The sequence below is a fragment of the Comamonas sp. 4034 genome (genome assembly GCF_050434545.1).
GTDB classification, from domain to species: Bacteria; Pseudomonadota; Gammaproteobacteria; order Burkholderiales; family Burkholderiaceae_C; genus Comamonas; species Comamonas odontotermitis.
The window spans coordinates 168,401-226,071 of record NZ_JBNDIT010000004.1; the positions used below are offsets into that span (position 1 = coordinate 168,401).

A 57,671-nucleotide genomic window follows, 5' to 3' on the forward strand; every position below is an offset into this window, starting at 1 on the left:
CGGCCGCAGCTTTGTGGGCATCCATGCCCGGGCGTACCTGCACGGCGCTGGTTAATCACCCACAGAATTCAAGAACACCATGTCCAAACGCGATTATTACGAAGTCCTCGGCGTCACCAAGACCTCCACGGAAGTCGAGATCAAAACGGCCTACCGCAAGCTGGCCATGAAGTACCACCCCGACCGCAACCAGGGCGAAAAGGCCAAGGAAGCGGAAGAAAAGTTCAAGGAGTGCAAAGAAGCCTACGAAATGCTCTCCGACAGCCAAAAGCGTGCCGCCTACGACCAGTACGGCCACGCTGGCGTGGACCCCAGCATGCGTGGCGGCATGGGCGGTGAAGGCTTTGGTGGCTTTGCCGAAGCGTTTGGCGACATCTTTGGCGACATGTTCGGCAGCGGCGGCGGCCGGCGCGGCGGTGGCCCGCAGGTCTATCGCGGCAACGACCTGTCGTATGCGATGGACATCACGCTGGAAGAAGCGGCCAACGGCAAGAACGCGCAGATCAAGATTCCTTCGTGGGACGAGTGCGACACCTGCCACGGCAGCGGCGCCAAGCCCGGCACCCAGGTCAAGACCTGCTCCACCTGCCATGGCAGCGGCACGGTGCAGATGCGCCAGGGCTTCTTTGCCGTACAGCAGGCCTGCCCGCACTGCCGGGGCACCGGCAAGGTTATCCCCGAGCCTTGCGTCGCCTGCCATGGCCAAGGCCGCATCAAGTCGCAAAAGACGCTGGAAGTGAACATCCCAGCCGGTATCGACGACGGCATGCGCATCCGCTCCGCTGGCAACGGCGAGCCCGGCCAGAATGGTGGCCCGCCCGGCGATCTGTACATCGAGATCCGCGTGCGCAAGCATGAAGTGTTCGAGCGCGATGGCGACGATCTGCACTGCGAGGTACCGGTCAGCATGGTCACCGCCGCGCTGGGCGGAGAGATCGAAGTGCCCACCCTGGGCGGCAAGGCGGCCATCGACATTCCCGAAGGCACGCAGACCGGCAAGCAGTTCCGCCTGCGCGGCAAGGGCATCAAGGGCGTGCGCGCCAGCTACCCGGGCGACCTGTACGTGCACATCGTGGTCGAAACCCCCGTCAAGCTGACCGAACACCAGCGCAAGCTGCTCAAGGAGCTGGACGAGTCGCTGAAAAAAGGCGGAGCCAAACACACGCCCAATAACCAGTCGTGGGCTGATCGCCTGAAGAATCTGTTCACCTGATTGCCATGGGCCTGCCTGTGTGGCAAGCCACTATGAAATCCATAGCTGCCAGCGCTTACTCGTAAAGCGCTGGCAGCTATTTTTACTTCAACCCATCAAGTGATTGGGCTTCCGAATGCGTGCAACCCCGGCGGCGGCGCAGGGCCAAAGCACCGAGGCCTGCCGCCATCAGGCCGAGCATGGCAACCGCCAGCGGCTGCAACCCCGGCACCTGCTCCACAGGACGGGCAGTCACCGTCTGCACAAAGGCACTGCTTTGTGTGGCTGGGTAGTTCGCATCACCGCTGTAGCTCGCCACGATCTGATGATCGCCAACCAAGATCAATTGCTTCGTGGTGACGGTCGCCACGCCTGCATTCAGCGTGGCAGAGCCCAGCACGGTCGTGCCATCGGTGATTTGGACCGTACCTGATGGAATCGCCGCGGCCTTGGTCAGCAAGGCGGCATTCTTGGTCGCATCGAAAGCCACTGTTACGGTGAACGTCACACTCTGCCCCGGCAGCGAAGGATTCGGGCTGGAGCCGATATCCACGCCCGAGCCGCCCTGCGCGACGACAATGGTCTGCGTCACACCCGTCGCATCCAGATAATTGGCATCGCCCTTCTGGCTGGCCGTGATGGTGCAAGCACCCACCGCATCAAAGCTGATGGTGTTGCCGGTCCGGCTGCATGCGCCGCTGACAGCCAGGGCGAGCGGCTCGGTCGACGGACCTGCCACAGTCACCACCTCATACGTGCCGCCGACACGCGGATTGGCAGGCGGCACAGAGCTGAAGGAAATCGTCTGCAGCCCCTTGCCGATCACAACATCCTGTACCACCTGCGCTGCGGCCAGATAGTTCGCATCCCCCGCCTGGTTGGCCTGCACCGTACAGGTGCCTGCCGAGAGCATGCTGATGAGAGAACCGTTGGTGCCGCCAGCCGAACACACGCTGGAACTACCTGGCGCCACGCCAAAAATGACCGGCGCACTCGATCCCCCGCCGCTGGCAGATACCGTGAACGACCCGCCCTGACTGAAGACGGGGCTTGCAGGTGAAGCCGCCATATTGGTGATCGTCTGGCTGGCCTGGAGCACGTTCAGCGTGTATGCCCTCTGCCCGGTGAACCCATTGGCGGAAGTCGCCTCAACCGTAAAACCAAAGGTACCGGCTGCGCTGGGCACACCAGACAGTGCGCCTGCGGGCGACAACGCAAGATTGGCTGGAAGAGTGCCCGCCGAGACTGTAAAACTGTACGGCCCCACCGCGCCATTGGCACTGGATGCCGCCAAGGTCTGTGAATAGCTGGCACCAAACGTACCCCCAGGCAAAGAGGCAGGGGTCACGTCAACGGCCACTGTGGTACAGCTCACCACCACGTTTGTCACATCTGCACTGATTGCCGAGCCACTGGCCGGGCTGGCACTGCAGAGCTGTCCAGCTGGCGTACCAGAAACATTGATGGTCCAGTTGGCGCCCTGCGGCAGGAGAGTGGCAAAAGCAAAGGACGAAGCTGCCTGTCCGATCACCAGACTTTGCGTGCTGCTTGGATTGGTCGCCGAGAGCGCCAAGCTCACGGGCCCCGTCTGGCCCGAAACGGTTCCACCTACAGAAAATTCGGCAGGTGCAAAACAGATCAACGCCGCCCCATTGCCCGCTTGCACGCCATTGTTGAAAGCCACCGTCGTCAGCCCAGGTGCGGCAGAGCTTCCGCCAGCGCCACCACCGCCGCCGCCGTTCCAGTTCTGCAGGCAGGCGGTGGTTCCTACGCCTGCACCTCCACCACCAGCCCCCACGGTAGCACCACCGCCACCGCCGCCGCCAAAGCCCGCCCCGCTGAAGGAACCCGAAAAATTGAAGGAATCACCGCCATCGCCGTTCGCAGCATTGCCTGCCGTGGCAGGATAGTTTCCGCAGCCACCGCCGCCAGCCCCTCCAGTGCCAACAGCGCCACCCCCACCCCCAAATGGCCCCGGGCCGCCCGACACATTGGCGCCTGCAGTGCCAGTGCCACCGCCACCCACCCCCCCATTTCCACCGGCGATAACCTCAGTGATACTCCACCCGGCGTTTCCTCCACCTCCGCCACCGCCAGCAATCGCCACGCGATTGGCGATGGCGTTGCCATTGACACGCAGGTCCGTGGCACCTCCGCCAATGCCATCAACACCCTGCCCTATCCCCCCTGGGTTGACCGATTGCGAGCCTTGCCCTCCCACCCATATGGACAGTTGCGCACCGGGCGTCACCGCAAGCGTACCCCTGACCCGCCCGCCCAACCCCCCCACGCCTCCTGGCGAATTGGGGCCACCGCTGCCGACCCCGCTTCTGCCAGAGCCGCCCTGCGCGCCACTGAGGTACACGGTCAACGAATGAACTCCCTGCGGCACGGTAGCAACCTGTTCAGCGCCGGTGAAGCCAAACGACAGCGGTGTCTCTCCAAGCGAGCAACTCTGTGCGTAAGCTGCGCTGGCCATCAGCCATGCCCCTGCCACCACCAATGCGCCTATCGAACGACTCCGCCACCCGCCAGAAAACTTGCGTATTGGCGGCGCTGGCGTCTCGGGCAAAGGGTCGTGGTTCATGATGGGCCTCGTGACAAAACAATTTGCACAATAAAAGCACAAATAGAAACATATTTGGCGGCCCCATTATTTCCAATTTCCACCTATTGAAGCAAGAGAGTGATTACGTACTGCAAACAGGTATTGCGCCATCCCACAAATGTGATATTGAGCAGCAGAGCTGTGGCATCTGGTGCAAAGCCGATGTCAAACAACAAGGCCGCCCTGCACAGGTTGTAAGGCAAGCTGTGAGACCCGGTCGATGAAGGCGCAAGATGGCGCGGGTTTGCCGCGCTGCTAACCCGCCGGGCGACTAGCCTGCCGCAAGGTCTGCACCAGCAGTTGCTGCAGCCCATCGACCGCCGCGTTGCCGCGCGATGCCCGGCTGCGGTAGGCAGCCACCTCCATGGGGACCAAGGGGCCCAGGCCGTGTTCGATGCCCAGTTGCTGCAGATGCGCAGGCGCGCTGCACTGGGTGAGCGCGGCCACGGCCAGGCCGCTTTCGACGGCGGCAATCTGCCCAGCCAGGCTGGAGCTGTTGTAGACCACCTTGTAGCGCCGCCCCTGCTGCGCGAGCGCATGCATGGCGCCCCGCCGCGCCAGGCTAGCCTCCTCGTACACGGCAATGGGCAGCGGATCGCGCCGCCACAACTCGAACTGCGGCGACCCCACCCAGACCATGGGCTCGTGAAACAGCAGGATGCCGCGCCGCGCATGGTCGCGCGAGACCAGCGCCACATCCAGATCACCCTGTGCCACACGCGGGATCAGCGCCGTCGATTGCTCGCAATTGAGCTCGATCTCCACGCTGCTGTGACGCAGCGCAAAGCGGCGCAGCACGGGCGTCAGGTACTTTTGCGCATAGTCATCCGGCACCCCCAGGCGCACACGCCCGGTCAATGGCTGGTTGTGCAGCGCCTGCCGCGCCTCGGCCTGCAGGTCGAGCATGCGACGCGCATAGCCCAGCAGCGTCTGGCCTTCGGGCGTGAGCTGCAGCCTGCGGCTGCTGCGGTCCAGCAGGCGATGGCCCATCGCGTCTTCCAGCTTCTTGATCTGCATGCTGACCGCTGATTGCGAACGGAACACTTCCGTCGCGGCACTGGACAGCGTTCCCGTGTCCACCACCGCCACAAAGCATTTGAGCCAATCGAGCTGCATGTCGCGCAGGTGTTCCATGGGCCCTCACCTATTCGATTATCGAAATATTGGATGCCAAATTATGCGCTTTTCGTTTTTTGCAGACAACGGGACACTGGGTTCATGCATCCCTCACCCAACGCCGCCATGGCGACCTCCATTTCCACCCCCCGGCAACATGCCGTCAGCAGTGGCGCCTTGCCCTTTCTGCTGGGCTGCATGCTGCTTGGCACGGTCGGCGTATTTGTGCAGGAAGCACATGCCGCCCCCATCACCGCCACCTGGTTTCGTTGCGCCTTCGGCCTTTTGGGGTTGACGGCGTGGATGGCCTGGCGAAGGCAATTGCCGCTGCTGCGTCTGCCGCGCCGCGCGGCACCATGGGTGCTGGCATCGGGCGTGCTCATGATTGCCTCCTGGGCTCTCTTCTTTCAGGCCATGACTTACACCTCGGCGGGGATGGCGATTGTGCTCTTCCATGTGCAACCTCTGTGGCTGTTGCTGTTTGGCGCGCTGTGGCTGGGCGAGAGGGTGAGAGGGCAGCGCCTGGCTGCCGTGCTGGTGGCCCTGTTCGGCCTCGCCCTCGCCACCGGCGTGCTGCAGCACCTTCCGGTATTTGGAGCAGAAGACCTTCACCAGAGCGGCTACTGGCTGGGCGTATCACTGTGCATGGCGGGCGCAGTATGCATGGCCGGCGTCACGCTCTGCGCCAAGAAGGCGCAAACCAGTGCCAGCGCCCTGGCGTGGTGGCAATGCCTGCTTGGCGCGTTGACGCTGTGGATCTGGCCCGTGCAATACGGATGGCCCGCCTGGGGAGGCGCATGGCTCTGGCTTGCCGGCCTGGGCCTCGTGCATACCGCACTGGCCTATACCCTGATCTATGCCGGCACGCTTCGCCTGCCCACATCGCGCATCGCCATCTTCCAGTTTGTCTATCCAGCCGTGGCCATCGTGATCGACTGGCTGTATTTCCGCCAGGCGCTGAGCACCGCGCAGCTGATCGGCATTGCGGTGCTCACCGTCGCTATCAGCATGGCGGAGCGCCCCTCCCGCCCGCTCCCAGTCCGGCAATAGCGCAGGTGATCGGCAGGTGCACTCGCGCTGTGCTCATTCCACCGGGACAGGCGCATTGACCACAGATTTGGCAACCGCAGCGGCAGCCCGGCGCGCAAAGCGCCTGCGCAGACCCAGCCACAGCGGCACGCCAATCACCACCAGTACCAGGAGCCAGGGAATGAGCCCCGCAACCGTGACGACCAGGCTTTGCGCACTGAAGGCAAAGGTATCCCAGCTGCGCTGCCAGGTCTGCCGCCAAGGGCTGTAGGTACCGCTGACGATGACCCGCTGGGGCTGGAACTGCATCTGCACCAGTTGCTTGGCTGTTTCGCGCTCCAAGAGGGCGCGCTGGGTAGCGGCGGCATCGATTTCTGCCTGCACCTGCGACATGGTGTCGCGGATCTCGATCAGGTCCTGCAAGGTGCGCTTCACATTTTTCTCGCGCAGCAGCTCGCGCAGGCTGTCGCGGTATTCGCTGCGGTTCTTGATCTGCGCTTCCACATCGATCACCTGGCTGGTCTTGTCTTCGGTGGATGTCTGGTGGTTGAGAATTTTCGCGTTGCCGCCCAGGGTGGCCGTCAGCATGGCAAAGTCGCGTGGGTTGATACGCATCGTCAGGTACGCACTGGCAGCGGATTGCGCAGTTTCCCGTTGCAGCGCAGAGCCCTCCACATAGCAGTCAAGCCGCTCACAGGTAGATTTGACCGTCTCCCACAAGCCTGCCAGCTCGGCGGCCGGGCTTTCAATCTGCATGCGGTGGCTGACCGCCAGAAAGCGCTGGCTGGGCGCCGTGCTGGCAGGCTGCGCGGTATCCATGCCTGCGCCAGCAGCGATGGAAGCCGGTGCTGGCACCGGTGCAGACATCAGCTTGGCAGCAGCCGCCTTCCCCGGCGCGGCCTCCTCCAGCATGGCACGCGGGCGAGCCCGCCTCTCCAGCGCCGCACCATCGGCCTGGGCCGTGCCAGATGTGAATGCTGCGGAATCGGCCACCACACCCTGCGAATCAGAAGCATTGGTGGAGGCATCTGGCGAACAGGCTGCTACCAGGGTGGTAGCCGCCAGCACCAAGGCCAGCAGGCGGGCCGAACGCGGAAATGCGGGCAGGCGCGGCTTGTCTGAATGAAATGGTGTGCGAAGGGTCATTGCAGCTTTCTCCGATGAAATGTCTTGGACAAGGACTGAATCGGTGCAAGGCCGGCAAAGGGGTCAATCCGTTACACAAGCAAACAAATTACTCCCAGCCCGACAGGCGGACGCGCCATGCCCTGCGGGCCAAGGAACAGCCACAGCGCTGTCACCGCATCGTCAAATTTCGAACACGCAAGCCATCGCAAATGGCGATGTCAAATTGCCTTTTATTGCGTAAAATGGCTTTTGCTTTCTAAAACCACGATACCTCCCCACCATGAAAAGCTCCGAGCGCAGTTTTGCGCGCCGTATCGACCTGACCTCGCTCCAGCTGTTTGTGGCCGTGTGCGAGCTAGGCAGCATCGGCCGCGCGGCGGAGCGCGAGTTCATTGCTGCATCGGCTGTCAGCAAGCGCCTGTCGGACCTCGAAACCGCGGTCGACACCCAGCTGCTTTACCGCCACAGCCGTGGCGTGACCTTGACGCCTGCGGGCGAGAGCCTGCTGCACCACGCCCGCAATGTGTTGTTCGGGCTGGAGCGCATGCAGGGAGAGCTGTCGGAGTACGCCGATGGCGTGCGCGGCCATGTGCGCGTGCATGCCAATATCTCGGCCATCGTGCAGTTTCTGCCCGAGGATCTGGGCAGCTTTGCGCGCGAGCACAGCCAGATCAAGATTGACCTGCAGGAGCACCTGAGTGCCGACGTGGTCCAGGCCGTGCATGAAGGCACGGCAGACCTTGGCATCTGCAACCCGGACGCCGTGCAGGGCGCGGCCGAAATGGAGCTGCAGTCACGCCCCTACCGGTCTGACCACCTGATGCTGGTGGTGCCGCTCTCGCACGCGCTGGCCAAGCGCGACGCAATCAGCTTTGAAGAAGCACTGGAATGGGACATTGTCGGCCTGCAATCGGGCAGCAGCATCAGCCAGGCCATGCGCTCGGCATCGGCCCAGTTGCGCCGCCCGCTGCGCCAGCGCATCCAGGTAACGAGCCTGGACGCCATGTGCCGCATGATCGACAACGGTCTGGGCGTCGGTCTGGTGCCCGACCGGGCCTTCACTCTGATGCACGGCGTGGGCAACCTGCGCGGCATCCAGCTGACCGACGACTGGGCACACCGCGAGCTGCGCCTGATGGCACGCGATTTTGATGCCCTCCCCGTGACCGCACGCCTGCTGGTCGAGCACCTGAGCCCCCGGCTTGTCGCCGACGCGCTTGCGCCCGGTGACGATGCCGCCCATACAATCCGCGCCCTGCAACCGTCCATAGGACTTGGCGCGCTATAAATTTTGAAATTCCCCCATTACAAACACTTGACCGAAAGAGACCACGATGACCGGACGCACCCTCTACGACAAGATTTTTGACGAGCACGCCATCCACACCGAGGAAGATGGCACCACCATCCTCTATATTGACCGCCATCTGGTGCACGAAGTGACCAGCCCGCAGGCCTTCGAAGGTCTGCGCATGGCCGGCCGCAAGCTGTGGCGCGTGAGCTCCGTGGTGGCTACTGCCGACCACAACACGCCCACCACCGGCTGGGAACGCGGCTATGACGGCATTGAAGACCCGATCAGCAAGGAGCAGATCACCACGCTGAACGACAACATCGGCGAATTCGGCGCTGCCGCGTTCTTCCCCTTCATGGACAAGGGCCAGGGCATCGTCCACGTGATGGGCCCCGAGCAAGGCGCCACCCTGCCCGGCATGACCGTGGTCTGCGGCGACAGCCACACCAGCACGCATGGCGCATTCGGTGCACTGGCGCACGGCATCGGCACCAGCGAAGTCGAGCACGTGATGGCCACGCAGACCCTGCTGGCCAAGAAAGCCAAGAACATGCTGATCAAGGTGGACGGCAAGGTGGCACCGGGCGTTACCGCCAAGGACATCGTGCTCGCCATCATCGGCAAGATCGGCACTGCAGGCGGCACGGGCTACACGATCGAGTTTGCAGGCTCCGCCATCCGCGACCTGTCCATCGAGGGCCGCATGACGGTGTGCAACATGGCCATCGAAGGGGGTGCACGCGCCGGCCTCGTGGCCGTGGATGACAAGACCATTGAATACCTCAAAGGCCGCCCGCTCGCCCCGACCGGCGTGGAATGGGACCAGGCCGTGGCGTACTGGAAGACCTTGCACTCCGACACCGATGCCAAGTTCGACACCGTCGTCACCCTGCGCGCCGAAGACATCGTGCCGCAGGTCACCTGGGGAACCAGCCCCGAGATGGTGCTGGGTGTGGATGCCATCGTGCCCGATCCTGACAAGGAAAAGGATCCGAACAAGCGTGGCGCCATCGAACGTGCGCTCACCTACATGAATCTGGAACCCGGCAAGCCGATCAACGACATCTTTGTCGACAAGGTGTTCATCGGCAGCTGCACCAACAGCCGCATCGAGGACATGCGCGAAGCAGCCGCCGTCGTCAAGAAACTGGGCCAGAAAGTGGCCAAGAACGTGAAGCTGGCCATGGTGGTGCCCGGCTCTGGCCTGGTGAAGGCGCAGGCCGAAGCCGAAGGCCTGGACAAGATCTTCACCGCCGCAGGCTTTGAGTGGCGCGAGCCCGGCTGCAGCATGTGCCTGGCCATGAACGCCGACCGGCTGGAGCCCGGCGAGCGCTGCGCATCCACCAGCAACCGCAACTTCGAAGGCCGCCAGGGCGCCGGTGGCCGCACCCACCTCGTCAGCCCCGCCATGGCCGCTGCCGCTGCGGTGCACGGCCACTTTGTGGATATCCGCCGTTTTGCCTGATCCAAGGAGCTATTGCGATGAAAACCCGTTTTGCATTCGTCACCATCGCGCTCGCCGCGCTGCTATCGGGCTGCAACACCGTCCATGGCATTGGCCAGGATGTGCAGGGCGCGGGCAACGCGATCTCGCGCGCCGCACGATAACACTATCAAATATGTAGCTGTCAGCGCTTGGTACATGAACGCTGATGGCCAAAAAGGGCTTCAACATGCAAAAATTCACCATCCACAAAGGCCTCGTGGCGCCCATGGACCGCGAGAACGTCGATACCGACGCCATCATTCCCAAGCAGTTCCTCAAGTCCATCAAGAAGACCGGCTTTGGTGTGAACGCGTTTGACGAATGGCGCTACCTGGACCAGCCCGGCCAACCCGGCGTGCCTGAAAGCGCCCGCAAGCCCAACCCCGACTTTGTGCTCAACCAGCCACGCTACAAGGGCGCCAGCGTGCTGATCGCGCGCAAGAACTTTGGCTGCGGATCGAGCCGCGAGCACGCACCCTGGGCATTGGACCAATTCGGCTTCCGCGCCATCCTGGCTCCCAGCTTTGCCGACATCTTCTTCAACAACTGCTTCAAGAACGGCCTGCTGCCCATCGTGCTGCCAGAGTCCACCATCGACCAGCTGTTCCACGAGGTGCAGGCCTTCCCCGGCTATGAGCTGACCATTGACCTGGAGCGCCAGGTGATCGTGCGCCCGCAGGGAGAGGAAATCCCGTTCGACGTGATCGCCTTCCGCAAGTACTGCCTGCTCAACGGGTTTGACGACATTGGCCTCACCCTGCGCCAGAAAGACAAGATCCAGGCCTTTGAAGCCAACCGCCTGGCCACGAAGCCCTGGCTGGCGCACAGCCTCGTGCAGGCCAAGGCCTGAAGGCCGGGCCACGCCCACTACCCCAAAAAAACCCATCTAGCGCTTGATGGTCAAGCGCAACCAGCTATCAATAAGTGAGTCAATTATGAAAATTGCAGTATTGCCCGGAGACGGCATTGGCCCAGAAATCGTTGCAGAAGCCGTCAAGGTGCTGGATGCGCTGAAGCTGGACCTGCAGATGGAGTCTGCCCCCGTGGGCGGAGCCGCGTATGAAGCCGCAGGCCACCCGCTGCCACCTGCCACCCTGAAACTGGCGCAGGAATCCGACGCCATCCTGTTTGGCGCCGTGGGCGACTGGAAGTACGACACGCTGGAGCGCGCGCTGCGCCCCGAGCAGGCCATTCTGGGCCTGCGCAAGGCGCTGGGCCTGTTCGCCAACTTCCGCCCCGCCATCTGCTACAAGGAGCTGACCCACGCCTCCAGCCTCAAGCCCGAGTTGGTGGCAGGCCTCGATATCCTCATCATCCGCGAGTTGACCGGTGACATCTACTTTGGTCAGCCACGCGGCCGCCGCGTCTCGCCCGATGGGCACTTTCCCGGCGCCGAAGAAGCCTTTGACACCATGCGCTACACCCGCCCCGAAATCGAGCGCATCGGCCATGTGGCCTTCCAGGCCGCGCAAAAGCGCGGCAAACGCGTGACCAGCGTGGACAAGGCCAACGTGCTGGAAACCTTCCAGCTGTGGAAGGACGTGATGACCGAAGTGGGCAAACAGTACCCCGATGTGCAGCTGGACCACATGTATGTGGACAACGCCGCCATGCAGCTGGTGAAGGAGCCCAAGCGCTTTGACGTGGTGGTGACCGGCAACATGTTCGGCGACATACTGAGCGACGAGGCATCCATGCTGACCGGCTCCATCGGCATGCTGCCATCGGCCAGCCTGAACGACAAAAAGCAGGGCCTGTACGAGCCCAGCCACGGCTCGGCACCCGACATTGCCGGCAAGGGCATTGCCAACCCGCTGGCCACCATCCTGAGCGCAGCGATGATGCTGCGCTTCAGCCTCGGCCAGGAAGCCGCCGCGCAAAAGATTGAAGCGGCCGTGCAGAAGGTGCTGGCCCAAGGCCTGCGCACGCCCGACATCTACAGCGAAGGCACCACCAAGGTCGGCACGCAGCAGATGGGTGATGCCGTGGTCGCTGCGCTGTAAGACGCCGGCGCCATCGCCATAGGCAAGGCGAGCAAGGGCAGGGATTCTCCCCTGCCCTTTTTCATTGTTGCGCCAGTTTGGAAGCCTTTGTTTGATCGGAACAACGGTCTATTCAAACAATGCAGAACCAATTTCGTCGATTTGACGATATTTTCTATAAATTTACGACTTAATTTATACTTTTTATACATATCACCATTCGCTTCGATGCGTCAACACTTAAAAAGTATAAAAAATGCGTGCGCCGCAGCAAATTTTGGCGCTAGAATAGCTTCCACTATGTTTGCGCACCGCCCTGTTTCTTGGCTGAACACCATCTCCGCTATTGCAGCGGGTATGGCTGCGCGCGCAAGCATTTCCAAAACCACGACGATTACCGGCTGATCCAGCCTGGTTCGTCGTGCGCCTCCCACTGGCCAGACGAGCCAGGCAAATCAGCCCCGTGGCACAACTTTTTTGGCACACAAGGGCGTTATATGAGCAAGCAATTGGTAGGTTTGGTGGGCTGGCGCGGCATGGTCGGCTCCGTGTTGATGGATCGCATGCAGGCCGAGGGCGACTTCGAACTGATCGAGCCGGTGTTCTTCTCCACATCCAACGCGGGCGGCAAGGCCCCTGCCATGGCTGCGGTGCATACCCAGCTCAAGGATGCGAACGATATCGCCGAGCTGGCCAAGTGCGACATCATCATCACCTGCCAGGGCGGCGATTACACCAAGGACGTCTTCCCCAAGATCCGTGCCGCAGGCTGGAATGGCCACTGGATCGACGCCGCTTCCTCGCTGCGGATGGAGGGCGATGCCGTCATCGTGCTCGACCCTGTCAATGACGATCTGATCAAGCAAAAGCTCGCCGCCGGCGGCAAAAACTGGATTGGCGGCAACTGCACCAACTCCATCCTGCTGATGGGCCTGGGCGGACTGTTCAAGGCGGGTCTGGTGGAGTGGGTCTCTTCCATGACCTACCAGGCAGCATCGGGCGGTGGCGCCAACCATATGCGCGAACTGCTCAAGGGCATGGGTGTGGTGCACGCCGCCGTGGCGGACGAGCTGGCAACGCCTGCATCTGCCATCCTCGATATCGACCGCAAGGTCGCTGCCACCATCCGCGAAGACGTGCCGACCGAATTCTTTGGCGCTCCACTGGCTGGCGGCCTGATCCCCTGGATCGACGCCCAACTGGACAATGGCCAGTCCAAGGAAGAATGGAAGGGCCAGGCCGAGGTCAACAAGATCCTCGGCACGGCAAGCCCCATTCCTGTTGACGGTCTGTGCGTGCGCATTGGCGCGATGCGCTGCCACTCGCTGGCACTGACCCTGAAACTCAAGAAGGACTTGCCCCTGGCCGAGATCGAAGCCCTGATCAAGAGCGGCAACCCCTGGGTCAAGTTCGTGGCCAACGAGCGCGCACTCACGGTCAAGGAGCTGACTCCAGCGGCCGTCACCGGTGGCCTCGAAGTGGCCGTGGGCCGCGTACGCAAGCTCAACATGGGCCCAGAGTACGTATCAGCCTTCGTGATCGGCGACCAACTGCTGTGGGGCGCTGCCGAGCCGCTGCGCCGCATGCTGCGCATCCTGCTGGGCAAGTGATCGCGCTTCCCTGATTCTTTGGCCCCCGATACAGCACACCCTTTTGGCGCCCTTCAGCGCCAAAAAGGGTGTTTTTTCTTGCCTCAGGCCAATTTTCTGCATCCCCTTGGCGAAGGACAGATGCTGGCAAAGTTGTGCCTGAACAACATTATGAGTTGTGGAAATTTATGAGAATCCGTTTATCAGTACACAACCGCATTCGTTAACTTGTCACTCCAACACATTACTGGTAAGGTACTTTTTACTGATAATTACCAATTTTCGCGTCTGGGGGGAGGGATTCGGCATGAGTACAAAAGCAACCCCGTGCGCTTTCATAAATCAATCAAGTAGCACTATGCATCGCTGGAAAATCACTGCACTGGCCGCGGCCGTGGCCGCCATCGGCCTGTATTCGGGAGAAGCATCGGCTTTGGCACTGGGTAAGATCAATGTGAAGTCGGCTCTGGGCGAGCCCTTGCGCGCCGAGATCGAAGTCCAACAGATCACGCCGGCTGAAGCCGAGACCTTGCAGGTCAAAACCGCCTCCTCCTCCGTCTTCCGTGCCCAAGGTATGGATTACACGGGCACTGCCAGCAGCGTGAAAGCGCAATTGCAGCGCCGCGCCAATGGCACGGCTGTCATCGTTCTGTCTACCCAACGGGCCGTGAATGATCCGTTTGTCGACTACGTGATTGATGCCAACTGGAACTCCGGGCAGGTGGTGCGCAGCTACACCATGCTGTTCGACCCTCCCAATCTGAAGAAGGCCGAAGCAGCCGTCACCACCGCTCCGCAGATCACCAGCGATGCAGCGCCAGCCCCTGTTGCACGCCCTGCGCCTCCGGTGCGCGTGATCGAAGAACCACTGACCTCGGCAGACAGCACGCCTGCACCTAGCACCGGCAGCAGCAAGGCTAAATCCAGCTCCCGCGCCAACATTCCAGCCACGGCATCCAACCAGTCGAGCGGCGGCGGTGATTCCGTTCTGGTGCAGCGTGGCGATACGGCAGGTCGTATTGCTGCCATGAACAAGCCATCCGGCGTATCGCTCGACCAGATGCTGATCGCCGTGATGCAGGCCAATCCGCATGCCTTCATTGGCGGCAACGTCAATCGCATGAAGTCTGGCGTGACGCTGAATATGCCAAGCGCCGAGCAGGCACGCTCCGTATCGGCCAGCAAGGCGCGCCAGATGGTGGCAGCCCAGAGCCGCGACTTCAACAACTACCGCCACCAACTGGCCTCCAAGGCAGCGCCTGCCAATGTGGCAAGCGACACGCGCTCCGCCAGTGGCAAGGTAGAGGCCTCTGTCGACGACAAGAAGAGCAGCAATGTCGCACCAGACCAGCTCAAGCTCACCAAGGAAGCAGGCGTCAAGGGCAAGAAGTCGGCCGAAGCCAGCGTAGCCAAGGCCCAGGAGGCCAACGCTACACAAGAGCGCAAGTCCGAGCTGGACAAGAACCTGGAAGAGCTCAACAAGATCAAGGAGGCTGCTGCCAATAAGGCCACGGTGGTCGCGTCAACGGCAGCGCCTGCAGCCGCTCCAGCCCCGGCAGCAGTGGACAAACCTGCAGACAAGGCCCCTGGCATTGCCGTCACGGCACCTGTGACCGCAGCAGCGACCTCCCCGGTGCCAGCGCCAACGCCAGCAGTGACGGCGCCAGCCCCTGCGCCTACACCCGCCCCGGCACCCGCAGAAGCCGCTGCGTCGCCCGCTCCCGCAGCGGAAGCACCTGCGGTCGCTCCGCCAGCTCCCAAGCCAGCGCCCGTTCCACCTCCCGCACCCGTCGAAGAGCCCAGCTTTGTTGACGACCTGATGGAGAATCCGCTACTGCCAGCGGCGGGCGGCTTGGCCGTGATCGCGTTGCTGGGCGGCCTGTGGTACCGTAACAAGAAGCGCAAGGAAGCTGCGGCTGGCGTTTCGGACTCGGTCATGGAAAGCAGCCTGTCGCAAGATTCCTTCTTCGGCGCCAGCGGCGGTCAGCACATCGACACGTCGGTCAGCGCCATGACGACGGGTGCATCCTCGCTGGCCTATACCCCCAGCCAACTGGACGCAGGCGATGTGGACCCGGTTGCTGAAGCCGATGTCTATCTGGCGTATGGCCGGGACCTGCAGGCAGAAGAAATCCTGAAAGAAGCACTGCGCACCAATCCCACGCGTAGCGCCCTGCATGCCAAGCTGGCAGAAATCTATGCCAAGCGCAAAGACCGCCTGGCACTCGAGAGCATCGCCAAGGAAGCGCGCCAGCTCACCAACGGCTCCGGCCCTGAGTGGCTGCGCATTGCTGCGCTGGGCCAGGAACTGGATCCGGCCAATGCGCTATACCAGAACACCGCTGCAACCGTGCCACCCGTGGATGTCATGTCCGCTGCTGCGGTAGCGGCAGCCGCCGAAGCGGCACGCGCACAGCCTCTGGCCTTTGAAAACACGCAACCACCAAGTGCCGTCAATCGCAGCCAGAACGACACCCCCAGTGACTTTGGCCCGATTTCCGGTCTGGACTTTGCCATGAGCAGCCAGCTAACGGAAGCACCTGATGCGGCACCCGCATACTCGGCGCCTCCTGCGAGCCCTGCGGCAGCTCTCGCAACCGGTGCCGCGGCGTTAGGTGCAGGCCTTGCCGCTTCTGCCGCCAGCCATCCTGCATCTGCACCGGCAGCCCCTGCGGCAACCATGGACGATTTTGATCGCCAGCTTGCAGAAGCCTTGAACATTCCTTCGGAACTCTCGCCCACGCCTTCCGCGCTGAGCGTACAAGGTCTGGAGACACAGCCTGGTGCGCTCGATTTCAAGATGAGCGATTTCGATACACCCAGCACCGCGCAGTTGCCGATCACCGACGCAACCACGCGCAGCATGGATTTCGACATGACGTCGCTGTCCGTGCTGGATCTTCCCCTCAATGGCGAACCCGAACGCACCCATCCCGCCTCATTGGCAGAGGATGTGCAAGGCCTGGAGATGGATGACAGCGATCCACTGACGACCAAGCTGACCCTGGCCCAGGAGTTTCTTGCCATTGGCGACAAGGAAGGCGCGCGCTCGCTGGCGCAGGAGGTTCTTTCCGAATCCACCAGCCCGACCATCAAGGCACAGGCTCAGCGCCTGGTTGACCAGAGCCGCTGATGGAAACGGCCCCGCAGGGGCCGCCATATTTGACGAAAGCCAGTCTGTCACCAGACTGGCTTTTTCACATGGCAGCCTCGCCGCCTTTTGTTCCATTTGGCATCGTTTACCAAAACATTGAAGAAATTACATGCTACAATACGCAGCTTAGCGGCTGTAGCTCAGCTGGATAGAGTACTTGGCTACGAACCAAGGGGTCGTGGGTTCGATTCCTGCCAGCCGCACCAAACGACAAGCCTCAGAACAGCAATGTTCTGAGGCTTTTTCGTATTCCCGTCAGTCTCTGCTATACATTTTTGGCCGCAAAAAAAGCCGATGACATCCGCCATCGGCTTTGCCGGAGAGACGGGCCACACGCCCGCCCCACCTTAGTCTTCGCCCTACTTCAGCGGGCGGATCAGTACATACTGGGTCCATTCGCCCCGGCGAAACAAGACATTCACAGGCTTGGATTTATCCGCTTTGGCCACGGCAGCATCAAACTGTTTGACATCAGCGATCTCCGTGTTCGCGATTCCCAGGATGACATCGCCTTGCTTCAGACCGGCTCGGGCAGCAGCCTCGTCTGCAGAAACAATCTGAACACCCCCCTTGAGGTTCAAAGTCTTGCGCTGGGCATCGGTCAGATCGCTGACCACCAAGCCCAATTGCTGCGCGGCAGTGGAAGGCTTGGCTTTTTCAGGCTCCTTGCCTGCACCTGTCTTTGCTGCGGCTTCCGACGGAATCTCCACAATGGTGATGGGCAGGTCCATGGTCTTGCCACGCCGGAATACGGTCACCGTGCTCTTGGAGCCGGGCTTGGTATTGCCGACCCAACGCGGCAGATCCGCCAATTTCTCCAGCGGCTTGCCATCGAACTTGGTGATCACATCACCCGCTTCCACCCCCGCCTTTTCGGCAGGCGATCCGCTCTCCACGCCGGTAACCAGCGCACCTTGCGCCTTGCCCAGGCCAATGGACTCCGCTACATCCTTGTTGACAGTCGAAATCTGCACACCGATCTTGCCACGCACGACACGTCCCGTAGCTCGCAATTGGTCGCTCACGCGCACCGCTTCATCAATCGGGATGGAAAAGGAAATCCCCATGAAGCCGCCCGAGCGGGAATAGATCTGGCTGTTGATACCGACTACTTCGCCACGCATGTTCAGCAGCGGACCACCTGAGTTGCCAGGGTTGATGGCAACATCGGTTTGGATAAAGGGGAGGTAGTCACCCGTATCCCGCTGCTTAGCAGACACGATGCCGGCAGTGACCGAGTTTTCCAGGCCAAAAGGCGAGCCGATTGCCATGACCCACTCGCCTACGCGCAGACGGTTCACATCGCCGATCTTGACCGCAGGCAAGCCCGTAGCCTCGATCTTGACCACAGCCACGTCGGTGCGCTTGTCCGCACCAATGATCTTGGCCTTGAACTCCCGCTTGTCGGTCAGGGTCACGATCACATCATCGGCGCCTTCAACCACATGGGCGTTGGTCATCACATAGCCATCCGAGGTCAGGATGAAGCCAGAACCCAGGCCACTGGGCTGCTCTTCGTCGCTATCGGGTTTTTGCGGGCGTTGCTGCCGGGGGATGCTTGGCACCGGCAAACCAAAGCGCTTGAAGAACTCCAGCATCTCCGGGTCCATGCCGCTTTGCGCATTTCGGCTGGAAACTTTTTCCATCGTTCGAATATTGACCACTGACGGACCTACCTGATCCACAAGATCAGTGAAATCCGGCAGTCCACGCACGACCGGCGCGGTGGTCTGCGCCTGCGCTGCCACCGGCAGCATCACCGCACTGCTGATCGACAGAATGGCCGCCAATGCACTGACCTGGAAAGGTTTCCAACGCTTGATAGACATATCACTCCTCACAAAGATGACTATGCGCTGCAGAAGGCTTACCTCCAGGAACACAGCGCAATGCAGCATTGGAGACACAAACCTTTGCGAGGTTCCTCCGATGCATCCTTTGACAGATGCGCCATAAAGCACGGGTTTCAAGAGAGGAAAACCGCTTTGGGAATAAAAAACACCTGCCAAGGCAGGTGCTGATTGAATTAACTGGGTTGAACTACCTACTGAGAGATGCTCCGTCCGTCAGCACAGTCGCGAGGGTTTGTCCGCACAGCCCCCTGCTTTCTTTTCCGCATTGAAGGTGGCATTGCGCAAGAAACTGGCCGGCATCTGCAGATTGGCAGTGCCGCCAATCTGGCCACGCGCAGCCATCAGCTCGTCCAGACGTGGATCACGCAGCATGATGGTGGCATTCTGCCCCACAGTCACCGGCATCTGCACCAGCCCCTGGGTGGATGCTGGTGCTGCACTCGCCAGTTGCTGGCCGCCCTTGTCGGGACCGGAGGACAGCAGAGAGATGGAATTCCATCCCACCATGGCCACCGCCGCCACGGAAGCAAGCCCTGCCACCATCTTCCAGCGGAATACGGAGTGGTTGGCCGCCTCTTGCACCGCCACCGGGCGTGGGGCTTTGGCCAGGTCAGGCACTTTCACTTCACCCACCTGGGGTTGGTTGAATGCCGCAACCAATGGTGCCTCTTGATCGATCTGGCACTGAAGACGGGCCCAGAAGGCCTGAGGGTCCGTATGGATCGGTGCGGCCTGCATGGCCAGGGGGCCACGCATGGCTTCACCGATCAACAGGTAGGAATGCAGCGACGTTGCGGCCGACGCGGCCATGCCATCTGCCTCAGGCATTTCAGCCAGCAACTGCGCAAGCCCATCGTCATCGAGCTCGTCATCGATACATGCAGACAACTGCTCCAAAGCAGCCACCGGCATCCTGTTTGGTGCTTGGTTTTCGAGATTCATAGCCATATTCCTCGCGGGCCCATGCCTTTGCAACCAGTCCTCAAATGATCGCTACCAACGCTTGCCAGACTGGCGTTCAAGCATCGGTTTTACCTTGGTGGAAATAGCCTCTCGGGCACGGAAAATGCGCGAGCGCACCGTTCCGATAGGACAGTCCATCGTCTCGGCAATGTCTTCATACGACATGCCTTCTATCTCCCGCAACACGATCGCCTGACGCAAATCTTCAGGCAAGGCATCCATGGCCGCATTGACCGCCTGGGCGATCTCCTGGGCCGCAATGACCGTCTCCGGGGTTTCGTCGCTGGTTAGTTCTCTTGTCGGCGCAGAAGTTTCATCGTCGTCATCATTTCCACGCAATGCACTCTCTGTCATCACCGGATTGCGGTTCAGCTCCACCATGGCCTTCTTGGCCGTATTGACCGCAATACGGTAAAGCCAGGTGTAGAACTGCGCCTCTCCGCGAAATTGCGGCAGCGCACGGTAGGCGCGCAAGAAAGTCTCCTGCGCCAGATCCGGCACCAGATCCACATCGCGAATCATTCGCGCAATCAGCCGTTCGATGCGTCGCTGGTACTTCATCACCAGCAAACCGTAGGCCTTCTGGTCGCCTGCAACGGTGCGCTGCACCAATTGCAGGTCGGTATCGTTCGCGCCCGGGGCTGGTGCCATTGGCGTTCCCGTCATAGGTTGTGTTCTCTTCGCGCTACAGACATGCAGCTCTTATTGTTGGTTGGTCAGCTGCAGGCGTCACGCCACAGGGGCGCTCTGTTGGTCAGCAACGATGGACGAGTATAAGACCCGCCGAATATCCGGCCAATGTTCTGGATTAGTGGCTTGCGCAATCAGCAGCCATCGAACTCTGGCCGTCGATGGCCGCAGTACCGTCGCACGCAGCAGAATCCAGCGCTGGGCATCCATGGCCACCGCGCACCGCACCAGCTCCTCTCCATCCGCAACTGATGATGCTCCATGACAAATGCGCCACTTGGAGCCATTCCAATGCAAAAAGGTTCCGGAGCGCCAGAGGGATAGGTTTGTAACAGCCAGACAAGCCAGCACCCACGCGACGCCCAGCAGCCACTGCTGCCATTGCAGAGGATCCGAGGCCAGGCGCCACGCAACACCAAGCCCACCCGCGCCCAGAAGGCCAGCGAGCACTCCACAGCGAATCCAGCCGGGATGAACCAACGGATATGCAACGGGTGTTGCCAGCGCAACATGTGGGGATCGGCGGCGAACGTTTACCTCCATGGCATCGATTGTGCTGGCTTTCAGGCCACCAGTGCACATCGCAGCGCAGAGGTGTTGGAAACGCGCAAAATCAATGCACAAAACAAAAGGCCTCCCAAAGGGAGACCTGATGATGGGTTTGGGCCAGGTTTTCAGGCGCGCTCAAACACGCTTGAATACCAAGGTGCCGTTGGTACCGCCAAAGCCAAAGTTGTTCTTGACAGCGATTTCCAGCTTGGCATCACGCGCCGTATTGGCGCAATAGTCCAGATCGCACTCTGGGTCCTGATCCACCAGATTGATGGTCGGAGGAATCTTCTGATCCTTGAGCGCCATCACGGTGAACACGCTTTCCAGGCCGCCAGCGCCACCCAGCAGGTGACCCGTCATCGACTTGGTCGAACTGATCACCATCTTCTTGGCATGGTCACCCATTGCCGCCTTGATGGCATTGGTTTCGTTCAGATCGCCCAGCGGAGTCGATGTGCCGTGCGCATTCAGGTAATCCACCTGATCGGCGTTCACACCGGCATTGCGCAGCGCGCCCTGCATGGCCCGGCGAGGGCCATCCATATTGGGAGCGGTCATGTGACCCGCATCAGCGCTCATGCCGTAGCCCAGCAATTCGGCATAGATCTTGGCGCCACGGGCCTTGGCATGCTCGTATTCTTCAAGCACTACCACGCCTGCGCCTTCACCCAGCACAAAGCCGTCACGGCCCTTGTCCCAGGGGCGCGACGCCGCCTTGGGGTCATCGTTGCGAGTGGAAAGTGCGCGCATTGCGGCAAATCCGCCCACTCCCAACGGGGAAACTGTAGATTCGGTACCGCCTGCGATCATGACGTCGGCATCGCCGTACTCGATCAATCGACCTGCTTCACCAATGCAGTGCAAGCCAGTCGTGCAAGCCGTCACTACCGAAAGGTTGGGCCCCTTGAAGCCAAACCGCATCGATACATGGCCAGCAACCATGTTGATAATGGAGGCAGGTACAAAGAAAGGCGTGATGCGGCGGGCGCCACGGCGCTCGTACTCGCTGTGGGTATCCTCGATCAGCGGCAGACCGCCGATGCCGGAACCTATCACCACACCGATACGCGCAGCCAGCTCTTCATCCAATGCCTCGCCAGTGGCCAGACCGGCATCCGTCACTGCTTCCTGTGCAGCGGCAATGCCATAGTGGATGAAGGTGTCCATCGTGCGTGCTTCCTTGGCACTCATATAGGACTCAAGATTGAACCCTTTGACCTCGCCTGCAATCTTGCAGCTGAAGTCGGTGGTGTCAAACTTGGTAATGAGGTCAATGCCGGACTGGCCGGCCAAAATGTTGGACCAGGCTTCAGCAACCGTGTTTCCCACGGGGCTGATGCAACCCAGACCAGTCACGACGACGCGACGGCGACTCATGCGTTACAGCTTTCTTGTTGGTCTCTCGGAGTTGCGGCAAGACACTTGCGCCCTGTCGGGCGCCAAGTGCATGCGCAATCAATTAGGCCTTTTGGTGGCTCTTGGCGTAGTCGATGGCGTTCTGCACCGTCGTGATCTTTTCTGCGTCTTCGTCAGGGATCTCGATCTCGAACTCATCTTCCAAAGCCATCACCAGTTCCACGGTGTCCAGCGAGTCTGCACCCAGATCGGCTACGAAAGCCTTTTCGTTTGTTACTTGAGACTCTTCCACGCCGAGTTGTTCGGCAATGATTTTCTTGACACGTGCTTCGATATCGCTCATGGTTTCCCTCTGGGGGTTGTGAATGAACCCGCGATTCTAGCTGCTTCAGCAATACCTGAGTGCAACTTGCCGTCGCGAGGAAACGGCTTTTAACTTCTGCCAAACCTACATGTACATGCCGCCATTGACATGCAACTCCTGCCCGGTCACATAACCAGCACCATCCGATGCCAGATAGACCACAGCGTTGGCAATGTCTTGCGGCTGTCCCAGCTTACCCAAAGCGATCTGCGATTGCAGCGCTTTCTTCTGCTCCTCAGGAAGCTGGGCCGTCATGTCGGTCTCGATAAAACCAGGCGCCACGCAGTTTACCGTGATGCCGCGGCTGCCCAACTCCTTGGCCAGCGAACGCGTCATACCGGCGACGCCCGCCTTGGCCGCAGCGTAATTGGCCTGCCCGGCATTGCCGGAAGCGCCCACTACGCTGGTAATGCTGATGATACGGCCAAAACGCTGCTTCATCATCGGACGGATCGCAGCGCGGCTGGCTCCGAAGACGGCTTTCAGGTTGGTGCCGAGCACGGCGTCCCAATCCTCATCCTTCATGCGCATGGCCAGGGTGTCGCGGGTGATACCGGCGTTGTTCACCAGCACATGCAGGCCGCCCTGGTTCTTGACCAATTCGTCAATCAGCGCCTCGACGGCCGTGCCATTGTTCACATCCAGCGCCACGCCGCGTGAACCAGGGAAGGCTGACAGGGCCTGCGAAATCTTGGCAGCGCCGTCTTCGGTGGTAGCCGTGCCCACCACCTTGTAGCCGGCAGCGCCCAATGCTTGCGCAATGGCAGCGCCAATACCGCGCGATGCGCCTGTGACCAGGGCTACTTTGGCTGTTTGGGTTGCTTCAGTCATGCAATTGCTTCTTTGGTTTCCTGCAGGGTAGCAGGGTCATACAGGGCTACGCCCACCATATCCGGATCGATGCGCTTGGTCATGCCGGTCAGCACCTTGCCGGGGCCGCACTCTACCAGATGCGTAGCCCCCATGGAGCGCAGCTTCTGCACGCATTCCACCCATCGCACCGGGCCAAAAGCCTGGCGGTACAGCGCGTCGCGAATGGCATCGGTCTCCGTTTGCACCGCCACATCGATATTGTTGAGCACCGGGATCTGCGGTGCAGCGAGCTGCAGGCCCGCCAGCGCCGCCTTCAGCTTTTCCGCAGCCGGTTTCATCAGGCTCGAATGGAAAGGTGCCGATACCGGCAGTGGCAGCGCACGCTTGGCACCCGCCTCTTTCACCGCCAGGCTGGCTGCTTCGACTGCCGCCTTCGAGCCGGCAATCACGGTCTGGCCGGGGTCGTTGAAGTTCACGGCCTCCACCACCTCCGTACCGCCCATCCTGGCAGTCACTTCGGCACAAACCGCCTTGACCTTCTCCGCATCCAGACCCAGTACGGCAGCCATGGCGCCGGCGCCCACCGGCACGGCTTCCTGCATGGCGGCACCGCGCAGACGCACCAGCGGCGCCGCCTGGGCCAGCGTCAACACGCCAGCAGCAACCAGTGCCGAGTATTCACCCAGCGAATGTCCAGCCACTGCCATGGGCAGCGCGCCGCCTTCTGCACGCCATACGCGCCATGCAGCCACACCGGCCACCAGCATCACAGGCTGGGTATTGGCGGTCAGCGCCAGTGTTTCCTTGGGACCACCATGAATCAGAGCACCAATATCTTGACCCAGCGCATCGGAGGCCTCCTGCAGCGCCTCTCGCACAGCAGGATGGTCGCCCCAGGCGTCGAGCATGCCAACGGCCTGCGAGCCTTGGCCGGGAAATACGAACGCAAAAGAATTCATGTCTCGATTTTCATTGAATTTTTGAATGAAATACGGCAATAGCCTAAGCACATCAAGCGCTTAAAGCTACATTTTCAGGAGTACCGCACCCCAGGTAAAGCCACCACCCACGCCTTCGAGCATCACGTTGTGACCCGGCTTGACCTGGCCTGCGCGCACCGCATGGTCAAGCGCCAGCGGAATCGATGCCGCGGACGTGTTGCCGTGCTGATCAACCGTGACCACCACCTTCTCAGGCGAAAGCTTGAGCTTGCGCGCCGTGCTCATCATGATGCGCAGGTTGGCCTGGTGCGGTATCAGCCAGTCGATATCAGCTTCTTGCATGTCGGCCTTGGCCAATGCGGCGCGGGCCGCCTTGTCGAGCACGCCCACCGCCAGCTTGAATACGGCCTGGCCGTCCATGCGCAGCATGGGCGAGCCAATCACCTCGCCACCCGAGACATGGCCCGGCACGCACAGGATGTCGACATGGCTGCCATCGGCATGCAACTCGGTTGCCAGGATGCCTGGCTCGCTCGATGCCTCCAGCACCACAGCGCCGGCGCCATCACCGAAGAGCACGCAGGTGGTGCGGTCATTGAAATCAAGGATGCGGCTGAACACTTCAGCCCCCACCACCAGCGCGCGCCTGGCGGTGCCGGCCTTGATCATCGCGTCAGCCACCGTCAGGGCGTAGACAAAGCCGCTGCACACTGCCTGCACATCGAACACCGGGCAGCCATTGGTGATGCCCAGCTTGTTCTGCAAAATGGCTGCCGTCGAAGGGAACACCATGTCCGGCGTGGACGTGGCCACAATGATCAGATCGATGTCTGCAGCCGCAAGCTTGGCAGCTTCGAGTGCCTTTTTCGAGGCTTCCACGGCCAGATCGCTGGCTGTCACATCCGGGGCGGCAAAATGGCGCGCCTTGATCCCGGTACGCTCGACTATCCACTCATCCGAGGTTTCCAGACCGCGCGTAGCCATTTCGGCCGCCAGATCATCATTGGTTACGCGGCGTGGTGGCAGGTAGCTGCCAGTGCCGGTGATGCGTGAATAAATGCTCATCGATTTCAGATAGAAGACGTCACAGTTGCGGCAGCAGCGGCGCTGTCTGCCGGCATCAGCAAGGGCGCAGCCGTCTGGATCTTGGTCTGCACACGCCCCAGCAAATCGTTACGGGCCGCATCATAAGCGCGATTGAGCGCATGCTCATAGGCCACCACATCGGCCGAGCCATGGCTTTTGAATACCAGGCCGCGCAAACCGAGTAACGCAGCCCCATTGTAGCGGCGGTGGTCCATGCGCTTCATCAGGCGCGAAAGCACAGGATAGGCAACAACTGCCGCGAGCTTGGTGAGCAGGTTGCGTTTGAACTCCTGCTTCAAGCCCCCCGTGATCATGCTGGCCACGCCCTCGCTCGCCTTGAGCGCAACGTTGCCGACAAAACCATCGCAGGTCACGATATCAACCGTCCCCTTGAAGATGTCATTGCCTTCCACATTGCCCTGGAAATTGAGGTAGCCCGACTGCCCGGCCGCACGCAGCAGCTCGCCGGCGCGCTTGATGACTTCGCTGCCTTTGATGGCTTCTTCGCCAATGTTCAAAAGGCCTACGCTGGGGTTTTCCTTCTCCTGAAGGGCGCTCACCAGCGCCGAGCCCATGACGGCAAACTGCACCAGATGTTCTGCCGTGCAATCGACGTTGGCCCCCAGATCCAGCACCGTGGTGGCGCCGCCCTTGGCATGGGGAATCTGTGTGGCGATGGCCGGGCGGTCAATGCCCTCCAGCGTCTTGAGCAGGTAGCGCGCAATCGCCATCAAGGCGCCGGTATTGCCCGCAGATACCGCCGCCTGCGCAGCGCCTTCCTTGACCTGGCTGATGGCCACGCGCATGGAAGAGTCCTTCTTCTTGCGCAACGCCACTTCCACCGGATCGTCCATTGTGACGACTTCGCTTGCCGGCACCAGGGTTGCACGCTCGTGCTGGAATGACTGCAATGCCTCGGGCTGACCCACCACCAACAGGCGGGCATCAGGATGGGCATCCAAAAACTTCTTGCATGCAGGCAGGGTGACACGGGGACCCGCATCACCACCCATGCAATCCACGGCCAGTGTGATCATTCGCTCTGCAGTTCTTTGATGTTGCGCCAACGCACTCTATTAAGGAGTGAGCAGCAATCTTGCAACAGAATAAAAAAGGCCCGCGCTACACATGCGGTAGCCGCGGGCCTTTTTGTACAGCTATGGCTTAGGCTTCCGACTTGTTCTTCAGCACTTGGCGGCCACGGTAGAAGCCGTTGGGGCTGATGTGGTGACGCAGATGGGTTTCGCCGGTGGTTGGCTCCACAGCGATACCAGGCACGTTCAGTGCATTGTGCGAACGGTGCATGCCGCGCTTGGAAGGAGATTTCTTGTTTTGTTGAACAGCCATGATGGCTCCTGAGTCTTGAAAGGGTTGGTGACACGGCCTGCGTAAAACAGACGCATGCCCTAAAAATACGCGATTAGCCCATTAAAGACACGAGGGGGATTCGCGCGAAGCCTCAAATTATAGCAAAAATCGCTGGCAGGCTTCAATCCTCGTGCATCAAGGTTTGGTTTTATCCAGCCGCAGAGATGCCAAAGCAGCAAAAGGATTGGCTTTTTCCGTATTCGCCACCTCGAAATCCTGGGTAGCAGACTCCAGTTTCAGCTCCACCGGGCATTCGTCGTGCATGGGAACCATGGGGAGCGCCATCAGCAATTCGTCCTCGATCAGCTCATGGGCATTGAAGTGCGGCTCCAGCACCAGCACATCCTCCTCGCTCTCATCATCCAGGGCGGCGGCGGTCGCCTCATCCTTTACAAAGCGGAAAGACCGCTCGGTCTGCACCGCGATATCGGCCGGACGCAGGCAACGCTGGCACTGCATTTGCACCACGGTATCGGCCTGCAGGTGCAGCCAGGCATGTCCGGGGCCCCCTGCGGCTTCGCGCCACTCGCCATCCAGCGACCAGCGCACAGGCTGGTCAGTTGCAGCTTCGCCGCGCAGGTCCTCAGCCATCAGACGGGGAAACTGCCCCATTGGCTGATCGCCGTCAAGCTCGGCTTCATGCTGTGCAAAAGCCTTGATATCAAGGCGGTTGACTGAAAATTCCTTTGTCATGCGCGCCAGTGTAAGAGAATCTGGGCATGTCTGAATCCCACTCGCCCCGCGCCCTTGTTCTGGGCTCCACCTCCCGCTACCGGCACGAGCTGCTCTCTCGTTTTCGACTGCCGTTTGAAACCGCCTCGCCCGATGTCGACGAGTCCCCGCAGTCTGGCGAAGCACCGGCCGCTCTGGCGTTGCGCCTGGCCCTGGCCAAGGCCCATGCGGTGGCCGCACAGTTTCCCGAAGCCATCGTCATCGGCTCCGACCAGGTGGCCGACCTGAACGGCCAACCACTGGGCAAGCCCCTGGTGCATGACAGGGCCGTGACCCAACTGCGCGCCATGAGTGGCCAGAGCATGCAGTTCCACACCGCCGTCGCCGTGGTCTGCAAGGCCACCGGCTTTGCGCAGGCAGACACCGCCGTGGTGCGAACCGTGTTCCGCAACCTGAGCGATGCCGAGATTGAACGCTACCTGCGCGCCGAAGAACCGTACGATTGCGCCGGCAGCGCCAAGAGTGAAGGCCTGGGCATCACCTTGCTGGACGCCATCGAGAGCGACGACCCGACGGCGCTGATCGGCCTGCCCCTCATCCGCACCGCCCGCCTGTTGCGCGCCGCAGGAGTGATCCTGCCATGAGCGAGAACACCCGCAAGGGACGGCTTTTTCTCGTCCCTACCCCGCTTGATTTCGGCTGCACCACCGACGCGCCACTGACCGATGTGCTGCCCGCCCATACCGTGCAGGCCGCAGCCCGCATTACCCATTGGGTCTGCGAAAACGCCAAAAGCTGCCGCGCCTTCCTCAAACGGGTGGACGCCGTGGCGCCGTTGGCCGCACCCCTGCAGCAGCAAGCCATACAGGAGCTGCCGCGTGAGGCGCACAAAAAAGGCGACCATCTCCCGCAAACGGCCTCTGGCGCCGATGCCAGCATGCTGATTGCCGCCGCCTTGCAAGGCCATGACATCGGCCTGGTCAGCGAAGCGGGCATGCCAGCGATAGCAGACCCAGGCAGCTCGGTGGTCCGTGCTGCGCATGATGCGGGCATTGAAGTGGTGCCGCTGGTAGGCCCCACCTCTCTCCTGCTGGCTCTGGCTGCCAGCGGGCTCAATGGACAGAACTTCGCCTTTGTCGGCTATGTGCCCAGCGATGGGGCGCAACGCGTCGCCCGGCTGCGCGAGCTGGAGCAACTGGCGCTGCGGCATGGACAGACACAGATCTTCATCGAAACGCCTTACCGCAACCCTGCCCTGATGAGCGCCCTGCTGCAGACCCTGCAGGCCAACACCCGCCTGTCGATCTCCAGCGGCCTCACGCTGGAAAGTGCTCGTACCCAAAGCCGCCTGGTCAAGCAATGGAAGCCGCTGAGCCCCGAACTGGACAACCGCACCCCCATGGTGTTTGCGATTGGGCGCTGAGACGATCATGCCAGGCGCGCACGCCTGCTTTTCGGGCTGTTCATCAAGTATTGGCTGACCACAAGGCTGCGCTACCCCTCCCAAAGGGGTTTGCGCATCCTCTCGGTTAGATGGCATAAAAAAAGCGGTGCTCGTGCACCGCCTTTGTGTTTATAGCTATTAAATAGCTAGCATTCAAATCACCTGATCAGCGCAGGCTGGGCATCATCGACCGCATGGTACTCACTGCCCCCGCGCCCACTGACGCGCCAAACTTCTTGGCAAAGCGCTCTGCTACATTCTCGCGGCGGGTGTAGTCCACCACATCTTCGGCGCCCACCACATCGCGCGCCACCTGATCGAGGCTGCCCAGGCCGTCAGCCAAGCCCAGCTTGACCGCTTCCTGCCCGGTCCAGAACAGGCCGCTGAAGGTGTCTTCGGTTTCCTTCAGGCGCTCGCCCCGGCCCTGGCGCACCACGGAGATGAACTGCTGGTGGATCTGCCCCAGCATCTGCTGGGCATAGGCTTTTTGCTTGTCATTCATGGGGCTGAATGGGTCGAGCATGCCCTTGTTGCTGCCAGCAGTGAGCAGGCGACGCTCCACGCCCAGCTTTTCCATGGTGCCGGTAAAGCCAAAACCGTCCATCAGCACGCCGATGCTGCCCACGATGCTGGCCTTGTCTACATAGATGCTGTCCGCTGCGGCTGCAATGTAATAGGCTGCGGAAGCGCAGGATTCCTCCACCACCGCGTACATGGGCTTTTTGTGCAAGGCCTTGAGGCGCACGATCTCATCATTGATCATGCCTGCCTGCACGGGGCTGCCGCCCGGGGAGTTGATCAGCAGCACCACCGCCTTGGCGCCATCGTCCTCGAACGCGGTGCGCAGTGCGGCAATCACGTATTCGGCGCTGGCATCTGCGCCAGAGGCGATTTCACCTTTCAACTCCACCACGGCCGTATGCTCGGTCGACGAGGCAGACGACGCATTTTCCGAGCTGAACAGGTAGATGACCAACGCAATGAAGGCGATGAGCCAGGCCAGCCGAAAGAAAATTTTCCAGCGTCGCGCAGCGCGCTGCTCCCTGAGCGTGTCAAAGGCCAGGCGCTCCAGCACGGAACGCTCCCAGCCAGGCGCCTGCGCAGTCGCTGCGGATGCTGCAGCTGCCGTCGTCGGCTGACCCCACAGATCTGGCGCAGGCTGCGGATTCTGCTGGGGGTTGTTGTCCATCGGGTTCATCTTAAAACTCAAGAGGTTGGAGGCGGTAGTCGGTGTGCCAGTACACCACCCCGCCTTGTTCGCTCAACGCGATTTTGACCAGGCCACCACGGCAAGGGCCGCCAGCGCAGGCTCCAGTATCCGGCACATAGGCAGCGCCATGGGTAGCGCATAACAACCAGTTACCGGTGTCATCGAAAAAACGGTCGGGCTGGTAGTCCATTTCCATCGCCACATGGGTGCAGCGGTTCAGGTAGGCATGCACCGCATCACGGTAGCGTATGGCGAATGCGCGGCAGGTCTGGCCAGCAAATACCACGTCAAAAGGCACGGCACGCCCGCCATTGCTCAAGTTCTTGCTATTACAAAGTGCTATTGCCCGGGCTTGTGCCTCTGCCATTGCTGCTCCTGCTTGCTGCGCGCCAATGACTGTACATGCAAACAGTAATCAAGCCATGTACTAGGCATTGGCTGCCATCCATTGTTGCAAATCAGCAACAGAGTGTGCAATGAACAGCGGGCCAAAGGCCTCGAAGCCATCATGGTGGTGTGCGCCATAGCTCACCGCCACACTGGCGCAGCCTGCGTTGACCGCCATCTGTAGATCATGGGTGGTATCGCCCACCATCAACAAGCGCTCGGGCGCCACATCCATCTCGGCCATCAACTCCTGCAGCATCAGCGGGTGCGGCTTGCCTGCGGTTTCGTCGGCGGTCCGCGAAGCATCAAACCGGCCCTTGAGCAGGGTCGAATCCAGTACTTCATCGAGCCCCCGGCGATTCTTGCCGGTGGCCACTGCAAGCAGATGCCCGCTGGCAGTCAACTGATCCAGCAAGGGCAGCACCCCGTCAAAAAGGGTCACTTCCTCCTGGCGCTTCAGATAGTGATAGCGGTAGCGGTTGGTCAGTTCCACCATGCTGTCTGGCGGCACATCGGGCGCGGCATGCCGCAAGGCGCCTTGCAGGCTCATGCCGATCACATACTTGGCTGTTTCCAGCGTCGGCACGGTGCCGCCCACATCGCGCACCGCGTCCTGGATGGAAAGCGCAATGGCAGCAGTGGAATCGAACAGGGTGCCATCCCAGTCAAAGGCGATCAAGTCAAAGCGACGCGTCATAAATAAGGTAATCGGTTGGTTTGCTCGCTATAACAATAGCTGGTAGCGGTTGCTGCGCAACGAATTCAAAATATTTTTGCTATGAAAGCCAAGAGCAGCCTGCGCTAGTTGCTATGGTTTTCATCTGCCTGCTCTGCAGCCCCTACGAAATCTGCCAACTCCTCCGGCAACTCCGCTCCCAACTGCACCCGCTCCCCACTCTGCGGATGGGTGAACTGCAGGCGCCAGGCATGCAGAAACATGCGCTTCAAGCCGTGCTTGACCAGCCGCTTGTTCAGATCGAAATCGCCATACTTCTCGTCGCCGACGATTGGATGGCCGCTGCTGGCCAGGTGCACGCGAATCTGGTGGGTGCGGCCGGTCTTGATTGTCACCTCCAGCAAGGTCATGGCCGGCAGACCAAGGCCATGGCGTGCCGGCAGCGCTTTCTGCACCTTGATGAGTGACACCGAACGCATGCCTTCTGCATCGTCCGCCGTGGTGGCGCGCACGCGACGCTCGCCATCGGGCAACAGATACTTGCGCAGCGGCGTATCAATCACCTTTTTGTTGGCTGGCCACTCCCCGATCACCAGCGCCAGATAGGTCTTGCCCGTCTCGCGCTCGCGGAACTGATCCTGCAGGTGGGTGAGCGCCGAGCGCTTCTTGGCTACCAGCAGGATGCCTGAGGTTTCGCGGTCCAGCCGGTGCACCAGTTCCAGAAAGCGCGCGTCGGGCCTGGCGCGGCGCAACTGCTCGATCACCCCAAAGCTCACGCCCGAGCCGCCGTGCACGGCCACTCCCGCTGGCTTGTTGATGGCCAGCACCGCATCGTCGTCCAGCAGCAGCGGGAACTCCCGGCCAGGAATGGCGCGCTCCGCCTCCTCAGGCTTGGCAGACACGCGCACTGGCGGAATACGCACCACATCGCCGCCCTGCACCCGGGCGTCTGCAGCAGTGCGCCCTTTGTTGATACGCACCTCTCCATTGCGGATGATGCGGTAGATATGGGTCTTGGGCACGCCCTTGAGATGGCGCATCAGAAAATTGTCCAGGCGCTGGCCGGCGTCGTCGGGATGGACTTCTACCAGCCTTACAGCCACTGGGGGTGCTTCTGGACTGCGGGGCTCGCCCGGTTTGCCCCCTATAATGTGTTTCACCTGCGCAATAAAGTTATTGGTTGACCGGTGAGCAGTTTAATTCACCCACCAGTACCCGCGCAGGCCGGTCGATGTCTGACCGACGACCTTGCCTCAGTGTCTGCATACCAAGAAATTGCGCAGGCCATGCAAGCAAATCGGGTGGACGGACACATTGAAACAACGAAACTACAGATTCCCAGCGGCAGTTGCTGCAGTGGTCAGGACTCCTGGCCCGGCCCCAACTGACCGCTCACACACTGACATGCTGATTTTGTGGGCTTGGATGGCAACTCTCTGGCGCAGCGCCTGCTGCACGCCAGTGCGCCGTGCCGCGCCCGCCGTGCGCATGTTTTCAGGGCAGATCTCACCACCGGCGGCAGCTGTTCGCTGGCTGGCCGGTTATTTATATGCCCTCTCCCGCGTGCCCAAGCCTCCTGTGCTGACATAAGTATTACCAGCAAGCATGGCACGCTCTGTATCTTCATTCGTTTCTCTGCGTCTGTCCCGGCATCTGTGGCTCCAGTAAGAGCCTGTTTATTGTTGGGGATTGGAGACTGGCACCTGTCTGACAAAGGTGGCCGGTCCCGCATTACGAAGGACGCGCATCATGAAACGGATGCTGATCAACGCCACGCAAGCTGAAGAGCGACGCCTCGCCATCGTGGATGGCCAAAAGCTGCTGGATTACGAGATCGAAATCGAAGGCCGCGAACAACGCAAAGGCAATATCTACAAAGCCGTTGTTACCCGGGTAGAACCCTCTTTGGAAGCCTGCTTTGTCGACTACGGCGAAGACCGTCACGGCTTCCTGCCATTCAAGGAAATCTCCAAGCAGTATTTCGCCGAAGGCGTATCGCCCAGCCAGGCCCGCATCAACGATGTGATCAAGGAAGGCCAGGAGCTGCTCGTCCAGGTTGAAAAGGAAGAGCGCGGCAACAAGGGCGCGGCGCTGACCACTTTCGTCTCTCTGGCTGGCCGCTACGTGGTGCTGATGCCCAACAACCCCCGTGGCGGTGGCGTATCACGCCGTATCGAGGGTGACGAGCGCGCCGAGCTGAAAGAGGCGATGGACCAGCTCGAATACCCCAAGGGCATGTCCATCATCGCCCGTACCGCAGGCATCGGCCGCACGGCGCCCGAGCTGCAATGGGATCTGAACTACCTGCTCAAGCTCTGGAGCGCCATTGACGGCGCCGCCAAGGCCGGCAAGGGCGCCTTCCTGATCTACCAGGAATCGAGCCTGGTGATCCGTGCCATCCGCGACTATTTCAACAATGACATCGGCGACATCCTGATCGACACCGATGACATCTATGAGCAGGCCCAGCAGTTCATGGCGCACGTGATGCCTGAACACGCCGCCCGCGTGAAGCGCTATCGCGACGATGCACCGCTCTTCAGCCGCTTCCAGATCGAGCACCAGATCGAGTCGGCCTACTCGCGCACCGTGACCCTGCCTTCCGGCGGCGCCATCGTCATCGACCACACCGAAGCGCTGGTCTCCATCGACGTGAACTCGGCCCGCGCCATCAAGGGCGGCGACATTGAAGAGACCGCCACCCGCACCAACCTCGAAGCAGCCGACGAAGTGGCCCGCCAGATGCGCCTGCGCGACCTGGGTGGCCTGATCGTGATCGACTTCATCGACATGGAAGAGTCGAAGAACCGCCGCGACGTCGAAAACCGCCTGCGCGATGCACTGCGCCAAGACCGCGCCCGCGTGCAGTTCGGCACCATCAGCAAGTTCGGCCTGATGGAGATGAGCCGCCAGCGTCTCAAGCCCGCATTGAGCGAAGGCGCCCACATCAACTGCCCACGCTGCGGTGGCTCCGGCCACATCCGTGATGCGGAAAGCTCTGCGCTGCAGATCCTGCGCATCATTCAGGAAGAATCGATGAAGGACAACACGGCAGCCGTCAACTGCCAGGTGCCCGTCGAAGTCGCCTCCTTCCTGCTCAACGAAAAGCGTACCGAAATCCAGAAGATCGAGCTCAAGCAGCGCGTCTCCGTCACCATGGTGCCCAACAAGGCCCTGGAGACGCCGCACTACAAGCTCGAACGCATGAAGCACGACGACCCACGCCTCGACTCGATGGAAGCCAGCTACAAACTGGCAGATGCCGAGGAAGAGCAGGTCGGCTTTACCCGCCGCTCGCAAGAACCCACCAACAAGCAAACCCCGGTCATCAAGGGCGTGCTGCCTGATGCGCCAGCCCCCATTGCCGAACCCCGCCCGGCGCCTGTGGCACGCACCAATGTCAGCAAGCCAGCCGCCGCCGTGCCTGCAACGCCTGCTCCCGTGCCCGAAACCGGGCTGTGGGCAGCCATCAAGCGCTTCTTCGGATTTGCAACGCCAGCGCCCGTAGCCGCTCCCGCCCCGGCAGCTCCTGAGCCCGCCAAGGATGCCCGCAAGGAAAACCGCGAAGGCCGTGGCGGCAATCGCCGCAATGGCGAGCGCGGCGAGCGCAATGGATCGGCCAATCGGGACGGCAATCGCCGCAACAGCGAACGCGCCGAAGGCGAACGCAATGGCCGCAACCGCAATGAACGCGGCGAAGGCCGTGGTGAAGCCCGCAGTGGCGACCAGGAAGGCCGCGACAACCGCCGCCGCAATGAGCGCGGTGACCGTCCGGAGCGCAGCGAACGCAATGACCGCCCCCGCCGCGACGATGCCGTCATCAACGCACAAAACGGCGATAACGCAGCAATCGAGGCGACCAGCGAACGCCAGGAGCGTGCGCCCCGTCCAGAGCGTGCTCCGCGTGAGAATCGCCGGGATCGCGGCGAACGTGGTGAGCGCAACGAGCGCCGCAACCAGGGCGAAGAATCGGTGCGCGACAACGCCGCCGTGGCTCCTGCGCCGATGGACTCCGAAGCCGTGATCGCCGCCCTGCCCTCGCTGGACCTGGACGGAAACGCCAATACGGCAATGCCTGTTGATGGCGAAACCTCGCCAGAGCGTCGCGAACGCCGCTCCCGTGATCGTTATGGCCGCGACCGCCGCAACCGTGGTGACCGCGAGCGCCTGCCACGCGATGAGCAAGCCGCAGATGCACAAACCGAAGCTGCCCCGGCAGAAGCCGTGTTTGAAGCGGAAAACGCCCCTGCACCACGCCGTAGCTACTTTGATGCGGCAGCAGCAACAGACACCGCAGCACCGGTAGCACCGGCTGCGATGGATCTGGCAGTGCCTGCTGGCGAACCCGCAGTCAACGCAGCCGCCGAAGCCTTTGAGGAAAAGCCAGCTCCAGCGCCCGCCGCTCATGCACCAGCAGCTACAGAACAAGTAGCACCTGCTGTCGCTGCCGTGGTGACACCCGCTCCGGCGGCCGAGCCCGCAGCCTCGCAAGGGCTGCCCAGGATCGCCAGCTACACGCTGCCCCTGGAGCAGTTGAACACCATCGCCGCCCAGGCTGGCCTGCAATGGGTCAACTCGGACACCGACAAGGTGGCGGCCGTGCAGGCTGCGATTGCAGCGGAGCCCAAGCCCGTGCATGTGCCCCGCGAGCGCCCCCCGGTCGTCATGCTCGACGAAGGCCCGCTCGTGCTGGTCGAAACGCGCAAGGATCTGGCTGCCATGGTGCTGCCCTTTGAACGCGAATCGCAAACCGCTTAAGCCGTTTCGCTAGAGCCCACAGGCCGGATTTCCTCCGGCCTGTTTCATTCCTGGAGCCCTTACGACATGCTTTTTCTGCTCTCCCCCGCCAAATCGCTGGATTACGAGACCCCTTTGCCTGCCGGTCTGCCGCACACGCAGCCGCAGTTCATCAAGCAGTCGCAAGCGCTGATTGACGTGCTGCGCGAAAAATCGCCTCAGCAGATTGCCAGCCTGATGGACATCAGCGACAAGCTGGCAGCCTTGAACGTGGCGCGCTACGAGGCCTGGTCGCCCAAGTTCACCGCCAAAAACTCGCGGCAGGCCATCATGGCCTTCAACGGCGATGTCTACGACGGCCTGCAGGCCCACAGCCTCACCGCCAAACAGCTCGATTGGGCCCAGTCGCATGTGTGCATGCTCAGCGGCCTGTATGGCGTGCTGCGCCCGCTGGACTGGATGCAGCCTTACCGGCTGGAAATGGGCACGCGCCTGCCCACGGCCCAAGGCAGCAATCTCTACCATTTCTGGGGCACGCAGATTGCCGACTATCTGAATCACCAGCAGCAAGGTGAAGACACACCCGTCGTCGTCAACCTGGCTTCGCAGGAGTACTTCAAATCCGTTGACCTGAAAGCGCTGCGCGCCCGTGTGGTGACCTGCAGCTTTGAAGACTACAAGAGTGGCCAGTACAAGGTCATCAGCTTCTTCGCCAAGAAGGCCCGTGGATTGATGGCGCGCTATGCGATTGAGCACCAGGCCAAGACGCCTGCAGCGCTGAAGAAGTTCAACATCGACGGCTATGCCTATGCCAGCGATGTTTCGACTGCTGACCATTTCCTATTCCGTCGCAAAGTGGATTGATACCGCTTTGGTGCACAATGGCCGCGAAAGGAATGTCATGACAGCCTCGCAACCCATCACCCCGGAATTGCGCGCCTGGATTATTGAACAGGCGACTGCTGGTGTCAGCGCCGAAAATGTCTTCAAGGCCATGTGCGACGCCGGGTGGAACGAAGATATAGCCGAATCCGCCATGGAAAAGGTGTTGACCGAACACCTGCAGCACCTGCACGGTGCCAATACCGAAATTGCCTCCGTCATCCACCGTCCGCTGCCCGAACCTCCGCTGGCCGATGCACCTGGCTCCATCCATGTCGGCGACCGCGATGTGAACGTGCTGCTGAGCATGAAACACCCGCGCGTGGTGGTATTTGGCAATCTGCTGTCCGATGAAGAGTGCGACGCCATCATTGCCGCGGCCAGGCCGCGCATGAAGCGGTCGCTGACTGTGGAAACCAAGACCGGCGGTGAAGAAGTGAACGCCGACCGCACCAGCGACGGCATGTTCTTCCAGCGTGAAGAAACCCCGGTCGTAGCCACCCTGGAGCGCCGCATTGCCAAGTTGCTGAACTGGCCGGAGAACCATGGCGAAGGCCTGCAGGTGCTGCATTACCAGCCTGGTGCAGAGTACAAACCGCACTACGACTATTTTGACCCCACCCAGCCTGGCACGCCCACCATCCTCAAGCGAGGCGGCCAGCGCGTCGGCACCCTGGTGATCTACCTGAACAACCCGGAAGCCGGTGGCGGCACCAGTTTTCCCGATGTGGGCGTCGAGGTCGCACCGCGCCGTGGCAATGCCGTGTTCTTCAGCTACGCAGCCCCTGACCCTTCGACCAAGACTCTGCATGGTGGCTCGCCCGTGGTGCGTGGCGAGAAGTGGATCGCCACCAAGTGGCTGCGCGAAAGCGAATTCAAGTAAAAACAGCTGCTGGCTCTCTCTCATAAAGCGCCATTAGCTATTCATTTAATAGCATGACTTTTTCTTCTCAGCCCGAGCAATCGCCCCTGGGCCAGCGCTCGGCCTATATCGACCAATACAACCCGACCCTGCTCTTTCCGCTGCCGCGCGCTGCCAAGCGTGCCGAGATCGGATTGCAGGACGACCGGTTGCCGTTTTTTGGCGCCGATCTATGGACGGCGTATGAGGTCTCGTGGCTCAACCTGCGGGGCAAGCCACAGGTGGCCCTGGTGAATTTCACCATCCCCTGCGAAACACCCAACATCATCGAGAGCAAATCCTTCAAGCTCTATCTCAATAGTTTCAACAACAGCCGCTTTGCCAGCGCAGGCGATGTGCGCGCCAAGCTGGTGGCCGACCTCAGCGAAGCCGTATGGCGCGGCGCGCCGCACAGCGCCACCATCGGCGTCCAGCTGATCGAGCCCGAACTGTTTGATGCCCAACCCGTGCAGGAGCTGGACGGCCTGAATCTGGATCGCCTCGATATCGATTGCGACCGCTACGAACCCGCGCCTGAACTGCTGACCGCCGCATTCGACGAGCCGCCCGTCACCGAAACCCTGACCAGCCGCCTGCTCAAAAGCAACTGCCTGGTCACCGGCCAGCCCGATTGGGGCAGTGTGCGCATCAGCTACAGCGGCCCGGCGATCAACCAGGAAAAGCTGCTGCAATACATCGTCAGCTTCCGCAACCACAACGAATTCCACGAGCAATGCGTCGAACGCATGTTTGTTGATATCTGGCGCCAGTGCCAACCCATCCGATTGACGGTATACGCACGCTATACCCGCCGTGGCGGGCTCGACATCAATCCGCTGCGCACCAGCCAGCCGATGGCCCTGCCGGCCAACGTGCGCACGGCGCGCCAATAAACGCCTTTTCCGGAAATCTGCGCAAAGGCGACTTCATTCGTCCGTGAACAGCGGCAAGGTGTAAGGATCGGCAGTTCGCTCCTGCCCTTCCCGTTGCGCGCGCATCTCCGCTGCCTTGATTGCCTGCGCGTCGCCCACCATACCCTGGGCCGCTGCCTGTTCCTGCGGCAGCAGGTTGCCCACTCGCACGCCCAAAAGGCGCAGGCGCTGCTCCAGCGGCGCGCGCTTCAGGCACTGGCCTGCGGCATGGCGAATGGCCCTGGCATCGCTGGTATAGAGCGGCAGGCTGTGGTCTCGGGTGGCGATGCGGAAATCGGTAAAGCGCAGCTTGATCCCAATCGTTCGCCCTACATAGCCCTTGCGCTGCAGGTCGGCAGCCACACTCTCGCACAGGTCGGTAAAGATCGCGCTCAGTTCCGCCCGGTCGCGCACCGCGTGCAGGTCACGGTCGAACGTGGTCTCGCGGCTCATCGATACTGGCTCGCTCTCCGTCACCACGGGCCGGCTGTCCTGCCCCCAGCAGGAAGCATGCAACCAAGCGCCATAGCTACGGCCAAAGTGCTCCACCAGCCAGTGCAATTCCTTGGCCGCCAGATCGCCCAGGGTGTTGATGCCCAGCGCCTGCAATTTGGCATCGGCCTTGGGGCCCACGCCGTTGATCTTGCGGCAGGCCAGCGGCCAGATCATTGATTGCAAGTCGCTCTCCAGTACGATGGAGACGCCATTGGGCTTGTTGAACTCGCTCGCCATTTTGGCCAACTGCTTGTTGGGAGCCACACCGACCGAACAGGTCAGGCCCGTAGCGGCATGTATTTCGCTTTGCAGGCGCAGTGCCAGGCTGCGCCCCTGGTCGTGCTGCCCACCTTCGACATGGGTGAAATCGATGTACACCTCGTCCACGCCCCGGTCTTCCATCTGCGGGGCAATGGAGGTGATGATGGCTTTGAACTGGCGCGAAAACTGCCGGTAGCGCGCAAAATCCACGGGCAAAAGAATCGCCTGCGGGCACAGCTTGGCAGCCTTCATCATGCCCATGGCCGAGCCCACCCCAAATGCGCGCGCCTGGTAGGTGGCCGTGGTGATCACTCCGCGCCCGACATAGTCCTTGAGCAGTGGAAAAGCATGTACCGGAATATCTGCGAGGCGCCCGCCATAGGCAGCGACCAGCGCGTCATCCTCACGCCGCCGCCCACCTCCGATGACCACCGGCAGCCCCTTGAGCTGCGGATAGCGAAGCAGCTCGACCGATGCGTAGAACGCATCCATGTCCAGGTGCGCCACGCGACGGCGTGGCGGCAATGCTGGCAGTACGGACTCTGGGGCGAAATCGTGGCTCACACCCTATTGTCGCCGCGCCCAGCAAACCCGGCACTGTGGCCGGGTTCGGTCAGGGACACACGTGGCGCATCAATGGTCGTGATGCAGGTAGGCAGCCTGCTTGGGTAGCCGCAGGCTGAACAGGAACGCCACCACCATCATGACCGACACGTACCAGAAAAACGCGGTCTCATGGCCTGCGTTCTTGAGCGCCAGCGCCACAAATTCGGCCGACCCGCCAAATATGGCGTTGGCCACCGCGTAGGCGAGCCCCACGCCCAGAGCGCGCACTTCGGGCGGAAACATTTCCGCCTTCACAATGCCGGAGATCGAGGTGTAGAAACTCACGATGGCCAGGGCCACCACAATCAGAAAGCCGGCCATCTCAGGCGACGAAGCACTGTGCATGGCCGTCAGGATCGGCACGGTGCAGATGGCGCCCAGCCCCCCAAACAGCATCATGCTGGTGCGCCGGCCAATGCGGTCTGAGAGGGCGCCAAATAGCGGCTGCATGCACATGTAAATGAAGAGACAGACGGTCATCACGTAGCTGACCGTCTTGATGGGCAGGCCTACACTGTTGACCAGGTACTTCTGCATGTACGTGGTGAAAGTGTAGAAAATCAGCGAGCCCCCGGCGGTATAGCCCAACACCGTGACGAAGGCGCGCCAATGGTGCTTGAACAGATTGGCGAGCGTGCCCGTTTCCTTGTCGTGCATGGCTTCCTGCGATTGCGTCTCGTGCAAGGTACGGCGCAGCAGCATGGCCACCACGGCAGCGGCAGCGCCGCAGACAAAAGGAATGCGCCAGCCCCAGGCGCGCAGCTCGGCATCGGTGAGCACCGCTTCCAGAATCACGATCAGCAGCACGGCCAGCAACTGGCCACCGATCAGCGTCACATACTGGAAGGATGAGAAAAAGCCGCGCTGCCCCTTGAGAGCCACCTCGCTCATATAGGTGGCAGTGGTACCGTATTCGCCGCCCACCGACAGCCCCTGGAACAGGCGGCACACCAGCAGCAGAAACGGCGCCAACGCACCGATCTGCGCGTAGGTGGGGAGGCAGGCAATCACCAGGGAGCCGGCACACATCATGGTGACCGAGATCAGCATGGACTTCTTGCGGCCGTACTTGTCGGCAATCCGGCCAAACAGCCAACCGCCGATCGGACGCATCAGAAAACCCGCAGCAAACACGCCAGCCGTATTGAGCAATTGCACCGTCGGATCGCCCTTGGGAAAGAACGCCGCAGCAAAGTAAATGGAAGAAAAGGCGTAGACGTAAAAGTCAAACCACTCAACCAGATTGCCTGATGAGGCCGCCATGATGGCGAAGATGCGGTGGCGCTTTTCTTCCGGGCTGTAATGTGGCGGCGTGGCCGAGGTGGTGGAATTCGGAGTGGTAGTTGTCATTGGCATGGTCCGATGAAAGAAACCATGATGCGCCGCGCGCATGTACCCTCCTTGTCGGACGGGCGCTGAAAACGGTTACTGGCAATTACAGCTGGGTGCAAATAATGACAATGCCCACCAGCATCAGCGCAATGCCCCATTTCTCGTTCGCGCGCAGTTGCTCCTTCAGAAAGCGACGCGAGACGATGTAGCTGAAGATCACCTCAACCATGCCAAGGGTCCGCACCGAGGCTGCGCTCTGCAGCGCATAGGCGCTGAACCAGGCAAGCGAGGCAGCGCTGCCCATGCAGCCTGCAATCAGCGAAACCCGCCACGCCTTGGCAATGCGCACCACCACACCCGGGCTGCGCCAGGCAAACCACAAACCCATGGCCACGGTCTGCATGCATTGGGCAACAAAAACACCCCAGGCGCCGGACAGCAAGGCGCCCGGTGCCTTCAATTCAAGAGCAGCGCCCCGAAACCCCACGGTAGCGATCGCAAAGCACGCGCCACATACCAGGCCATAAAAAGCCGCCTTGCTGCGCCATTCAAACCGCGCGCCAGGCAAGCGAGGCGGCATCGACAGCAAGGCAACGCCCAGGGAGGCTATGGCCATCGCTCCCAACGCCCATGCGGTTGGCAGCTCATGCAGGAAAACCGCGCCAAACAGCGCCACCTGCAGCACCTCGGTTTTGGACAGGGTCACCGCTACCGCAAAATTGCGCTGCTGCATCGCCAGCAGCAAGGCACCGGTGGCAGCAATCTGAAAGAACGCCCCCAGAGCAATCCAGCCGAAATAGGCCCAGCTCCAATGGTCGATCCTTGGAGGTGTCTGTGGCAACGTATAGAGCAGCACCAGCGCCAATGCCGCGAGTGGCAACCCGTACAGAAAACGCACGAGGGTCGCAGGCCAGGTACCCAGGTCTGCAGTGAGCGAGCGTTGCGCCGCGTTGCGCGCCGTCTGCGCCACTGCGGCAAACACCACCAGCAGCATCCACCAGCCACCCCATTGCATTTCCCCATCCGCCATACCCTGCCCGCTCCTAGAAAGTGCCTGCGATCGTAGATGAATGGCGCTGCGGCGGCCCATGCATTTGGCGATGTGCGCCCCTCACAAAAAAGGCCACCCGCAGGTGGCCTTGCTGGAAAGCTGCATCGCCTCAGTTGGCGCGCAGCACGACATCCACACGGCGGGAGGCCGCATTGGTGTTGCCGGTATCGGAGGTTTCCGCAGGCTTTTCAAGTACCGTACGGTCAACAGGCACACCTGCCGCTGCCAAGGCTGTCTGTACCGCCATGGCACGCTGCTTGGACAGCTCTGCATTCTTGGCGGCATCACCCGTGGGGTCGTTGAAGCCCGATACGACCGCCTTCACGTCGGTGTGCGATTGCAGATAGCCGACCAGGGCCTTGGATTTATCCGCAAATTCAGGCGGCACCTCGGTCTTGCCGGTATCAAAGAACACCTGAAGCTTGGGCACATCCTGCACCATGCTGTCGATCACGGCAGCACCCGCAGGGGCTGCGTCGGCAGTTGGCGCTGATGCCGCGGCGGGAGCGGGAGCTGCAGGCTCTGGTGCAGGAGCGGGAACCGGAGCGGGCTCAGGGGCCGGAGCAGGTGTTGCCGCTGGTGCAGCAGGCGCGGGCGCGGTATCTGGAGTTTTCTTGCCGCAATAGCTGATCCCGAAAATCACCACCAGCGCGCCGATGATCCAAGGCAGCCACTTGCCGATACCGCCTCCTGCTGCAGTCGCCGTACTGGCGGCAGCAGTGGAGACTGTCGATGCCGCAGACGATACCGCTGCAGTGCCTGCGCCCACCACCCCTGCTGCAGCTGCGGCACCGCTGCCCAATAGGCCGCCAAGCAGGGATTTTCCGCTGCCGATCAATGCCACCGCTTCTGCAGGCAAGGTGGCGGGGAGCATTCCATTGGGCGAGAGACGCGAAACCAGCGCAGGCAGCAAAGCCCCAACCGCCGATGTCACGGCATCCTTGGGCAGGTGCAGCTTGTCGCTCAACGTGGACAGCAAGCCTCCGGACGCACCGAAAACGCTGCTCACCTCGTCATTGGTAGGCGTGCGGGATTCTTCCGTGGTGCTTAGCCAGCTGTCTGCCAACCCACCCAGGCCCGCAGAACGAAAGCGGTCCAGCAAGCCCGATAGACCTCCGTTGGCCGGGTCCGTGATGTAGGCCAGCACCATGGCAACCAGGTCTTTGGCCTTGTCGCCCAGACCAAAGCGGTCTGCCATGTCTCGAATCAAGGTGTCGAACATTCTCGTCCTCCTGTGATGGGAATCGCCAACCAGCGGATGCCGTTGGCGATCGAACCAGTGTAGAAAGAGGAACGCGCCGAGCTTGTAGGACAAGGCGCAGGCGTTCAGAAACGCTTTCTATATTTTCAAATGATGACAAATACTTGCAACATGGCGTCCGGCGCGGGCCGCTGGCTCGCACGGCAGTCATTCGCGCCTCAACAAGGCAGAGGATAGGTTCCCGGCACCAGAATCTTGCTGTCCACCTGGTTGATGTTGGTGTGGCCGCAGAAGGCCATGGATACATCCAGCTCCTTCTGAATGATCTGCAAGGCCTTGGCCACGCCCTCCTGGCCGAAGGCACCGAGCCCGTACAGAAAGCTGCGTCCGATCAAGGTGCCTTGCGCTCCCAGCGCCCGGGCCTTGAGCACGTCCTGGCCGCTGCGGATGCCGCTGTCCAGCCATACCTCGATGTCCTTGCCCGCCGCCTGGGCGATGGAGGGCAGCGCGTCGATGGTGGCAGGCGCACCATCGAGCTGGCGGCCGCCGTGGTTGCTCACGATCAGGGCGTCGGCGCCCGTCTGCGCTGCCAGGCGTGCGTCTTCTGCCTCCATGATGCCCTTGAGGATCAGCTTGCCGCCCCAGCGCTTCTTGATCCACTCCACATCGCTCCAGTTCAGGCGCGGGTCGAACTGATCCGCCGTCCACGACGCCAGGGAGCTCACATCGCCCACGCCGTCGACATGGCCTACGATGTTGCCGAAGGTACGGCGTTTGGTGCCCAGCATGCCCATGCACCAGCGTGGCTTGGTTGCCAGGTTGATCAGGTTGCTGATGGTGGGCTTGGGGGGCGTCGACAGGCCATTCTTGATGTCCTTGTGGCGCTGGCCGAGGATCTGCAGATCCAATGTCACCTGCAGGGCCGAGCAATTGGCGGCTTTGGCACGGTCAATCAAGCGCTCCATGAATCCTCGATCACGCATCACATACAGCTGAAACCAGAACGGATGGCGGTCGGTGCCTGCGGCAACGTCCTCCAGCGAGCAGATGCTCATCGTCGAAAGCGTGAACGGAATGCCAAAGGCCTTGGCCGCCCGGGCCGCCAGAATCTCGCCATCGGCATGCTGCATGCCGGTCAGACCTGTCGGGGCAATCGCCACTGGCATGGAAACATCGTGCCCCACCATGGTGGTACGGGTGCTGCGGCCTTCCATATTGACGGCCACGCGCTGGCGCAGCTTGATTTTCTGGAACGCGGCCTCGTTGTCGCGGTATGTACTCTGGGTATAGGAGCCTGAATCCGCATAGTCATAAAACATGCGCGGCACGCGCTTCTGGGCCACTACGCGCAAGTCTTCGATACAGGTGATCTTGGATAAATCGGACACAAATCTTCCTCTGATGAATGCAGTGTTTGGTATAGGCAGCGTCTCATATGCTCGATGCGCCCCGTCATCGCCAACCCCAGTCGACTGTCACAAAAGCAACAGCTTGGGCGTTGGTTTATAAGGAGCTACGGGTTTTTCTGAACTGCAAACCAAATGTCAGCCCGACATTATGTCGAGGTTCGATAGCGCTGGGGCCTGCTCACATACCCTCGGAATCGCGCATGCCCTGGTCTCAGTTCCCATGACGGTTGCAGCACCACCTTGCCTTGGTTGCGCAGACTCCGAACACCTGCGCCGTGGAGCACCGCCACAACGAGGAGTCAGGTATGGTTTGGCAGCAGATCTACAACCCCCTGGGCAATATGGTGCTCTCCACCTTGCTGGCGGCATTGCCCGTCGTCGTCATGCTGGTGGGATTGGGCTTTTTACACCTCAAGGCGCATATCGCAGCGGGCGCGGGCCTGCTGTGCGCCCTCATCATTGCGATCGCCGTGTATGGGATGCCAGCCGACATGGCAGGGCGCGCCGCCGTGCTGGGTGGCCTCACCGGCCTGCTGCCCATCGGCTGGATCGTGCTGAACATCATCTTCCTGCACCAGCTGACCGAGCAGAACGGCAGCTTCAAGATCCTGCAGGATTCGATCGCCGGCATCACGGAAGACCGGCGCATTCAGCTGCTGCTGATCGCCTTTGCCTTTGGTGCCTTTTTTGAAGGCGCTGCTGGCTTTGGCACGCCGGTGGCCGTTACGGCCGCCATTCTGATCGGCCTGGGATTTTCTCCGCTGGCGGCCTCCGGCCTGTCGCTGATCGCCAATACCGCACCGGTTGCCTTTGGCGCCCTGGGCACGCCTGTCATCACACTGGCCAAGGTGCACGGGTATGACGTCATGGAAGTGACCGCCATGGTGGGCCGCCAGTTGCCTTTCTTCTCGGTGCTCGTGCCGTTCTGGCTGATCTGGGCCTTTGCCGGGCGCAAGGCCATGATGGAGATCTGGCCCGCCATCCTGGTGACCGGCCTGTCATTTGCCATTCCGCAATACCTGGTCTCCAACTTCATCGGCCCCGAGCTGGTGGACATCATTGCCGCCATTGTCTCGATGGTCTGCCTCATCGGCTTTCTGCGCGTCTGGCAGCCCAAGAACATCTGGCGCAGCACCTCGCTCAAAGGCCGTGACAATGGCGAAAGCGAGGGCGATGCACCGCGCGCCATCACCCGCCACTCTCGCGCAGACGTGATCCGGGCCTGGACGCCCTGGGCCATCCTGACCGTGTTCGTCTTCATCTGGGGCTTGCCCTCGGTCAAGGCAGCGCTCAATGGCCTGTTCTCACCATCGTTCCCCATGAGCGGCTTGCACAACATGATCGAGAAGGTGCCACCCGTCGTGCCCAATCCGACCAAGGAAGGCGCAGTCTACGTGCTGAACCTGCTGTCGGCTACCGGCACGGGGATCCTGCTGTCAGCCATTGTCGGTGGGCTGGTCATGAAGTACAGCCCGGTGGCGCTCGTCAAGCAGTTCTTCAAGACGATCTGGCTCGTGCGGTTTTCGCTGCTCACCATCGTGCTGATGCTGGCACTGGGAACCCTCACCCGCTACTCGGGCACCGATACGACACTGGGCCTTGCCTTCGCCAATACCGGCGTGCTCTACCCCTTCTTTGGCACCATGATGGGCTGGCTGGGCGTGGCGCTCACTGGGTCTGATACCGCATCGAACGTGTTGTTCGGCGGCATGCAGAAAGTGGCGGCCGAACAGCTGGGCCTGTCGCCCAACCTGATGGGCGCCGCCAACAGCTCAGGCGGTGTGATGGGCAAGATGATCGATGCGCAATCCATCGTCGTGGCTTCAACCGCCACGCGCTGGTTCAACCACGAGGGCGACATCCTGCGCTATGTGTTCTTCCACTCCATTGCACTGGCTTCCCTGGTCGGCATCTTTGTCACCCTGCAGGCCTATGTCTATCCGTTCACACTGATGGTGGTGAAGTAGCCGCAACATACGCTCCCGCACCCATAAGAAAAAGGCCGTCGCATGATGGCCTTTTTGCTACCCGGCGCACGGCGGGTGTGCGCCACAGCTCTCCGATCAATAGCACCTCATCAGTGCCCGCCGATATAGGCAAACTTGAAGAGGAAGAGCGCTGCGATGATCCACACCATCCAGTGCACTTCCTTGACGCGGCCGGTGAAGAGCTTGATGGCCGCATACGAGATGAAGCCGAAAGCCAGGCCATTGGCAATCGAATAGGTGAACGGCATCATCACGGCCGTGACGGCTGCGGGAATCGCCTCGGTCGAGTCATCCCATTCCACTTCCACCAGCTCCCTGAGCATGAGGCACGCCACAAACAGCAGCGCTGGCGCAGTTGCATAGGCAGGCACGGAGCCAGCCAGCGGCGCAATGAACAGGCAGGCGAGAAACAGCACAGCCACCGTCATTGCTGTCAAGCCTGTGCGGCCACCGGCCTGTACGCCCGATGCGCTTTCTACATAGGCGGTGGCGCTGGAAGTGCCGAGCAGAGACCCGGCAAAGATCGCGCCGCTGTCTGCCAGCAGCGAACGGTGGAAACGCTCCATCTTGCCCGGCACCAGCAGGCCCGCGCGCTTGGCAACGCCCATCAGGGTACCAGTCGCATCAAACAGCTCCACCAGAAAGAACACCAGCACCACGTTGAGGAAGCCGCTGGAGAGCGCAGTCTTGATATCCAGCTTCAAGAACGTCGGTTCGATCGACGGAGGCGCCGAAAACACGCCGTTGAACTGGTTGCCGCCAAAGAAGAAAGACGCCACCGTCACGGCCAGAATGCCGATCAGGATGGCACCGGGTACCTTCAGGCGGTCCAGCACGATGATGAGCAAGAAGCCCAGGCCGAACAGGATCACCGATGGCGAATGCAGGTCTCCCAGCGTCACCAGCGTGGCCTTGTCGCCCACCACGACGCCCGCACTCTTGAGAGCGATCAATGCAAGGAACAGACCGATACCGACGGTGATAGCCACCCGTATCGACTGCGGGATGCCCTTGATGATCTGCTCGCGTATCCGGAACACCGTGACCAGCAGGAACAGACAGCCGGAGATGAACACCGCCCCCAGCGCAGCCTGCCATGTGTAACCCATGTGCAGCACCACCACATAGGCAAAGTAGGCGTTCAGGCCCATGCCGGGCGCTATCGCGATCGGGTAGTTGGCGTACAGAGCCATCACGGCCGAGCCCAGCGCGGCAATCAAGCAGGTGGCGACAAACACCGCCCCCTTGGGCATGCCCGCGTCACCCAGGATGGAAGGGTTGACGAACATGATGTACGCCATGGTAAGGAAGGTGGTGAGGCCCGCCAGGACCTCGGTGCGCACGGTGGTGCCGTGCTCCCCCAGTTTGAAATATTTCTCCAGCCAGTTCATCGCTGCGTCTCCGTGTTGTTAATCGTTGGTGTGAAATGCATTTCCCTGATTGCGCAAAGCATGCTGCAAAACCTGCAAAAGGCGGCGAGTATCGCAGCAAGGCCTGCCAGCTGCATGCCCGGCCGCTCAAGCCCCTTGCTGCACGTTTTCTATCGCGTTCAAAACGGCCTCGGCAGTTGCAGGTGCTCGCAGCGGCGGACAGTTGCCGGGTGCGCCGCAGGCGGCCACTGCATCGCGAATCGCAAAGAACACCGAAAACGGCAGCAGCAGCGGTGGCTCGCCCACGGCCTTGCTGCGGTGGATGGTGTCGTGCGGATTGGCACCTTCGAACAGCTGCACGTTCAGCACCGGCGGGCAGTCGTTGGCCGTCGGGATCTTGTAGGTACTGGGCGCATGCGTCATCAGCGCGCCCGTCTTGGGGTGCCAGACCAGCTCTTCCATGGTGAGCCAGCCCATGCCCTGCACAAAGGCCCCTTCCACCTGACCGATATCGACGGCAGGGTTGAGTGACTGACCCACATCGTGCAGCACATCGGCACGCAAGAGCTTGCTCTCACCAGTCAAGGTGTCCACCAGCACTTCACTCACGGCGGCTCCGTAGGCAAAGTAGAAGAAGGGGCGGCCATGCATGGTCTTGCTGTCCCAGGACAGGCCAGGTGTCGCGTAGAAACCGTCCGACCACAGCTGCACCCGCTCCAGGTACGCCTCCTTGATCACGTCTTCAAAAGCCAGGGTCTTGCCATTGACCTGCACCGTGTCGTTGGCAAAGCGCACTGCATCGGCTGCACCGCCGTGGCGCTCGGCCATGCAGGCCGCCAGGCGCTCGCGGATCTGCCGCGCCGCATCCTGCGCGGCCTTGCCGTTCAGGTCGGTCCCTGTCGATGCCGCCGTGGCCGAGGTGTTGGCCACCTTGGTGGTATCCGTCGCGGTGACGCGCACGCGCTCGAAAGCCACGCCCAGCTCATGCGCCACGACCTGGGCCACCTTGGTGTTCAGGCCCTGGCCCATTTCCGTGCCACCGTGGTTCACCAATATCGAGCCATCGTTGTACACATGCACCAAGGCCCCGGCCTGGTTGAAATGCTTGACGTTGAAGGAGATGCCGAACTTGACCGGCGTGAGCGCAATGCCGCGCTTGAGCACCGGGCTTTGCGCGTTGAATGCGGCCGCCGCTGCCCGGCGCGCCCGGTAGTCGCTGCGCGCTTCCAGCTGCGTCACCAACTCGTCGATGATGTTGTCATCCACCACCTGGCCGTAGGGCGTGACGTTGTGCTCGTTCTTGCCGTAGAAGTTGGCGCGGCGTACATCCAGCGGGTCCTTGCCCAGCTGGCGTGCAATGGAGTCCATGATGTTCTCCATCACGATTGCACCCTGCGGCCCGCCAAAACCGCGGAAAGCGGTATTGCTCTGCGTATTGGTCTTGCCCATGAAGCCTTGCATGCGCACATTGGGCAGCCAGTATGCATTGTCGAAGTGGCACAGCGCCCGCGTCATCACCGGCGCCGACAGATCCGCAGAATGCCCTGCGCGCGACACCATGGTCACCTCGGCACCCACGATGCGACCCGCGTCGTCGAAGCCAATGTCGTATTCGTACCAGAAGCAGTGGCGCCGCCCCGTGATCATGAAATCGTCATCCCGGTCCAGACGCAGCTTGATGGGGCGCCCCAGCTTGCGGGCTGCCACCGCCGCAACACAGGCAAACAGCGCCGATTGCGATTCCTTGCCGCCAAAACCTCCACCCATGCGCCTGCATTCCACATGCACATCGTGCGCGTGCACGCCCAGCGCATGCGCGACCAGGTGCTGCATTTCACTCGGGTGCTGGGTGGAGCAGTACACATGCATGGCCTGCCCTTCCTTGGGAATGGCGTAGCTGATCTGGCCTTCCAGATAGAACTGTTCCTGGCCGCCCACTTCCCACTGGCCTTGCAGGCGGTGGGGTGCGTTCTCGATGGCCTGCGTGGTTGCACCTGCCTGCGCCTCTCGCGTCAGCTTCATCGGCGGCACCACATACTGGCCGCGTGCATGGGCCTGCTGCGGAGTCAGCACCGGCTCGGCCGCTTCCACGCTGGCAATCTTCTTGGCCAGCGCCGCTGCCCGTCGCGCGGCCTGTCGCGTGCGTGCAAGCACGGCAAACAGGGGTTGGCCCAGGTAACGGATCTCGCCATCGCACAGGATCGGGTCATCGTGGATGATCGATCCGCAGTCATTGACACCGGGAATGTCAGTCGCCGTCAGCACAGCCACCACATCGGGCATGGTGCGCACGGCATCCAGGTCCAGCCCCAGCAAACGTCCATGGGCTATCGGCGCCAGGCCCAATGCGCAATGCAAGGTGCCTGCCAACTCGGGCATGTCGTCAATGTAGGCGGCCTCGCCTGCCACATGCAGCGCAGCCGATTCGTGGGTGCGACTGATGCCGACGCGACGTCCCTGTTGCAGTGCCTGCGCTTCCGTATCGGTATCGATGCGCAGCGCCTGGTTGTCGCTGTAATGGGCAAAGGCCTCTGCACCCGCCAGCAGCTGTTTGGGAATTGCTTGGTTCATGTCAGGCTCCTTGCTCGCTGGTAGAGCGCACCACATGGGGCATCACCGACCACACGGTGGTATCGGCACTGGCAAGCGGGGCATCGGCCCTCGTCTCCAGCCACAGCCGCTGCAGCAGGTTTTGCGCCACTTTCATACGGTAGGTGTCGCTGGCGCGCATGTCGGTCATCGGTTGAAAATCCTGCGCCAACGCCTGCTGCGCAAGCTTGACGGTTTCTGCCGTCCATGGCTGGCCCAGTACAGCAGCTTCAGCCTTGGCCGCGCGCCTGACAGTGGCTGCCATGCCTCCAAACGCCATGCGCACCGCCTGCACCTTGCCTTGCGCATCCAAGGCCACGGCCAAGCCTGCGCACAGTGCCGAAATATCGCAGTCAAAACGCTTGCTGATCTTGTAGGCTCGCACCTGGAAATTCTGCTGCCGCAGCTGCGCCAATGGCACCACCAGGCCCTGCACGAACTCTCCGGGCTCCATCTGGTTTTTCATGTAATCCAGATAGAAATCAGCCAACAACATCCGCCGCACGCGCTCGGCCTTGCGCAGCACAATCTCGGCATCCAGGGCCATCAGCACCGGGGGTGCGTCGCCAATCGGCGATCCGTTGGCCACATTGCCACCCATGGTTCCTGCATGGCGCACCGGCGGCGATGCAAAACGCAGCCACACATCCTGCAGGCTGGGAAAGCGCTGCGCCAGCGCAGCCCAGGCGTCTTCCAGAGAGGCTCCGGCGCCGATATGGAGCGAACCGTCGCGCTCCTCGATCTGGCGCAGCTCGGCCACGCGGCCAATGGCAATGATGTCGCCCAGCTCGCGGAACTGCTTGGTGATCCACAGGCCTACGTCTGTAGTTCCAGCAATCAGCCGCGCCTGCGGAAGCTGCGCGCGCAGACGAGCCAGACTCTCCAGGCTGGCAGGGGCGTGGAACTGCGCCGTGCCATCGCTGTACTGCCAATCCGCATCGCTGTGCAGAGACTGGAGTGCAGCCACGACAGGCGCCGTATCGAGCTGGCGAGCGGGCAGATCGAACATGCGCTGGCCCGCATCCAGAATCGGCCGGTAGCCGGTGCAGCGGCACAGGTTGCCCGACAGCGCATCGGCCAGTTGCTGCCGGGTGGGAGCAGGGCTGTGTTGCGCCTGCTGCTGTTCGTAGACAGACCACAGAGACATCACAAAACCCGGAGTACAGAACCCGCACTGGGAGCCGTGGCACTCCACCATGGCCTGCTGCACGGGATGCAGATCGGCGCAGCCCGCATCAGCCTGCGTCGGCTTGCAGACGGTTTTCATGTCTTCCACGGTGAACAGCGCCTTGCCATGCAGATTGGGCAGCAGCTGGATGCAGGCGTTCACGGTCTGCAGCTTCAGGCCCTGCACTGCCTGCGGATCGCCGGCTTCGGCAAGTTCAGCCACCAGCACGGTGCAGGCGCCGCAATCGCCTTCATTGCAGCCCTCCTTGGTGCCATGGCAATGGGCATCTTCGCGCAGCCAGTCCAGTACGGAGCGGGTAGGCGCCGTGCCATCGACTTGCGTGATGCGGCCCTGGTGATAAAAACGGATAGGTTGGGGTACGGTCGGCTGGCTCATGGTGGGTATTGCCATGCCCGGCTGGGCACACGGCTTCAAATTTCCTATCAGCGTAGTGTGCCGCGCCGCCCAGCGCATAACAACCCGGCGATAAGCGCTATTGCCCAGCCCATATAGTTTTGGGTTAACCCGTACAAATTGAGGCATTTCCCGCCATGACAGTGGTCGTCCGTACAGGGTTTACCAGAGTGCGCGTCACCAAACAGGTATATTGCGCAGCATGAACTTTCGCCGCACCTCCCTTGCCTTGCCCCAGCTTGCCTTGCTTGCCAGCCTGGGTTTCTCAGCCCCGGCCGCACTGGCACAAGCCAGCCCGCCGCAAGAGCCACCCCAGCTCAGCAGCGCGGAGTTTCAGTCCTGCCTGTCGGAGCTGCGTGCCAGCAAGGCCTTCGCCGCCATCACCCCGGCCACGTTCACGCAGTACACCGAGCACCTGCAGCCCGATGCCACGGTGCTGCCGCTTCTGAATCGCCAGCCCGAGTTCAGCATGCCGGTGTGGGACTACCTGGCGGTGCTGGTCGACGACCAGCGTGTGGCCGATGGCCGCGCCGCCTACTCCAAGTGGCAGGACACGCTCGCCAAGATTGAACAGAGCACCGGCGTCTCCCCTCAGATCGTGGTGGGCGTGTGGGGCGTTGAGAGCAATTTCGGCCAGAACCTGGGCGGCCGTTCGCTGGTGCAGTCGCTCGGTACCCTGTCCTGTTTTGGCCGTCGCCAGGCCTACTTCCGCGGCGAATTCGCCAGCGCGCTGCGCATTCTGCAGGAAGGCCACATCGCAGAATCCAAGCTGGTCGGGTCATGGGCAGGCGCATTTGGCCAAACCCAGTTCATGCCATCCACGTTCTTTCGCAGCGCGGTCGATTTTGACGGTGACGGCCGCCGCGACATCGTGGACAGCGTGCCCGATGCGCTGGCCTCCACGGCCACGTTCCTGAAGAATGCCGGCTACCGCCCAGGGCAACCCTGGGGGTTTGAGGTGAAGCTGCCCGCCAACTTTGACGCCAGCGATGCAGGGCGCAAGAACAAAAAGCCCATTGCTACCTGGCGCGCTGCAGGAGTGACACTGGTGAACGGCCAGCCACTTCCCGACAGCCTGCCCACTGCCGGGTTGATGATTCCTGCTGCCGGTGGCCCGGCCTTTTTGGTGGGGCGAAACTTTGATGCGCTCTACAGCTACAACGCATCGGAAAACTACGCGCTGGCCATTGCCCAGCTGTCGAACCTGGTGGCCAGCCCCGCTGAAAGCCGCACCGGCTTTGTCGCAGCCTGGCCCACGGATGACCCTGGCCTGTCACGCGCACAGAACAAGGAACTGCAGCAGGCGTTACTCGCTCGCGGCTACGATATCGGCAGCGCTGATGGCATGATCGGTGCCAAGACGCGCGAAGCCATCAAGGCCGAGCAAACCCGCCTGGGACAGAAGGCCGACGGCCGCGCCGGCCAGAAGCTCCTGCGCGCCATCTCTGCCAGCAACTGAAACAGGGTCATGCTGTGGCAGCAGCATGCCGTATATACGGTCCCCAAACGGGCAAGCTGCCAAAGCCGCTTTTCATACAAGTTCAGCGCTTGGACTGTTTCACACCCGCGCCCCGCACTTCGAGCCGGATGCTGTCCAGGACCTCTCCCTTGGCATTGACCAATTCCACCTGATGGCGCCCGGGCCACGGCAACCAGGCCCAGCGCGCACCGCGGGCCACTTCTTTGCCATCCATGCGCCAACGTGCCGATGCGCTGTCTGCCACGAACTGCAGACGCTGGCGGTCCGGCGGGATGTCCGGATCGACCGCTACGATGGTGCCGTTCGCTGGCGCCACGATGCGTGCGAGGGTCGGCGCCTGCGCATCGCCCGGTTGGCGGCTCGCGGGCAACTCGTCCAGGCCGCTCGCCTGGCCATCGAGTGCAAATCGCTTTTGTGCGGTGCCAGCCAGAAACCACTCCTGGCGCCGCGCTTCCAACGCAAAACCTGCACCAGATTGCTCTTCAGGGGCCGGACCAAAATCCACCCATTGGACCGCCACGCCCGCAGGTGCCTGCGGCGCGCGGCTGGGCCGGTCGCGGTGCAGAAAACCCATCATCGCCGCCCACATGGGCGCCGCACCGCTGGTGCCGCTTACCGAATGCATGGCCGCACCGCTGGCATTGCCCACCCACACGCCCACGGTGTAGCGATCAGACCAGCCAATGGCCCAGTTGTCGCGCATGTCCTTGCTGGTACCGGTCTTGACCGCCGTCCAGCTACGCGTTCCCAGCACGCTGCTGGTGCCAAACGTACGCACGCGGGCGTTGTTGTCGGCCAGCATGTCGCCCACGATGAAGGCCGCGCCCGGATCCATCACCTGTTGGTACTGCGGCTTGGTGGCAACGGCTGTGATGGATGGGGCGACCGCGCTATAGCGCCCGCCATTGGCCAAAGCACGGTAGGCATTGGTCAATTGCAGCAGCGGAATTTCCGGGCTACCCAGCGCCAGGCTATAGCCAAAATAGCTGCCCGATTCACGCATGGGCATGCCCAGGTGGTTCAATTGGTCAAAGAAATCATCGACCCCTACCATCACCAAGGTGCGCACAGCCGGCACATTGAGGGACGCGCCCAACGCCGTTCGCACTGATACCCAGCCTTTGAAGCTGCGGTCGTAGTTTTGCGGAATGTAGAGGCCGCTGGCGGTAGGAATGCGCGCCGGCGAATCCTCGATGAGCGAGGCTGCCGTGAGCTTGTGCTCCGCAATGGCCTGGCCATACAAAAACGGCTTGAGCGTGGAGCCCGGCTGTCGGGGGGCCAGAACAGCATCCACCTCGTCAGCCTGGCTCAGCGCGCCCGATGACCCGACCCAGGCCAGCACCTGGCCCGTGGCGTTGTCCAGCACCAAGATCGCGCCATCCTGCACATTGCTCGTGCGCAACTCCTGCAGATGCTGGTTCAGCGTATCGACAGCAAAACGCTGCAGCGGCGCACTGACCGTGGTTCGCAGGCTGGCTACACCTTGTAGGCGCGATGCAGCCACTTTGGTGTCGCGCTGCTCACGCAGCGCAATGCGGCTGAAGTGAGGCGCGATGCCGTTGCTTGCTTCAAAGGCCCGCTTCTTGAGCGCCACCTCGGTGAAGAACACCACGGCGTCACAATCCACAGAGCCAACACCAACACCGACGCCCGCGCGCATGTCTTTGAGAACGCCGCAGGCCCGCTGCCCTACCTGCACGGGGCGTGCGTTTGGTGCGCGCACCAGCGCGGCGGCCACTGCGGCTTCACGGTCATCCAGCCCATGTGGCGCCTTGTCGAACAAGGTGCGCGAGAGCGCGTCGATGCCCACCATCTCGCCGCGAAACGGCACCAGGTTGAGGTAGGCCTCCAGAATCTGGGTTTTGCTCCAGCGCCTATCCAGCACCTGGGCCGCCACGGTCTGTCCCGCCTTCTGCACCACACTGCGCCCCCCGCTACTGCGGCGCCAGTCGCCATCCAGCAAACCGGCCAGTTGCATGGTGATGGTGCTGGCACCGCGCGTGCGCTGGTTCCACAGGTTGCCCCAGGCTGCAGCCGTTACCGCCGCCCAGTCCACCCCACTGTGTTCAAAGAAGCGCCGGTCTTCGCTCAAGACCATGGCAGTGCGCAATGCGGCGGAAACCTCCGTCAGCGGCACCCAGTCGCCCCGCCGCACCGAGGCATCCGTGCGCACGCGCTGCAGCAGTTCACCCTCGCGCGACAGCACGCGGGTTTCCGACGATTTGAAATCCTGCTGAACTTCGGCAAAGCTGGGCACCGCATATGCCAGCGGTGCGTGCGCCAGCCATACCATGGCCAGCGCACGCAAGGGGTTGGTCCATCGCTGCATCACTTGCCCGCTGGCACCACCGTCATTTTGGCGTTGGGCACCATGCCAAACATCTCGGGCGCGTACAAGGCTTCGATGCGGGTGGCAGGCATGGCGAACTCGCCCGTGTTGTTGACGCGGAAGCTGTACTGCAAGCTGAGCTTGCCCTGCGGCAGGTACCCATAGTAGGCGCGGTATGCCTCGAACGAACGCTCCTCAAAGGCCTTCCAGCCCCAGCCGGTGGATTTCTCGCCATCGGTTGCCAGCGCCGAATCGCGGCCGAGGCCACTGCCCAGAATGGTGGCGCCGCCAGGCACTGGGTCGGTGATCGCAACCCAGGTCATGTTGGCGCTGGCATTGACCTCCAGCGTCACCCGCAGCACATCGCCACGCGTGTACTGGCCTGCCGGCAGGCTCTTGTTGGCCTGTTCCACTGTTGTGATGGTCTTGCTGATGGTGTAGCCAGCGGACAGTTGCGACTTGAGCGGTATCGCTGCCTGCGACTGCACCGTCAGCCACGGCTTGCCCGTGCCCTTTTGCTGCACCTTCAGGCTTTGCTGGCCATTGGCCCAGGGCAGATCCATCGTGTTATTCAACCATGGCGAGATCTGCTCCGTCGGACCCACGGCACGCTTGCCGCCCTGTGCCAGCAGCTCGATCGCATCCGGCGCCTTGGTGATGCGGCTCCAGTCCACCGACGCACTCTTGCCTCCCATGCTGGCTTCGGTCGTACCCGTCACCGGTTCAGACTCATACATGCGCGAGAAGCGCTCCAGCGCCATCGCGCCCCACAGGTTCGCAGTGGTAGTGCTCCAGGCACCGCTCTTCTGGCGACCGATGAAGCTGCTGGCCAGGCGAGGCAGATCATCCTTCCAGGCAGGATCACCCATGATGACGAGCATGAAGCGCGCCAATGTGGTGTCGCCGTTTTGCATCAGCCACCACCAGTAGTCGTTGTTCTCGTTGGCGAACAACACCTTGGTGCCCTGGTAGCTCAGGCGCGCACGCAGAATCTGGTTGGCCTCTTCCATCAGCTTGGTGCGGTTGGGCGCATCCTTCATATTCTGCAGAATCGACAGCCAGTCCACCACAGCCTGCGTGGGCCAGTCGTTGGGGGCGATGTTGATGCTGGTGAGCATGCGCGGCTGCGCCTTGCCGTGCAGGGCAAGTGCACTGATGGCGGCAATCTTGCGCACATCCAGGTCCGCGCGCGGGCTCCAGAACTTTCGCTCGATCTTGCCGTCAACAAACTTGCCCAGCGCCGCAGCCATGCGGTCCAGCGAAGCGACCGGCAGCGCAAACTGTGGATCGATCTTCTTCATCTCAAACGAGGCCTGCAGCAGGTATGCAGTCAGGGTATCGCTGCCGGTATTGCTGCTGCCGGGTTGCGGCGGGAAGTAGTTGGCCAGGCCATCACCATCCAGGTAGGTGGGCAGGCGGTCCATGGTGTCCTTCCACATCGCTGCATCGCGCAGGCCGATGGCCTTGCTCGATTTCTGCTCCAGGCATGCATAGGGGTAGTTCACCCACCAGTCCCGCACGCCAGGCAAGCCTTCGGCCAGGCGCGGCACCATCGACAGCTTGAGGCCACCGCGCCCGGGTAGCGCGTCAGCCG

General features: G+C 61.7%; 46 protein-coding genes and 1 tRNA gene (2 of these 47 running past the window's edge). 19 read left to right on the forward strand and 28 right to left on the reverse strand.

Going from position 1 to position 57,671, the window contains the following annotated elements:
• Positions 1 to 55: the final stretch of a DUF7709 family protein gene (locus tag ABIE32_RS06365; RefSeq protein WP_224149993.1), read on the forward strand. 287 nt of this gene lie to the left of the window's left edge; the window shows 55 of its 342 coding nt (coding positions 288–342); the start codon falls outside the window, past its left edge; the stop codon is at positions 53 to 55.
• A gap of 24 nt (positions 56 to 79) precedes the next feature.
• On the forward strand, positions 80 to 1,213 hold the full coding sequence (gene dnaJ / locus ABIE32_RS06370; RefSeq protein ID WP_224149994.1) for a molecular chaperone DnaJ: 1,134 nt from the start codon (positions 80 to 82) through the stop codon (positions 1,211 to 1,213).
• A gap of 82 nt (positions 1,214 to 1,295) precedes the next feature.
• On the opposite strand, the gene ABIE32_RS06375 is transcribed toward dnaJ, so the two are convergent.
• Entirely contained in the window at positions 1,296 to 3,779 is a 2,484-nt protein-coding gene (locus ABIE32_RS06375) for an Ig-like domain repeat protein (protein ID WP_429014797.1), read from the reverse strand.
• A gap of 276 nt (positions 3,780 to 4,055) precedes the next feature.
• The gene (locus ABIE32_RS06380) at positions 4,056 to 4,934 is read right to left on the reverse strand and encodes a LysR family transcriptional regulator (protein ID WP_429014798.1); all 879 of its coding nucleotides are present in this window, start codon (positions 4,932 to 4,934) and stop codon (positions 4,056 to 4,058) included.
• Positions 4,935 to 5,018: 84 nt separating this feature from the next.
• Here ABIE32_RS06380 and ABIE32_RS06385 point away from each other — a divergent pair, with 84 nt between their 5' ends.
• A complete protein-coding gene (locus ABIE32_RS06385; protein WP_429014799.1) occupies positions 5,019 to 5,966 on the forward strand; it encodes a DMT family transporter in 948 nt (315 codons plus the stop codon).
• 33 nt (positions 5,967 to 5,999) lie between these two features.
• On the opposite strand, the gene ABIE32_RS06390 is transcribed toward ABIE32_RS06385, so the two are convergent.
• Entirely contained in the window at positions 6,000 to 7,091 is a 1,092-nt protein-coding gene (locus ABIE32_RS06390; RefSeq protein ID WP_429014800.1) for a DUF4349 domain-containing protein, read from the reverse strand.
• Positions 7,092 to 7,353: 262 nt separating this feature from the next.
• Here ABIE32_RS06390 and ABIE32_RS06395 point away from each other — a divergent pair, with 262 nt between their 5' ends.
• The 8 genes from ABIE32_RS06395 (at position 7,354) to ABIE32_RS06430 (ending at position 16,784) form a co-directional block, all read left to right on the forward strand.
• Complete coding sequence (locus ABIE32_RS06395; RefSeq protein ID WP_224149998.1) at positions 7,354 to 8,361, forward strand: LysR substrate-binding domain-containing protein; 1,008 nt, start codon at positions 7,354 to 7,356, stop codon at positions 8,359 to 8,361.
• 46 nt (positions 8,362 to 8,407) lie between these two features.
• On the forward strand, positions 8,408 to 9,832 hold the full coding sequence (gene leuC, locus ABIE32_RS06400; RefSeq protein WP_429014802.1) for a 3-isopropylmalate dehydratase large subunit: 1,425 nt from the start codon (positions 8,408 to 8,410) through the stop codon (positions 9,830 to 9,832).
• Positions 9,833 to 9,849: 17 nt separating this feature from the next.
• Positions 9,850 to 9,975, forward strand: a complete 126-nt coding sequence (locus ABIE32_RS06405) for an entericidin A/B family lipoprotein (RefSeq protein ID WP_224150000.1) — start codon at positions 9,850 to 9,852, stop codon at positions 9,973 to 9,975.
• Positions 9,976 to 10,040: 65 nt separating this feature from the next.
• Entirely contained in the window at positions 10,041 to 10,703 is a 663-nt protein-coding gene (gene leuD, locus ABIE32_RS06410; RefSeq protein ID WP_224150001.1) for a 3-isopropylmalate dehydratase small subunit, read from the forward strand.
• An 85-nt stretch (positions 10,704 to 10,788) separates the two neighbouring features.
• On the forward strand, positions 10,789 to 11,856 hold the full coding sequence (gene leuB / locus ABIE32_RS06415) for a 3-isopropylmalate dehydrogenase (RefSeq protein WP_224150002.1): 1,068 nt from the start codon (positions 10,789 to 10,791) through the stop codon (positions 11,854 to 11,856).
• Between the two features lie 476 nt (positions 11,857 to 12,332).
• A complete protein-coding gene (asd, locus tag ABIE32_RS06420) occupies positions 12,333 to 13,445 on the forward strand; it encodes an aspartate-semialdehyde dehydrogenase (protein WP_224150003.1) in 1,113 nt (370 codons plus the stop codon).
• Positions 13,446 to 13,782: 337 nt separating this feature from the next.
• Positions 13,783 to 16,557 (forward strand): FimV/HubP family polar landmark protein, encoded by a 2,775-nt coding sequence (locus ABIE32_RS06425; protein WP_429014805.1) that lies wholly within the window; start codon positions 13,783 to 13,785, stop codon positions 16,555 to 16,557.
• Between the two features lie 150 nt (positions 16,558 to 16,707).
• Positions 16,708 to 16,784, forward strand: a tRNA-Arg gene (locus tag ABIE32_RS06430).
• A 153-nt stretch (positions 16,785 to 16,937) separates the two neighbouring features.
• Here the strand turns inward: ABIE32_RS06430 and ABIE32_RS06435 are convergent.
• From ABIE32_RS06435 to ABIE32_RS06485, 11 genes are all read right to left on the reverse strand, one after another.
• A complete protein-coding gene (locus ABIE32_RS06435; protein ID WP_429014881.1) occupies positions 16,938 to 18,335 on the reverse strand; it encodes a DegQ family serine endoprotease in 1,398 nt (465 codons plus the stop codon).
• A 309-nt stretch (positions 18,336 to 18,644) separates the two neighbouring features.
• The gene (locus ABIE32_RS06440) at positions 18,645 to 19,373 is read right to left on the reverse strand and encodes a sigma-E factor negative regulatory protein (protein ID WP_429014806.1); all 729 of its coding nucleotides are present in this window, start codon (positions 19,371 to 19,373) and stop codon (positions 18,645 to 18,647) included.
• A gap of 51 nt (positions 19,374 to 19,424) precedes the next feature.
• On the reverse strand, positions 19,425 to 20,045 hold the full coding sequence (rpoE, locus tag ABIE32_RS06445) for an RNA polymerase sigma factor RpoE (RefSeq protein ID WP_429014808.1): 621 nt from the start codon (positions 20,043 to 20,045) through the stop codon (positions 19,425 to 19,427).
• A gap of 723 nt (positions 20,046 to 20,768) precedes the next feature.
• The gene (fabF, locus tag ABIE32_RS06450) at positions 20,769 to 22,013 is read right to left on the reverse strand and encodes a beta-ketoacyl-ACP synthase II (RefSeq protein ID WP_429014810.1); all 1,245 of its coding nucleotides are present in this window, start codon (positions 22,011 to 22,013) and stop codon (positions 20,769 to 20,771) included.
• 82 nt (positions 22,014 to 22,095) lie between these two features.
• Positions 22,096 to 22,335 (reverse strand): acyl carrier protein, encoded by a 240-nt coding sequence (gene acpP / locus ABIE32_RS06455; RefSeq protein WP_184707587.1) that lies wholly within the window; start codon positions 22,333 to 22,335, stop codon positions 22,096 to 22,098.
• Positions 22,336 to 22,440: 105 nt separating this feature from the next.
• Positions 22,441 to 23,187 carry a 3-oxoacyl-ACP reductase FabG gene (gene fabG, locus ABIE32_RS06460; protein WP_429014812.1) on the reverse strand — a complete coding sequence of 249 codons (747 nt, stop codon included), beginning with the start codon at positions 23,185 to 23,187 and terminating at the stop codon, positions 22,441 to 22,443.
• Positions 23,184 to 24,128 (reverse strand): ACP S-malonyltransferase, encoded by a 945-nt coding sequence (gene fabD / locus ABIE32_RS06465; protein ID WP_429014814.1) that lies wholly within the window; start codon positions 24,126 to 24,128, stop codon positions 23,184 to 23,186. Before fabD ends, fabG begins: the two co-directional genes overlap by 4 nt.
• Positions 24,129 to 24,194: 66 nt before the next feature.
• Positions 24,195 to 25,175 carry a beta-ketoacyl-ACP synthase III gene (locus ABIE32_RS06470; protein ID WP_224150010.1) on the reverse strand — a complete coding sequence of 327 codons (981 nt, stop codon included), beginning with the start codon at positions 25,173 to 25,175 and terminating at the stop codon, positions 24,195 to 24,197.
• A 5-nt stretch (positions 25,176 to 25,180) separates the two neighbouring features.
• The gene (gene plsX, locus ABIE32_RS06475; RefSeq protein ID WP_224150011.1) at positions 25,181 to 26,233 is read right to left on the reverse strand and encodes a phosphate acyltransferase PlsX; all 1,053 of its coding nucleotides are present in this window, start codon (positions 26,231 to 26,233) and stop codon (positions 25,181 to 25,183) included.
• A gap of 127 nt (positions 26,234 to 26,360) precedes the next feature.
• The gene (rpmF, locus tag ABIE32_RS06480) at positions 26,361 to 26,543 is read right to left on the reverse strand and encodes a 50S ribosomal protein L32 (RefSeq protein WP_005794249.1); all 183 of its coding nucleotides are present in this window, start codon (positions 26,541 to 26,543) and stop codon (positions 26,361 to 26,363) included.
• Positions 26,544 to 26,699: 156 nt separating this feature from the next.
• Complete coding sequence (locus tag ABIE32_RS06485; protein ID WP_224150012.1) at positions 26,700 to 27,257, reverse strand: YceD family protein; 558 nt, start codon at positions 27,255 to 27,257, stop codon at positions 26,700 to 26,702.
• Positions 27,258 to 27,283: 26 nt separating this feature from the next.
• Between ABIE32_RS06485 and ABIE32_RS06490 the strand changes: the two genes are divergently transcribed.
• Together ABIE32_RS06490 and ABIE32_RS06495 are read left to right on the forward strand one after the other, a co-directional pair.
• Complete coding sequence (locus ABIE32_RS06490; RefSeq protein ID WP_429014816.1) at positions 27,284 to 27,880, forward strand: Maf family nucleotide pyrophosphatase; 597 nt, start codon at positions 27,284 to 27,286, stop codon at positions 27,878 to 27,880.
• The gene (locus ABIE32_RS06495) at positions 27,877 to 28,659 is read left to right on the forward strand and encodes an SAM-dependent methyltransferase (protein ID WP_429014817.1); all 783 of its coding nucleotides are present in this window, start codon (positions 27,877 to 27,879) and stop codon (positions 28,657 to 28,659) included. The genes ABIE32_RS06490 and ABIE32_RS06495 overlap by 4 nt, the downstream gene beginning before the upstream one ends.
• A 187-nt stretch (positions 28,660 to 28,846) precedes the next feature.
• Here the strand turns inward: ABIE32_RS06495 and ABIE32_RS06500 are convergent, their stop codons facing one another.
• The 4 genes from ABIE32_RS06500 to ABIE32_RS06515 all read right to left on the reverse strand — a co-directional run bounded on the left by ABIE32_RS06500 (position 28,847) and on the right by ABIE32_RS06515 (position 32,113).
• Positions 28,847 to 29,878 carry a S49 family peptidase gene (locus ABIE32_RS06500; RefSeq protein ID WP_429014819.1) on the reverse strand — a complete coding sequence of 344 codons (1,032 nt, stop codon included), beginning with the start codon at positions 29,876 to 29,878 and terminating at the stop codon, positions 28,847 to 28,849.
• A 1-nt stretch (position 29,879) separates the two neighbouring features.
• Complete coding sequence (locus ABIE32_RS06505; RefSeq protein ID WP_429014820.1) at positions 29,880 to 30,257, reverse strand: Rieske (2Fe-2S) protein; 378 nt, start codon at positions 30,255 to 30,257, stop codon at positions 29,880 to 29,882.
• A 60-nt stretch (positions 30,258 to 30,317) separates the two neighbouring features.
• Entirely contained in the window at positions 30,318 to 30,974 is a 657-nt protein-coding gene (locus ABIE32_RS06510) for an HAD family hydrolase (protein ID WP_429014821.1), read from the reverse strand.
• Between the two features lie 104 nt (positions 30,975 to 31,078).
• Complete coding sequence (locus ABIE32_RS06515; protein ID WP_429014823.1) at positions 31,079 to 32,113, reverse strand: RluA family pseudouridine synthase; 1,035 nt, start codon at positions 32,111 to 32,113, stop codon at positions 31,079 to 31,081.
• 589 nt (positions 32,114 to 32,702) lie between these two features.
• Here ABIE32_RS06515 and ABIE32_RS06520 point away from each other — a divergent pair.
• The 4 genes from ABIE32_RS06520 (at position 32,703) to queF (ending at position 38,366) form a co-directional block, all read left to right on the forward strand.
• Entirely contained in the window at positions 32,703 to 35,711 is a 3,009-nt protein-coding gene (locus ABIE32_RS06520) for an Rne/Rng family ribonuclease (RefSeq protein ID WP_429014825.1), read from the forward strand.
• Positions 35,712 to 35,777: 66 nt separating this feature from the next.
• Positions 35,778 to 36,554 (forward strand): peroxide stress protein YaaA, encoded by a 777-nt coding sequence (yaaA, locus tag ABIE32_RS06525; protein WP_429014826.1) that lies wholly within the window; start codon positions 35,778 to 35,780, stop codon positions 36,552 to 36,554.
• Between the two features lie 37 nt (positions 36,555 to 36,591).
• Entirely contained in the window at positions 36,592 to 37,455 is an 864-nt protein-coding gene (locus ABIE32_RS06530) for a 2OG-Fe(II) oxygenase (protein ID WP_224150020.1), read from the forward strand.
• Positions 37,456 to 37,508: 53 nt separating this feature from the next.
• Positions 37,509 to 38,366: an NADPH-dependent 7-cyano-7-deazaguanine reductase QueF gene (gene queF / locus ABIE32_RS06535; protein WP_429014828.1), complete on the forward strand. Its 858-nt coding sequence runs from the start codon at positions 37,509 to 37,511 to the stop codon at positions 38,364 to 38,366.
• Between the two features lie 33 nt (positions 38,367 to 38,399).
• Here queF and dinB read toward each other — a convergent pair whose 3' ends face one another.
• The 5 genes from dinB to ABIE32_RS06560 form a co-directional block, all read right to left on the reverse strand.
• Entirely contained in the window at positions 38,400 to 39,632 is a 1,233-nt protein-coding gene (dinB, locus tag ABIE32_RS06540) for a DNA polymerase IV (protein ID WP_429014883.1), read from the reverse strand.
• Between the two features lie 141 nt (positions 39,633 to 39,773).
• On the reverse strand, positions 39,774 to 41,096 hold the full coding sequence (locus tag ABIE32_RS06545) for an MFS family transporter (RefSeq protein ID WP_429014830.1): 1,323 nt from the start codon (positions 41,094 to 41,096) through the stop codon (positions 39,774 to 39,776).
• Positions 41,097 to 41,181: 85 nt separating this feature from the next.
• Entirely contained in the window at positions 41,182 to 42,108 is a 927-nt protein-coding gene (locus ABIE32_RS06550) for a DMT family transporter (RefSeq protein WP_429014832.1), read from the reverse strand.
• Between the two features lie 130 nt (positions 42,109 to 42,238).
• The gene (locus ABIE32_RS06555; RefSeq protein ID WP_224150024.1) at positions 42,239 to 43,351 is read right to left on the reverse strand and encodes a YidB family protein; all 1,113 of its coding nucleotides are present in this window, start codon (positions 43,349 to 43,351) and stop codon (positions 42,239 to 42,241) included.
• Positions 43,352 to 43,548: 197 nt separating this feature from the next.
• The gene (locus ABIE32_RS06560; RefSeq protein ID WP_429014834.1) at positions 43,549 to 44,718 is read right to left on the reverse strand and encodes an alpha-hydroxy acid oxidase; all 1,170 of its coding nucleotides are present in this window, start codon (positions 44,716 to 44,718) and stop codon (positions 43,549 to 43,551) included.
• Positions 44,719 to 45,044: 326 nt separating this feature from the next.
• Between ABIE32_RS06560 and ABIE32_RS06565 the strand changes: the two genes are divergently transcribed.
• Positions 45,045 to 46,706 carry an L-lactate permease gene (locus ABIE32_RS06565; RefSeq protein ID WP_429014835.1) on the forward strand — a complete coding sequence of 554 codons (1,662 nt, stop codon included), beginning with the start codon at positions 45,045 to 45,047 and terminating at the stop codon, positions 46,704 to 46,706.
• 110 nt (positions 46,707 to 46,816) lie between these two features.
• Here ABIE32_RS06565 and ABIE32_RS06570 read toward each other — a convergent pair whose 3' ends face one another.
• The 3 genes from ABIE32_RS06570 to xdhA all read right to left on the reverse strand — a co-directional run bounded on the left by ABIE32_RS06570 (position 46,817) and on the right by xdhA (position 52,250).
• Entirely contained in the window at positions 46,817 to 48,118 is a 1,302-nt protein-coding gene (locus ABIE32_RS06570; protein WP_184707627.1) for an NCS2 family permease, read from the reverse strand.
• A gap of 126 nt (positions 48,119 to 48,244) precedes the next feature.
• A complete protein-coding gene (gene xdhB, locus ABIE32_RS06575) occupies positions 48,245 to 50,668 on the reverse strand; it encodes a xanthine dehydrogenase molybdopterin binding subunit (protein WP_429014836.1) in 2,424 nt (807 codons plus the stop codon).
• 1 nt (position 50,669) lies between these two features.
• Complete coding sequence (gene xdhA / locus ABIE32_RS06580) at positions 50,670 to 52,250, reverse strand: xanthine dehydrogenase small subunit (protein ID WP_429014837.1); 1,581 nt, start codon at positions 52,248 to 52,250, stop codon at positions 50,670 to 50,672.
• A 220-nt stretch (positions 52,251 to 52,470) separates the two neighbouring features.
• On the opposite strand from xdhA, the gene ABIE32_RS06585 reads away from it, so the two are divergent.
• Positions 52,471 to 53,727, forward strand: a complete 1,257-nt coding sequence (locus ABIE32_RS06585) for a lytic murein transglycosylase (RefSeq protein ID WP_224150030.1) — start codon at positions 52,471 to 52,473, stop codon at positions 53,725 to 53,727.
• 82 nt (positions 53,728 to 53,809) lie between these two features.
• Here ABIE32_RS06585 and pbpC read toward each other — a convergent pair whose 3' ends face one another.
• Positions 53,810 to 56,077 carry a penicillin-binding protein 1C gene (pbpC, locus tag ABIE32_RS06590; protein WP_429014839.1) on the reverse strand — a complete coding sequence of 756 codons (2,268 nt, stop codon included), beginning with the start codon at positions 56,075 to 56,077 and terminating at the stop codon, positions 53,810 to 53,812.
• Positions 56,077 to 57,671: the end of an MG2 domain-containing protein gene (locus ABIE32_RS06595; protein WP_429014840.1), read on the reverse strand. It continues 4,369 nt past the right edge of the window; only the last 1,595 of its 5,964 coding nucleotides appear in the window; the start codon falls outside the window, past its right edge — the gene reads right to left on this strand; it ends in the stop codon at positions 56,077 to 56,079. The genes pbpC and ABIE32_RS06595 overlap by 1 nt, the downstream gene beginning before the upstream one ends.

Bases quoted from the DNA above. Each gene is read 5' to 3' on its own strand.
- leuC (WP_429014802.1), top strand. From the start codon at position 8,408: ATGACCGGACGCACCCTCTACGACAAGATTTTTGACGAGCACGCCATC.
- ABIE32_RS06440 (WP_429014806.1), bottom strand. From the start codon at position 19,373: ATGAATCTCGAAAACCAAGCACCAAACAGGATGCCGGTGGCTGCTTTG.
- ABIE32_RS06385 (WP_429014799.1), top strand. From the start codon at position 5,019: ATGCATCCCTCACCCAACGCCGCCATGGCGACCTCCATTTCCACCCCC.
- ABIE32_RS06425 (WP_429014805.1), top strand. From the start codon at position 13,783: ATGCATCGCTGGAAAATCACTGCACTGGCCGCGGCCGTGGCCGCCATC.
- rpmF (WP_005794249.1), bottom strand. From the start codon at position 26,543: ATGGCTGTTCAACAAAACAAGAAATCTCCTTCCAAGCGCGGCATGCAC.
- ABIE32_RS06585 (WP_224150030.1), top strand. From the start codon at position 52,471: ATGAACTTTCGCCGCACCTCCCTTGCCTTGCCCCAGCTTGCCTTGCTT.
- ABIE32_RS06390 (WP_429014800.1), bottom strand. From the start codon at position 7,091: ATGACCCTTCGCACACCATTTCATTCAGACAAGCCGCGCCTGCCCGCA.
- ABIE32_RS06405 (WP_224150000.1), top strand. From the start codon at position 9,850: ATGAAAACCCGTTTTGCATTCGTCACCATCGCGCTCGCCGCGCTGCTA.
- dinB (WP_429014883.1), bottom strand. From the start codon at position 39,632: ATGGATGCGTTCTACGCATCGGTCGAGCTGCTTCGCTATCCGCAGCTC.
- ABIE32_RS06470 (WP_224150010.1), bottom strand. From the start codon at position 25,175: ATGAGCATTTATTCACGCATCACCGGCACTGGCAGCTACCTGCCACCA.
- ABIE32_RS06550 (WP_429014832.1), bottom strand. From the start codon at position 42,108: ATGGCGGATGGGGAAATGCAATGGGGTGGCTGGTGGATGCTGCTGGTG.
- ABIE32_RS06555 (WP_224150024.1), bottom strand. From the start codon at position 43,351: ATGTTCGACACCTTGATTCGAGACATGGCAGACCGCTTTGGTCTGGGC.
- fabD (WP_429014814.1), bottom strand. From the start codon at position 24,128: ATGAATTCTTTTGCGTTCGTATTTCCCGGCCAAGGCTCGCAGGCCGTT.
- yaaA (WP_429014826.1), top strand. From the start codon at position 35,778: ATGCTTTTTCTGCTCTCCCCCGCCAAATCGCTGGATTACGAGACCCCT.
- xdhB (WP_429014836.1), bottom strand. From the start codon at position 50,668: ATGAACCAAGCAATTCCCAAACAGCTGCTGGCGGGTGCAGAGGCCTTT.
- ABIE32_RS06570 (WP_184707627.1), bottom strand. From the start codon at position 48,118: ATGAACTGGCTGGAGAAATATTTCAAACTGGGGGAGCACGGCACCACC.
- asd (WP_224150003.1), top strand. From the start codon at position 12,333: ATGAGCAAGCAATTGGTAGGTTTGGTGGGCTGGCGCGGCATGGTCGGC.
- ABIE32_RS06505 (WP_429014820.1), bottom strand. From the start codon at position 30,257: ATGGCAGAGGCACAAGCCCGGGCAATAGCACTTTGTAATAGCAAGAAC.
- ABIE32_RS06485 (WP_224150012.1), bottom strand. From the start codon at position 27,257: ATGACAAAGGAATTTTCAGTCAACCGCCTTGATATCAAGGCTTTTGCA.
- ABIE32_RS06520 (WP_429014825.1), top strand. From the start codon at position 32,703: ATGAAACGGATGCTGATCAACGCCACGCAAGCTGAAGAGCGACGCCTC.
- ABIE32_RS06395 (WP_224149998.1), top strand. From the start codon at position 7,354: ATGAAAAGCTCCGAGCGCAGTTTTGCGCGCCGTATCGACCTGACCTCG.
- plsX (WP_224150011.1), bottom strand. From the start codon at position 26,233: ATGATCACACTGGCCGTGGATTGCATGGGTGGTGATGCGGGTCCCCGT.
- ABIE32_RS06545 (WP_429014830.1), bottom strand. From the start codon at position 41,096: ATGACAACTACCACTCCGAATTCCACCACCTCGGCCACGCCGCCACAT.
- leuD (WP_224150001.1), top strand. From the start codon at position 10,041: ATGCAAAAATTCACCATCCACAAAGGCCTCGTGGCGCCCATGGACCGC.
- xdhA (WP_429014837.1), bottom strand. From the start codon at position 52,250: ATGAGCCAGCCGACCGTACCCCAACCTATCCGTTTTTATCACCAGGGC.
- ABIE32_RS06500 (WP_429014819.1), bottom strand. From the start codon at position 29,878: ATGAACCCGATGGACAACAACCCCCAGCAGAATCCGCAGCCTGCGCCA.
- ABIE32_RS06495 (WP_429014817.1), top strand. From the start codon at position 27,877: ATGAGCGAGAACACCCGCAAGGGACGGCTTTTTCTCGTCCCTACCCCG.
- ABIE32_RS06375 (WP_429014797.1), bottom strand. From the start codon at position 3,779: ATGAACCACGACCCTTTGCCCGAGACGCCAGCGCCGCCAATACGCAAG.
- fabG (WP_429014812.1), bottom strand. From the start codon at position 23,187: ATGACTGAAGCAACCCAAACAGCCAAAGTAGCCCTGGTCACAGGCGCA.
- rpoE (WP_429014808.1), bottom strand. From the start codon at position 20,045: ATGGCACCAGCCCCGGGCGCGAACGATACCGACCTGCAATTGGTGCAG.
- dnaJ (WP_224149994.1), top strand. From the start codon at position 80: ATGTCCAAACGCGATTATTACGAAGTCCTCGGCGTCACCAAGACCTCC.
- leuB (WP_224150002.1), top strand. From the start codon at position 10,789: ATGAAAATTGCAGTATTGCCCGGAGACGGCATTGGCCCAGAAATCGTT.
- ABIE32_RS06490 (WP_429014816.1), top strand. From the start codon at position 27,284: ATGTCTGAATCCCACTCGCCCCGCGCCCTTGTTCTGGGCTCCACCTCC.
- ABIE32_RS06380 (WP_429014798.1), bottom strand. From the start codon at position 4,934: ATGGAACACCTGCGCGACATGCAGCTCGATTGGCTCAAATGCTTTGTG.
- ABIE32_RS06435 (WP_429014881.1), bottom strand. From the start codon at position 18,335: ATGCTGCCGGTGGCAGCGCAGGCGCAGACCACCGCGCCGGTCGTGCGT.
- ABIE32_RS06510 (WP_429014821.1), bottom strand. From the start codon at position 30,974: ATGACGCGTCGCTTTGACTTGATCGCCTTTGACTGGGATGGCACCCTG.
- ABIE32_RS06565 (WP_429014835.1), top strand. From the start codon at position 45,045: ATGGTTTGGCAGCAGATCTACAACCCCCTGGGCAATATGGTGCTCTCC.
- fabF (WP_429014810.1), bottom strand. From the start codon at position 22,013: ATGAGTCGCCGTCGCGTCGTCGTGACTGGTCTGGGTTGCATCAGCCCC.
- pbpC (WP_429014839.1), bottom strand. From the start codon at position 56,077: ATGCAGCGATGGACCAACCCCTTGCGTGCGCTGGCCATGGTATGGCTG.
- queF (WP_429014828.1), top strand. From the start codon at position 37,509: ATGACTTTTTCTTCTCAGCCCGAGCAATCGCCCCTGGGCCAGCGCTCG.
- ABIE32_RS06530 (WP_224150020.1), top strand. From the start codon at position 36,592: ATGACAGCCTCGCAACCCATCACCCCGGAATTGCGCGCCTGGATTATT.
- acpP (WP_184707587.1), bottom strand. From the start codon at position 22,335: ATGAGCGATATCGAAGCACGTGTCAAGAAAATCATTGCCGAACAACTC.